This window comes from uncultured Aliiroseovarius sp. (assembly GCF_947497285.1).
Lineage (GTDB): Bacteria > Pseudomonadota > Alphaproteobacteria > Rhodobacterales > Rhodobacteraceae > Aliiroseovarius.
This window is the reverse complement of record NZ_CANMFT010000006.1, coordinates 1-56,800: the sequence shown is the minus strand read 5'-3', so window position 1 is coordinate 56,800 and position 56,800 is coordinate 1. Positions and strand designations below refer to the sequence as shown.

Genomic DNA, 56,800 nt, shown 5'->3' with positions numbered 1-56,800 from the left:
GTTCTGGCGGGTTGGCCTGCCATTGGCGCGCCCCGCCATCGCAGCCGGTGTTGCGATCGTGATGATGGAGACCGTGTCGGATTTCGGCGTGGTCGACTATTTCGCGGTCCAAACCCTGACCACGGGCATCTTCACGGTTTGGCTCGAAAGCCACAACGCAGGTGGCGCGGCGCAGATCGCAATGGTCATATTGGTGTTTGTCTTCCTTTTGGCTGCGCTGGAAAAGATCAGCCGGTCGCGCAGCCGGTTCTATCGGATGTCGCGCCAAAGCCGCCCCGTCGAACCCCGCCCGCTGTCGGGTTGGGCCGGGCTCTGTGCAACCATCGCTTGCGCGATCCCCTTCGTGGTTGGGTTTGTCTTGCCCGTTGGAGTCCTGATCGGTCATGCCATCGCAAAACCGGAATACTGGTTTTCAAACGGGTTGGGGTCGGCGCTGTTGCACACTTTGACAGTTGGAGGCATCGCCGCTGTCGTCACGGTGCTGGGCGCGTTGTTTCTTGTCTATGGAGTGCGCCTTTCCGGGCACGCATTGCCGCGCAAGCTCATGCCGCTGACGACGATCGGATATGCCGCTCCCGGAGCGGTTTTGGGGATCGGAATTCTGATCCCCATGGCAGCAGCCGACAATGGCTTGGCAGACGGCGTTCTGGCGCTGACCGGGTGGGATCCTGGCTTGTTGATGACGGGCACAGCCTTTGCGGTCATCTACGCCTATTGCGTTCGGTTCTTCGCCATCGCCCAAGGCGCAACCGATGCCGCGATCGAGCGTGTTTCCCCTAACCTTCCGATGGCAGCCCGGTCACTTGGGCGCTCAGCCCGCGGCACGTTGAGTGAGGTCTATGTGCCTCTGATCCGAAACTCGGTCGGCACTGCACTGCTTTTGGTCTTCGTGGACAGCGTCAAAGAGCTTCCGGCAACGCTTCTTCTGCGCCCGTTCAACTATGGCACACTGGCCACGCGCGTCTATGAACAGGCGTCGCTTGAACAGCTGGGACAGGCTGCACCACCCGCCCTGATGGTGATCGCAGTTGGCCTTTGCGCGGTGGCCTTGATGGCGCGCGCAAGTCGCTGATGAAAGCTTTCACTTGATCCCCGCGCCAGAACATCTTAAATGCGCCCTGTGCCCCTATAGCTCAGCTGGTAGAGCAACTGATTTGTAATCAGTAGGTCCGCGGTTCGAGTCCGTGTGGGGGCACCATTCCAGATCTGGCAAGCTATTGAAAAGCAAAGGCGATGTCGCTTGGGCTTCTGCTAGCTGCGACCGTATTCCCGTCGATTCGGCTGGGCGCTGTCCACGATTGGACCGGCCCTGGATATTGATGCGACACGGCATCACTGAGGCAGGGCGGTGATGTCGATCGGGCCAAGGCGGTTGAGCAAAGCGTGCACGTCTTCTCGCAGTGTTGCCTCGGGCCAGAACGCCTTTAGGGGCAAGTCAGGCAGACGAAGTGCGATGCGCCGCCAGTTGTGTAACACCAAGACCCGTAAAGCAGCCTTCGCGAGCGGCGGCAGCGCGTGCGCGGTAAGATTGCGCGCACGGTTTGCGGCGTCGCTCAGGTTACGGGCATCGTGTCGGACCGAAGTTGGCACCAACAGGGGCAGGATCTGGTCTGGGAAGGTCGGCGTCCTGTCTGAGAACACCAGCAGACCCGCGCTTCGTTCTGGAGGCGCAGTTCCCAAAAACACGCCGGGGGAAAGTTCGGCGAAGCCCTGGCCTGTCAAGGCGTCTTCACAGCCAAGCCTGTCAGTGGCCAGAAGGCTCACGGCAAGATGCCAGGTTTCTGGCGCGGGCTGTGGGGCGCCATAAATGCGGTCCATCACGGAGAGAGTCTCGGCCAACCCGTGATCGGTCAGCGCATAAAATGACCCGCGCCCGGCGCGTTGGCTGTCGATCCAGCCGTCCTTGCGCAGACGAAAAAGCGCGACACGTGTGGCTTCGGGGCGGATGCCAAGGGCGCCCATCAGGGCAGTCAGCGTGGTCCCGGCTATTTGATCGCTCTGTCCGCGCACCATGTCGCCCATGATGGTGACGATCACCGACCAGACCCGCAGATCGCTTGAGCCGCGCATACGGGTTAGAACGTCCTGCACATCGTCAGCGATCACCCCGGCGCACATGTCAGTAGGCGTTCATGGTCAGAAGCTCGTATTCCGCCACCAGATCGTCATCCTGATTGGTCAGGGTTACATGCCAACGCACTTCGCCATACTCATCTGTGCGACGTGTCTTGGCTTTGACGGTCAGGCGGACGGCGATGCGGTCGCCGGCCTCGACCGGTTTCATGAAGCGCAGGTTGTCCAGCCCTGTGTTGGCCAGCACCGGGCCTTCGTCGGGTTCCACGAACAGCCCTGCCGCAAAGCTCAGTAGCAGATAGCCATGCGCCACGCGGCCGGGGAAGAACGGGTTTCGCTTCGCGGCCTCATCGTTCATGTGGGCATAGAACGTGTCGCCGGTGAAATGCGCGAATTTCTCGATGTCATCCAACGTGACCTCGCGCAAGGCTGTGTGCAGCGTTTCACCAATCGACAGATCGCCGAATTTGCGGGTGAAGGGGTGGGCAGGGCCTTTGATCTCGGTCGCGCCGGGCACCCATTTGCCGCCAATAGCGGTCAGGATGTCAGGGCTGCCCTGAATGGCGGTGCGTTGCATGTAATGCAGAACGCCGCGCACGCCGCCCATTTCCTCGCCGCCGCCTGCGCGTCCGGGGCCGCCATGCACCATGTGGGGCAGGGGGCTGCCGTGGCCGGTGCTTTCCTTCATCGAGGTTGCGTTGTTGAAATAGAGCCGCCCGTGGAACGCGCCTGCGCCCATCGCGACCTCGCGCGCCACCTCGCCGGAGGCTGTGATGACAGAGGCCACCAGCGATCCTTCGCCCTTGTTGGCAAGGTCGATGGCGTGCGCGATGTCACGATAGCCCATGATGGTTGAGACGGGCCCGAAAGCTTCGGTCTCGTGCACCACCGTGGCGGTGTCGGGGTCTTCGCAGTGAAAGAGCATTGGTTTCACGAACGCACCCGCATCCACCCCACCCGCGAAGTCGTTGTCGTCCGAGTCGCCATAGACCAGTTTGCTTTCCGATCCGATGGCCGCGGCTTTTTCCAGCACGTCGATCTTCTGGCCTGCAGATACCAAAGCACCCATGCGGGTCGCTTCATCGCGCGGGTCACCGATGACGGTTTTTGCCAGTCGCGCGGACAGTTCTTCGATCACGTTTTGAACCTGTGCGTCGGGCGCGATGATGCGGCGGATGGCGGTGCATTTCTGCCCCGCTTTCGTGGTCATCTCGCGGTGCACCTCTTTGATGAAAAGGTCAAATTCCGGGGTGTCCGGCGTGACATCTGGACCTAGGATCGACGCATTCAGGCTGTCCTGTTCCGCCACAAACCGCACAGAGTTCTTCAGGATATTCGGGTTTGACCGCAACATACTGGCGGTTTTCGCCGAACCGGTGAAGCTGACGATATCTTGTGGGCCAAGCCGGTCCAGCAGATCGCCCGTGCCGCCGGAAATCAACTGCAACGCGCCCTCAGGAAGAATGCCGCTGTCCAGCAAGATGCGCACGGCGGCTTCGGTCACATAGCACGTCGAGGTCGCTGGCTTTACGATGGCAGGCACGCCCGCCAACAGGGTCGGGGCGAGTTTTTCCAACATCCCCCAGACCGGGAAGTTGAAGGCGTTGATGTGCACGGCCACGCCTTTCAGGGGCGTTGCAATGTGCATGCCAAGGAAGGTGCCATTGCGGCTCAGCTGTTCGATCTCGCCGTCCAGATAGATTTGGCCGTCCGGCATTTCGCGCCGACCCTTAGAGGCGAACACAAACATGGTGCCGACGCCGCCATCAATGTCGATCATGTGATCGGATTGCGTGGCGCCGGTGTCGAAGCTCAGGTCATAAAGCGCCTGCTTGTGCCCACCCAGATGGGCGGCCAGTGCTTTCAGCATTTTGGCGCGGTCGTGAAACCCCATGGCGCGCAGGGCAGGGCCGCCCACATTGCGCCCATAATCCAACATCGCCTGCTTGTTGATATCTGCCCCACCGGCTTCGGCGATCTTCGCGCCGGTAATGGCCGAGGCGATCGGGCGCGCATTGGCGCCAGGGGCAATCCATTTGCCAGCCGCGAAGCTGGAGACTTTCATCAGGGTCATGCTCTGTCCTTCGTCGGAAATGTCAGGGGGCGGGCGGCTTAGGGCGCGCTTAGGCCAAGTTTTGAAAGCTCGGTCGCGGCTGCCGCTTCCCATTCTTCGCGCAGTTCGGCATTGGTTGAGTTGCGCAAGCCGAAGGCCTGCAATTGCGCCGCGCGGGTCGAAATATCTTTGCCGAAGCTTGCCGCCACACGGGGCCACCAGTAATCGACGCTGGTTTGCAGTGTTGCGATGTCGGTGCCGGTATCGATCAGTCGGGCAATTCCTTCGGCGGCCAGTTCGGCGTGACGGGCTTCAACCGGCGCAATGGCACGAAATACTTCAGCCAGCGGCGCATAAGACACGCGCTTGAATTCACCCATCTGCACACCAACGGCAAGGCCCATAAGCAGGTTCATCACCACCGCGTCCGACCAGCCTTCCAGCGGGTAGTTGAAGACGGCCAGCCGCATGTCCGTATCCGTGCGTGAGGTGCCAATATCGGCGTCGCGGGCCAAGCGATCCGTCCACGGATGGTGGTTGGCATAGCGGGCCGTGTCGGCGCCAAATTCACCCATGATCGACAGCACCTTGTCGGCATTGTCAGTTTTTTCCAGCACGATTTTTGAGGCCGCGATGCGTTCCTTGATGCCCGGCCCTTGGTTGACGATATCGGCAAAACCAGCCGCCCCCGCCAGCGCGCTGTCCACGAAAGTTGCCATCAGGCGCATAAGCTCGGCCCGATAGCGTGCGGGCACATTGCCCGGTGCGGTCAATACGCCCCCTTGGGCCAGATAGTCGGTGATGCTCATCTCAGACATAGCGGTCTCCGTTCCATTGGGGGTTACTGGTCGTAGTCGATGACGACGCGCGCCGATTTGGCGTAGGATTGGCAGGACAGGACATAGCCCTTCTCGACCTCGTAATCTTCGAGCGCGTGGTTGGTCAGCATTTCGACCTCGCCTTCGATCACCTTGCAGCGACAGGTCGAACAGACCCCGGCCTTGCAAGCATAAGGCGCGTCGATGTCGTTGGCCAAGGCCGCGTCAAGGATCGAAGTCTCGGCGTCCATCGTGAAAGACCGGCTGGCCCCATCCAGCGCGACGACAGCATCGATCCCGTCGCCTTTCACTGCCGCTTTGCTGGCGGCTTTCTTTGCAGCGCGACCGGGTTGGCCCGAGGCGAACAGCTCAAACTTAATCTGCGCGTCATCCAGCCCGTGGTCGCGAAGCGCCTTGGCAATGCCCAGCATCATAGGCTCGGGGCCGCAAATAAAGGCGGTATCGACGGATTGAACGTCGATCCAGTTTTTAAACAGTTGGGCGCATTTCGCCTCGTCCACCCGCCCGGTGAACAGGTCAATATCCTGCGCGTCGCTTTCAAGGATGTGGATCACGTTGAAGCGGCCCATAAAACGGTTCTTGAGGTCTTCCAGCTCTTCGCGGAACATGATCGTGGTGATGGCCTTGTTGGCATAGACCAGCGTGAACTGCGCATTCGGTTCGCGTGCCAGTGTCGTCTTGATGATCGACAGAACCGGTGTGATGCCAGACCCCCCCGCAAAGCCCAGATAGTGGCGGTCCAGATCCGGCGCCAAGGGCACGAAGAAGTTGCCCATGGGAGACATGGCCTCAACCGTGTCGCCCTGCTTTAAGTCCTCGTTCGCCCAAGTCGAGAACGCGCCGCCATCGACCCGTTTGATGCCAACTTGCAGCTTGCCATCGTCCAGCCCCGAACAGATCGAATAGGAGCGGCGCAATTCCTGCCCGTCGAAGTCGCGGCGGAAGGTCAGATATTGGCCTTGGGTATAGTTGAAGGCCTCAGGATCGTCCGGAGTCAGCGTCACCACCACCGCGTCGCGGATGGTTTTCTGGATGTCGGTCACGGTAAGGCTGTGGAAGCGCGCCATGTTGGGTCTCCTCAATGCAGTCAGATGCACTTGAAATAGTCAAAAGGTTCAAGACAGTCGCGGCAACGCCACAGTGCCTTGCAGGGGGTCGAGCCGAACTGGCTGGTGCGTTCCAGATCGTGACCACCGCAATTGGGGCAGCGTTCCGGTTCGCCCTTGGCCGATGGGGGGGCGATGCCGAATTTCTCCAACGCCGCCTTGCCCTTATCGGTCAGCCAGTCGGTGGTCCAGGCCGGGGAAAGCTGTCGGTGCAGCGTCAGCTTTTCGATCCCGTGCTCGCGCAGCGCGGTCTGAATATCAAGGTTGATGATCGTGGTCGCGGGGCAGCCCGAATAGGTGGGCGTCACGGTGACATTCAACATGTCACCTTCCCACTGCACGTCCCGGATGATGCCAAGATCGACCAGCGAGATCACTGGGATCTCGGGGTCGGGCACTTGGTCGAGCCAGTCCCAGATCGTATCAACCGAGGGCTGGCCCATTACCAGGTCGCACCGGGATAAGCGCGTTGCAGCCACTGCATGCTGGTCAGAAGGTGGCCCAGATGTTCGGTGTGCATATAACCCGTGCGCCCGCCTTTGTGGTGGAACACGTCTGTCGGCACTTTCAGGGTGGCCTCAGACAGCACCTTGTTCACCAGCGCGTCGTATTCTTCGCGCAAGGACGCGGGATCGGGGGCAATGCCGGCGGCGACCATGGCCGCATCAACCTCGTCGCCGTCAAACATCTCGCCCACATAAGGCCAGAGGTAGTCGATCGCGGCTTGCATCCTTGCGTGGCTTTCCTCGGACCCGTCACCAAGACCAACCACGGTGTCAGCCGACCGCTCGACGTGATAGGCGACTTCCTTTGAGGCCTTCTCGGCGATATCAGCGATGCGTTTATCACCGCTCTTGATCAGGCGACCGACCATGACCTGCGACCATGCGTCGTAAAGAAACTGGCGCATCATGGTCTGGCCGAAATCGCCGTTGGGCAGTTCGACCATTAGCACGTTGCGGAAATCCCATGCGTCGCGCAGGAAGGCCAGATCATCAGCCGTGCGACCCTTGCCTTCAACCTCGCCCGCCAGACCCAGCCAGAATTGCGTCTGACCGATCAGGTCCAGCGCGGTGTTGGCCAGTGCGATGTCTTCTTCCAACACAGGCGACAAGCCGCACCATTCGCTGACCCGGTGGCCAAGGATCAGACTGTTGTCGCCCATCCGAAGCAGGAATTGAAACAAGGCGTCGTCGTTCGTTTTTCCAGCCATCACATATGCCCCACGTCGTCAGGGATGTCGAAGAATGTCGGGTGACGATAGACTTTCGAGTTCGACGGCTCGTAAAGCGGCCCTTTTTCTTCGGGGCTTGAGGCCGCGATGTGACGCGCTTCGACCACCCAGATCGACACACCTTCGTTGCGACGGGTGTAAACGTCACGGGCGTTTTTGATCGCCATTTCTTCGTCCGGGGCGTGCAGGCTGCCCACGTGACGGTGGCTCAGCCCGTGCTGACCGCGGATGAAAACTTCCCAGAGGGGCCATTCTTTGGACATGTGATCTTTCCTTATTCAGCGGCTGTTCGGGCAGCGGTTTTCTTGCGGGCGTGGGCCATAAGCCCGTCGCGCACCCATGCACCGTCTTCCCAAGCTTTGACGCGGGCTTCCATCCGTTCGACGTTGCAGGGGCCTTTACCCTTGATGACGTTGAAGAACTCGGTCCAGTCGGGTTCCGAGAAGTCGTGCGCACCGCGGTCCTCGTTCCATTTCAGGTGCTCATCCGGGATCGTCAGGCCAAGGTATTTCGCCTGCGGCACGGTCTGATCAACAAAGCGCTGGCGCAGCTCGTCATTGGTGTCGATCTTGATCTTCCACGCAAGCGATTGGGCGGAATGCACGCTGTCCTTGTCGGACGGGCCAAACATCATCAGCGACGGATACCAGAACCGGTTCAGAGCATCCTGCGCCATGCGGCGCTGGGCGTCGTTGCCTGCGGCCATCTTCATCATGATGTCGTAGCCCTGGCGCTGGTGGAAGCTTTCTTCCTTGCAAATGCGGATCATCGCGCGGGAATAGGGGCCATAGGATGTCCGCTGCAACGGCACCTGGTTCATGATCGCCGCCCCATCCACCAGCCAGCCAACCGCGCCAATATCGGCCCAGTTCAGCGTGGGATAGTTGAAGATAGAGGAATACTTCATCCGGCCCGACAGCAATTCTTCGGTCAGCTCATCACGGGTAACGCCGAGCGTCTCAGCCGCACCGTAGAGATACAGGCCATGACCGGCCTCGTCCTGCACCTTCGCCAACAGGATCGCCTTGCGCTCCAACGTGGGTGCGCGGGTGATCCAGTTGCCTTCTGGCAATTGGCCGACGATCTCGGAATGGGCGTGCTGGCCGATCTGGCGGATCAACGTCGCGCGGTAGTCGTCCGGCATCCAATCCTTCGGTTCGATCTTCTCATCCCGATCCACGCGATCTTGAAAATTCCGTTCTTCATCAGACATTTCCTCGCGGGTCTTAACGCCAGTGCCTGCGGTTTTCACCAATTGAGCATACATCGTCAGATCCTTTCCAGAATGAGGGCCGCACCTTGGCCCACGCCCACGCACATCGTGCACAGCGCATAGCGCCCGCCTGTGCGTTTCAGTTGATAAGCCGCCGTCAAAACAAGGCGCGCGCCCGACATGCCAAGCGGGTGGCCAAGCGCGATTGCGCCGCCATTTGGGTTTACCCGCGGGTCATCATCCGCGACGCCCAATTCGCGCAAGGTGGCAAGACCTTGTGCGGCAAAAGCTTCGTTCAATTCTATCACATCCATCTGGTCGATGGTGAGACCTGCTTTTGCCAACACCTTGCGGCTTGCTGGCACAGGGCCGATGCCCATGATGCGCGGGGCCACGCCAGCGGCTTGCATGCCGATAACGCGCGCCATCGGGGTCAGGTTGTTCTTTGCAGCGGCTGCGTCCGACGCGATCAACATCGCGGCGGCCCCATCGTTGACGCCCGACGCGTTGCCCGCCGTGACCGTCAGGTCCGGGCCGTTCACGCCGCGCAGGTTCGACAGCTTCTCCGCCGAGGTGCCGGGGCGCGGGTGTTCGTCTGTATCGACCACAATCGGGTCACCTTTGCGCTGCGGGATCGTCACGGGAATGATCTCGTCCGCAAAACTCCCGGCCTCGTGTGCGGCCGCCCAGCGTTCTTGGCTACGTGCGGCAAAAACATCCTGATCTTCGCGACTTACGGCGTAGTCTTCAGCCACATTGTCAGCGGTTTGCGGCATCGAGTGGGTGCCGTGCATCTTGTCCATCTTCGGGTTCACAAAGCGCCAGCCGATGGTGGTGTCATAGACCGCATTGGCGCGGGTGAAAGCGGAGGTCGCTTTGGGCATCACGAAAGGCGCGCGGCTCATGCTTTCAACGCCGCCAGCGATGCACAGATCATAGTCGCCCGCTTTTATCCCGCGCGCGGCCATGCCCACCGCGTCCATGCCGGAGGCACACAGGCGGTTGATCGTGGTGCCGGGCACGTCCACCGGAAGCCCAGCCAGAAGTGCTGCCATGCGGGCCACGTTGCGGTTGTCTTCACCCGCCTGATTGGCTGATCCATAGATCACATCATCAACCGAGGCCCAGTCAACATCCGGGTTTCGTGCGATCAGGGCGGCAATGGGTAGGGCCGCCAGATCATCGGCGCGCACGAGCGACAGGGCACCACCGTATCGTCCGATGGGGGTGCGAACTGCGTCGCAGATCAATGCGTCCATGTGGTCCTCCCAAACCCAAAAAACGGCGCCAACTAAAGCTGACCGTTTGGTCGACAATACTCGGCGTGGCGATTCGCGACAAGCCATATGTTACGGGTTTTCAGGCTCTCGCCTGATCGCGTAACGCCACAGCGCAAAACACGACGCAGATGACCCAAAATACCACCTTGAGGTTGGTGGGCATACTTCTATACGCTCAAAGGAAGAAAAGCCGACTCGTCCTGCTTGGCACTGTGTGGTGCCGGGGGTGGCTAGCTGCAGGTTGTATTGGGTGCAAAAGCGGCGGGACAGTCGCGTTGTCCAGGACGATTGCAAAGGGTGTTTGACGCGAAACCAAAAATGGCGCGCCAGGGGAAGATGCATGCCAAGCGCTAGTGAAATTCATGCGACCTTCTCGCGGAACCTAAGGCAATTGGTTGCTGAACGCGGTGTTCGGGTGGCGAGTTTGTGCCGCGCCATCGGTGTGAACCGAACGCAATTCAATCGCTACCTCAGCGGGCAGACCAACCCACGCCCCGAAGTGCTGCACCGCATTTGCAGCTATTTCGGTGTCGACGGGCGCATCATACTAGAGCCGCTGGACCAGATCCGCGAGGCCGATGCCGTGGCTGAGAAAAGCTCGATGCAGCGGCTCAACCAGTTTTTGGTGAATGACCCGACCTTTTTGGTGCGCCGCAATCCACCGCCCTCTGGCATTCACACCTACTGGCAGACCTCCTCGAGCCGGTCGGGATGGGCCAACAGCTACACGGTGCGCATCTTCGAGATGTCAGGGGCTACGGTGCTGCGTGGGTTCAGCGACAAAGGGCTGGATGGCACTGAAACAGGCACGACAAAGCTGGTTGATCGGCACGAAATTCGGTCTTTGATGGTCGAACTGGCTGATGGTTTGATCGCCTATACCTTCTTGGCGAACGGAGATCGCGCCTCTTTCAGCTTCTTCAACCATCCGCTTTTGGCGACGCGTCCGGTTTATCCGGGCGTCACAATGTTTGGCCGTCCTGTTTCCCCTCAGGTCGGGCGCATCCAGCGGTGCGCGCTGGAAATCCTGCCGCAAGACCGTCGATTGCTGGAATGCTTGCGTCAGCGCGGCGGAAAGCCCGTCGCCGATCTGGCGCCGCACTTGCAAGACCTGTTGATCAGCGAGGTCTGCTAGGTGCGGGCTTAGTATCCCGTGGCCCCCAAGGCGGCGAGCCACCCCCAGACCGTCAGGATCGACAGAGCTGTTGCCACCAGAACAGTTGTGGCCGCAACCCGCTTGCCCACGCCATAGAGATTGGCAAAGATATATGCGTTGATGCCCGGCGCACTTGCAGCCGTCAGAACAGCCGAGCGGAACTGGTCCTCGTCAAGGCCAAGGCTGCGCCCCAGCCCCCAGGTGATGACAGGGTGCAGACCCAGCGATACCACGCACAAGAAGGCAACGATGCGAAGATCGCCTTCGGGGCGATAGCGATAGAGCACACCGCCCAGGGCGAAAAGGGCGGTGGGAAGGGCGGCGCGCGCCAGAAGGCTGAGCGCCTCTTCGATCACGCCGGGCAGGGCAAGCTGCGCCAGATTGACCACGAAACCTGCCGCAATGGCCATCACCAGCATGTTGCGCACCATCGTGCGGGCAATTTGCCTTAACGTGTCAAAGGCGCTGGAGCCCTGCGCACGCGCGATCTCCATCGCCGTGATCCCGATGGCATAGCAAACCGGCGCGTGGATCGAGATAATGGCATAGTTCCCTGCCAAAGCGTCTGGCCCGAAGGCGCGTTCGGTGATTGGAAGGCCCAGCAGCAGCGAGTTGGAGAAGAGCGACACGAAGCCAAACGCCACAGCGTCTGGCCAGGGGCGTGCGAACAGAAACCGTGCGCCCAGCAAACCGGCCAGAAAGCCTGCAATCGCACCCGTGTAAAAGCTCGACAGCAGTGACAGATCGAATTCGGCGCTCAGGTCAAGACGGGCGATGGCCAGGAACAACAGGCAGGGGATCGCAACCGATTGGGCAAACGTCATCAGCCCATTTATGGCGTCGTCACGCAGGATCTGGCGCCAGCGCACCAGATACCCGAACCCGATCACCACGAAAACCGGAAGGACGATTTCGACAAGTGCGCTCATTCACGCGTCGATGCGAATGGTCATGCCGTCATAGGCCGGGGTGATGTGTGCCGGGGTCTCAGCATCAACCGTCGCATAGTCCAGATCGAAATGCATATTGGTCAACACGCCGCGTTTGGCCTTGACCCGGTCAATCCATTCCAGTGCCTGATCCAGATTGAAATGGGTCGGGTGCGGCGCGCGGCGCAGGGCGTCCAGAACGAAAACGTCAAGCTGTTCAAGCGCGGGCAAAGCCTGTTCGGGGATGTCGCTGACATCCGGCAGATAGGCCAGCTTTCCAATGCGGAAACCAAGCGAGTCCATGCGACCGTGGCGAACCTCGAACGGGGTCAGGCGGATATCGCCGCCCGCACCTTTGATGACCACGTCGCCGGTGATCGTGTGCAGGGTCAGGATGGGCGGATAGCTCGATCCCTCGGGTTGCATGAACGCATAGCTGAAGCGCGACATCAGCGCCTCTTCTGTGGGGGCGTCGGCCCAGACGGGCAGGCGGTCTTTCATGTTGAAAACGATCATGCGCAGGTCGTCGATCCCGTGCATGTGGTCGGCATGGCTGTGGGTGAAGACGACCGCATCAAGCTTGCCCACGCCCGCATCCAGCAATTGGGCGCGCATGTCCGGCGAGGTGTCGATCAGCACCCGCGTCACACCGCCATCGTCACCGGTGCGCGTCACCAGAGCCGAGCAGCGGCGGCGGCGGTTCTTGGGGTTTGTCGGGTCGCAGTCGCCCCAGTTTCCGCCAACCTGATCGCCAAGTCGCGGCACACCGCCAGACGATCCTGTGCCCAGCAAGGTGAAGTCGATCTGCGCCATCAGGACACCGCCCCATAGGCCGCGGCTTTACAGAAAAGCCGGTCGAAATTTGCCTGTGTCTGTGCCGCGAACGCTTGGTAGCTCAAACCGAACAGATCTGCCCCAACCTTGGCAGTGTGGGCGGTGAAGGAGGGTTCATTGCGTTTGCCGCGATGCGGCGGCGGGGCCAGATAGGGCGCGTCGGTTTCAACCAGGATCCGGTCGACGGGGGCGGCGGCAAAGATATCGCGCACCTCTTGGCTGCGGGGGAAGGCCGCGATCCCGGACATCGACAGGTAGAACCCAAGCTCAAGCGCGACCCGCGCAAGGTCAGGGCCAGAGCTGTAGCAATGCATCACACAAGAAAAGGCACCCTTGGCGTGTTCTTGGGCCAGAATGCGCGCCATATCGTCATCTGCGTCACGCGAATGGATGATCAAGGGAAGGTTGGTCTGTCGCGCCGCCTCGATGTGGATGAGCAGGCTTTCGATTTGCACCGCGCGGCTGTCGGCGGTGTAATGGTAGTCCAGCCCGCTTTCGCCGATGCCGACGAATTTGGGGTGCTGTGCCAAGGCAACCAGATCCTCCACCGTGACCATCGGCTCTGCGGCGACGCTCATAGGGTGGGTGGCTGCGGCGAAGAACACCGGGTCATGGGCTTCAGCAATCGCGCGCACCTGAGCCAAATTCGACATCTTGGTGCAGATCGTCACCATACGCGTGACCCCGGCTTGCGCCGCGCGGGCAATGACCTGATCAAGTTCACCTTCGAAATCAGGGAAATCGAGGTGGCAATGGCTGTCTGTGATCTGTGGCGTCGTGTGCGTGCTCATCGGGCGTCCTTGCCTCAAGCGGCTCGGCGTGCCGCCATATCATTGATCCTGAAAACCATATCAAGGATGAGCGCCTCAGGGTCAAGGTGCACCGCCCGGCCATGATTGGCGCGGGCTGAAAGTTGTTGCTGCAAATCAGCCCAGGCGCGGGCGGCGTCGGGGGTGGGGGCCAGGCGTCCAAGGCAGGCGAATTCACCAGGGGCGGCTTCGGCGGCCAGCGCCACCCCTGCGCCATGTCGGGCGAGACGGGCCAGAAACGTGTCGATCAGCCGCAAGATCAGCTCGAACCGGTCCGCATTGGCTTTGCCGACCGCACTGGCAGCCAGCTTCAGGGCGCGGGGCCGGTCAATTTCGCGTCCTTGCGAGAAAATGTCGATCAACGCCTGATAGGTGGCCAGCCCGTCCAGATGGATCAGGCGCAGCGCCTCTCCGGCGGATCCGGCTGCCAGTTCGTTCAATTTGATCGTGTCTGCGGCTGACGGCTGTTCGTCAAGCGTTCCCAGAACCTGTGCCAAAGCGTCTGGGGACAACCTGCCAAGGCGCAACTCGCGACACCGCGATCGGATGGTGGGCAGCAGTCGGGTGGGTTGGTGGCTGACCAGCAAAAGCACTGCCCCTTCGGGCGGCTCTTCCAACAGCTTCAACAGCGCGTTGGCCGCTGAATTGTTCATCTCGTCGGCCACATCCACGATCACCACCCGGCGCCCTCCGTCCACCGAAGAAAGCGCAAAGAACGATTTGAGCTTGCGCACCTCATCGACGGTAATTTCACCGCGCAGGCGTTTGTCTTTTGCGACCCACGGTCTGCGCAACAAAAACAGTCCGGGGTCAGACAGAACCCGAAGGCGACGCGCTACGGGATGATCGGGCGCAATATCAAGCGTTGTTGGGGCGGGGGCTGCGAACATCCCGCCGTCATCTGGCGGCGTGGCCAGCAAGAACCGCGCTATGCGCCATGCCAAGGTCGCCTTGCCGACCCCACGTGGGCCAGTGATCAACCACCCGTGGTGCAGCCGATCCGAATTGAACGTCTCAAGAAAAGCGGCTTCGGCCGCGTCTTGTCCAACCAATGCACCTGCTTCGCGCGGATGGGGCGCCCCTTCGATACGATCGGGTTCGGGAATGTCTTCATGCGCGGTGCTCATGGGTCCGAGGCCTCAGAGGCAAGAGCCGCCAGCGCTATTTCCGAGACGTCGCGCGCGACACTGTCGATCGAACGGGTGCCGTCAATCACCCGAAACCGCTTTGGATCAGTGGCTGCCAGATCCAGAAAGCCTTTGCGTAAGGAGCGTTGCAGATCGGCGCCGAAATCTTCGAACCGTTCTTCCGTGCCGCCGCGCCCTTTTGCACGGGAAAGACCTGTGTCGGGGTCCATGTCGATCAGGAAGGTCAGGTCAGGTTCCTGTCCGATCATCAGGTTGTGGAGCTGATCCACCATGCCGCGCAGATCACCCGATCGCGTACCCTGATACACCCGCGTGCTGTCTGCAAACCGGTCCGTGATCACGATTTTTCCGGCAGCAAGGGCGGGGTTGATCAAGCGCTCCAGATGGTCACGCCGCGCCGCGGTGAACAGCAAAAGCTCGGTCTGGGCGGACCAGCGATCCGGGTCGCCCTCCAGCACCAGCGCGCGGATTTCTTCGGCACCGGGGCTGCCGCCGGGTTCGCGAGTCAGGACAACATCGTGGCCATGATCACGCAGGGTCTTGGCCAGAACCTGCGCTTGGGTTGATTTGCCCGAGCCGTCGATCCCTTCGAAGCTGATGAATAGTCCGCGCATCCTTCGGGGGTCAGTTCGTGACGGGGTCAGGCTGGATCGCGGCAGGCGGGGCGTCGTTGCCCAAAGCCAACGCCAACACACGTTCGGCCGCAACGGTCAGGCGCTTGGCGAAACCAGCATTTCCTACACCTTGTTCTGCAAAGAGCGGAATGACCGTGTCGCTAAGCCCTTCGCGGCTGATGACCATTTCGGCCAATTCCTGCCCCTGCGCAATCGGCGCGGCAATCGGGCCGTTCCAGTTGATCGTCGCGCTGATCCCTTCGCGATCTGCGGCCGGGATCAACAGCGCAACATCCTGCGCCGGGACCAATCCCACCGTGTCCACAGACCCAAGCCAAACCGGCGCTTCGGCGACGCGCTCGCCGGCCTTCAGCGTGGTTTTCATGGTGAATTGGCGGAACGCCCAGTTGACGATGGCCTCGGCTTCGTCAGCGCGCTCTTTCTCCGATGTCATGCCCGAAATCACGAACACGATCCGGCGGTCACCCTGTTTGGCTGACCCGACAAGGCCATAGCCTGCTTCTTGGGTATGCCCGGTCTTCAAGCCATCCGCGCCGATCCCAAGGTCCAGCAGTGGATTGCGGTTGAACCGGTTGTCCGGCGCGCGGCCATCGTAATGGTATTCGGTCTGGCTGAAATAGTGATAATAGTCGGGGAACTCGACGATGATATGACGGGCAAGTATCGCCAGATCCTTCATCGACATACGCTGCATCGGATGGGGCCAGCCCGACGAGTTTCCGAAGCTGGAGTTGTTCATCCCCAGATCGCGGGCGCGATCGGACATCATGCGCGCAAAGGAATCTTCGGTGCCGGCAAGGCCTTCGGCCACTGCCACGCAGGCGTCATTGCCGGATTGCACGACAATGCCCTGGATCAAGTCCTCGACCGTCGGACGGTCGCCACGATTCAGAAACATCGTCGAGCCCCCCATCGCAGCCGCCCGTTCCGAGACGCCGAAAGGCGTGCTCATGGTGACGCGCCCGTCTGCCAGCGCCTCATACAGCAGGGTCACCGTCATCAGTTTCGACATCGACGCCGGGGGCAGGGGCACCTCGGCGTTTTTTTCCATCAGAACTGTGCCGGTGGTGACATCAAGCACATAGGCCGAGCTGGCGCGCGTATCGAATGCGCGTGCAGGCAGGCTTGCCAACAGCAGCGCAGTGAAAAGGGAAGGGATCAGAAGAAACAGTCGCATGCGCATAGCGGTTCGGGGACCTTTTTATCTCTGTAGTGTCTGTTTGGCCCAAACGGGCATCAGTTCGTGACGAAATAGGCGTCAGCAAAGCCGAGCCCCTTGATTTTTTTCAACAGCGCCGCGCGTTCCGTGCTGGTGGTGGCGGGACCAACGATAACACGCCAAAAGGCTTTGCCATTCGTATTGCCCGGTTTGACGGTCGGCACCATGCCGGCTTGCCGCAAAGATTCAGCCGTGTTCTTGGCATTCTTTTCGACCGAGAAGATGCCAATTTGAATGAACGGCTTGGTCAGATTTCCGGCTGGTAGCGAGCGGGCGGGCTTGGCCGCTGCCGCCGGTTTGGCCGCAGCCGCGCTGGCGGCGGGTTTCGCTGCTGCCCTTGGGGCGGGTTTTGCTCCGGCCTTGGCTGCGGTCTCGGCTTTGTCCAATGCCGCGGCAGCCGCTTCGATAGGATCATCAAGCGTGCCTTGCTGGATCTCTTCGGGGGCTGCCAAATCTTCGGTCGGTGTGTCCGGCTCTTGCGGAATATCTTCCTTGCGCAGTGCCGTCACGCTAAGTTCAGCGGGCGCACCGGCAAGCATGCCCAGCGTTTCGGCCGCGTCAGAGGACACCTGAAAGCGCGGTCCGGGCATGTCTCGTTCGCGCCGAAACAGTGCGCCGATGACGGATTTCCCATTGGATTGGTTGCGCACGATCACCCGCTCCGGGTCGGTGGCATCTGGATGCGCGACCCAAACACCACCCAGGCTTGGACGGCCGTCCCAAAGCCCTTTCTCGGCGATCTGGAACACTTCAGGCGCTTCCACGTCGCGTTCGCCGACGCTCGCTGCTTTTCGTTGCCCGGTTGCCCTCTCGGCGCTTGCGTCTTTTGAATTTTTCATGAATGCCGGGAGGTTCGTGTCGTCACACCCCACAAGTAAAAAAGCGCCGCTAAGCGCCATGGCCACTTTCAGAGTGGTCTTGCTTGCCATGTCTCGCCCCTAATTCCATTGTGGGCCAGATGGCCCAGACTGCTCTGCCGATGGGCCTTTGGCCCGTGTTTGAAAGGCAGTCTAACGACATGAGCGGCGCGTGAAAAGGCTCTCGCGTTCAGCGTTCTTTTGATGGGCGGGAACCGGCCCGAAATTTCGGCACTTTCAGAATCGGATCAGGCCCGTTATCTCTGCGCCGGTCGGAGGAGTGGCAGAGTGGTTGAATGCACCGGTCTTGAAAACCGACGTAGGTGAAAGTCTACCGTGGGTTCGAATCCCACCTCCTCCGCCATATAGATATTGTATCTTTGTCTGCATTGCATTGTGGGCGAGCTTCCGAGCAATTCTACGCTGTCGTAAAAATCGGCCCATAGCGGAGCTTGGTGTCTGATTTTGGCGGAGGCCAAATGGAGATGGAAAAACGGCGCCCAATTGGACGCCGCATTCTGTCTTTTGTGTCACAGAGACTTAGAAAACCATCTGCAAGCCAGCGCTCAAACCGTGGCTTTCATAAGTGTCGCTGAACGAGCCTGAGTAACCGCCGTGAAGAACGGTCTGTGACCCGTTTGAACGCGACAGCTCGGTTGAAATGCCAACGCTCACGTCCACCCAGCCTTCATCAAAGCCATCAACCGGGATAGGGTTGCCATTCAGGCCGACGAACCCGTTCTCAACAACATAGTCCCTGCCCGAGCTTTTTGTGAATGCGATGCTACCCGTCAGCTTCGTGTTGCCGCGATTGCTAGGCAAGTCATAGGCGCCGCGCACCCCGACCGACGCCAGGAACACGTCACTGGACTGATCGCCAACTGTCAGATTCCAAGGCCCAGCCCCGGTTTCATCGTAGGCATCGACATTTAGTCCATAGTATTCAAGCGCCATGGTCGGACCGAAGGAAAGCGCACCTTTTTGGACCATGTAATCACCGCGCACTGCCGCGAAGATTTGCGATCCATCCGTGCTTCCGGTTGCCGTTTGCCCCATCACATTGCGTGTCGAGTCATAGGACAAGCCTTGGTAGCCGATGATGCCCTGCAAGTTGCCGGACTTGCCAAAAGTCGTGCGTCCGAACGCAGCGAGCGACACGCCCGTTGCCTCAACCGAACCGCGATCAAAGAAAGCGTCGGCAGTCCCTTTGGACCACCCCAGCATGAGGCCAACTGAGCTATCGTTGTTCACAGTCTTTTCTACGCCGACGCTGACATTGGCAAAGTCGAGGTCGTAGCCAACGCTATTCAATGAATTGTCGTATTGCGTGCGCGTGCCCGAGATCGACATGATGGCGTTCAGATCACTTCCCATTTGCCATTTGCTTGCATCGCCGCGCGTTGACACAGATTCGTCTGCACCAGACGCAGGGCCGGATGCGTTGTTGAAAGCACCTACTTGACTGCGCGAGAATTCGAACCCAAGGCTAGAGAATGCAGGCATGAAGCTGAAGCCGATACGCTCCAACTGATCAGCGCGCTGGACTGCGTCCATTGCTAGCAGGCTATCGATCGCTGCGCTGTATATCGCAGCATTGCCAAGGTCAAGGTAAGGCACGTTCGCAGCACCATCCAGATGACCGGCGACTGAGAATTGATAGGGTGTCTGTGCCTGTTGAACGATCGGTTCAAACGTTGGCACCAAGCGCAATGTAACCTGATTTCCATCGACATCACCAAGATCAATGATGAAGTTGAGGTTCAGGTTGCGAAGATCCTCGATCACGTCGACCGAGAAAATGCTGTCGGCTTCCATTTTAGCCAAGATGTCGGCGGGGATTTCCCCTCCGCTGGTGTAACCCAATTGTGCGACGGTTACGCCAAGACTCTTAGCAAGCTCGGCCACACGCTCGTCTTGTGACAAGACACCGGGATCAGGTGTATCGGTGCCGAGAGTGCCATAAAGCCACTTGCCTTCCCCGGTGTTGTACCACGCAATCAACACACCTTCGTCTGATTCAAGCGGCGTGCCGGTTGCATCCCAGAAATACCCATCGGGCACCATGCTGTTGTCCAGAAGCGCATCGCCAAAATACATGCTGTGGGCCGCATTGGTCAGATCGGTCAAGGCAAGCGTTGGGTTTGTCAGCGTGCTGGTCATCGTCGCTTTGGTGTCGTCGAAGAAGCCAGTACCTGCACCTTCGTTACCACCGTTTCCGAACAAGCCGTCCGGTAGGTTGAATTTACTAATATAGTCCGTGTCGAATAGGGCCGCGACTGCCGGATCGCTCGGATCCATCAGAACGAAATCTTCGCCGCTCCCAGTGCCCAATTGAATATCCATCCCGGTTATGCGGGCACCACTAAGGTTCGAGGTTTTACCGTATAGGAAATACTCAGTAATCCCGCTGCTGGCACGGGTGCTGAACAGCATGTCCATGCCACCTTGACCGGTCAGTCTGGTTTTGATGCGCTTGCCTGATCCACGTTCAGAGGTGCAAGTCACGTCTGGGTTGCTTGCCATCAGGCAGTTTTCAATGCCGCTTGGGCTGCTGGTGTTCGGGTAGTCCGCGTTCACGTCGCCTGTTACGGCCTGAACACCCGGTTCGACCACGCCCTCTTCGGTGTCAACGTAAACGTATCCGTCACCGAAGACCTCTTGCAGAGCAATGTCTTCGAACGTACCCGCGTTCAACGGCCCGTTCAGCACGACCATTAGAGCTGCCGGTGCTACGGTCGCATATCTTGCAAATCTGTTGCGCATTTCGTTCCCCTTCAGATGTCTTTCCCTCACACCCTGTAGAACTGAGCAAAAAACTAACCCATACATCAGAGTGATAATGGTGTTCTAATCACATTCGAATATCTTAATTTGACTTCGATCAAGCGGAGTAGACGGCAGGATTGACCGGCGTTCAATTGTGTTAACTTGTTGCCAATTTAACACAATCTGAGCGTGTTTTGTTGGGGGAGTCAAAGCAGCCGGGCCCGCCAAAGTGGGAGCCAATGCGCAGGTTGCCTAGCCCGCATTTGTCTGAGGGCCAGGCAGTTGTTACTGAAAGTCAGGTTTTGCCGACAAGGCTCAGTGAACCCACGGCAGACTACCTGCGGCCTTTTCCATTGCCGTTACCTTTGCCTTTGCCTTTGCGCTGCCCTTTTCTGTCGCCCCTCTGAGCGCCCGCGCCTTTGCTTGCGGCTGACCCATCGCCTTGGCGTTGCGAGAATTTGCGTGCGCCTTGGCCACCGGTTGCCGCGGATACTTGGCAGCCGCCGTTGTCACATCTTTCGAAGGCAGGCAGGTGATTGCTTTCAGATGCTCTTTTGAGCGACGTGAAAACACGCGTCACATCTTTGTAGCCCGCAACCGCTGGCAGAAGTTTCTGCTCATAAAGCGCGATGTTTGCGATCTCGGCGGAAATGCCTCCCTCGTACGCCTCTTCCAAAGAAGACGGCAGCGACGCCATCGGAAGACTACCATCGAGATAACCGTTTTCGGGAACTTCAACACCGTATTTTGTCAAAAGGCGGATCAACCGATCCGCGTGCTTTTCTTCAGCCGCCATGATTTTGGTAAAGGGCGTGTTCGCCCCGTATTCATCGATCAAAGCACTATAGAACGCTTGCGCGTGATATTCGTCGTTCAAGGCCTCAAGAAGCGCGGCTTCTGCTTCTGCGGTCAAAGTGCTGATGCCCGCCTCAAGTGGGGCCGCCAGACATGCAGTGAAAATAGCTGCACTCAATACACCTGCTTTAAACATTTCGTTTCTTCTCCTTGGGTTGCGCGCGTCACTCATGCAAACATCATAAGAATCGAATGTGTGCATATTGTGAACGCGAACTGCGACATGCAGACGCAGCGATTGTACGATCTAGGACAGCCACGCTCGCCTACCACTGTGCATCGTTGAAATTCTTGGACCGGAGTTCCCACCTACTGGCGAAATGTTTGGTCCCAGAGTTACCGTTCAACACTCAGTCAACAGTCTGGTCGAAATCCCTGATCAAGAAGCAAACAAAGCGATCATTCGGTGGTGAATTTGCCGATGCTTAAAGATTGGGAAAGCTATCTAGGCCACGCACTTTCAAACAGCTTGAAAATGATCCAGGATGACACTTTCAATCATCCAACAATGAAGCAGATCCAAGAGACATTCGCCGACGGTCCACCAATCAACGCAGCATATCTCCGAGCCGTGATGGTTGAAGTCCTAAGGGGGGATCAGGAATAGATTATTTGAGGAGGTATTCCTGCGTGGAATAGCTATTGGAATACCGAAAATATGGGAAGGTTGTAGACCCAAAGATCGAAAACCCTTGCAGAGACCAGGTCTTGACCGTCATCCGGCCAAAGTTTGAAGGTTTTGCAGTTGGTTTGGCATTGTCAGAAGCGCAGCACGCTGGTGGTCGAAGGGTAGGCCGTGATAAGTCAAATTTCCTTGAAACCCAGTGTTCGGATTCTTTGATATGGTATTGAATGTGGTGCTCTGTTGATTCTGAAACTGTAAAGCTAATTTAAAACAATGCTTTGACTTCAAGGATGCGGCGGACGCCTCCTCCGCCAGCGCGCCGCTGGTTGCTTTTACTCAAGCATAGGGCGTCAAGTGCGATTGGCGTTACGTCTGAAAACCGGCTCACTATTCTACAAATCAATCAGGCAGCGGGGCCAAGGGCCCTGGCCTGTTCTCTAATCGTCCACCCAGTTGGCAGACGGGCAGCTTAGTCTTGCCGGAAGGGCTCAAGGCTTTTGGTGAACAGCTCGATAAATTCCAGGGTGATCATGGAAGGCTGTTTCAGGATTGGGCGCACAAGTGAAAGCCGATGCGGCACACGGGGTGAAAAGGGTCGAAACTCAAGCCCCTTGCCCAGATATTTTGCAGCGTCAACTTCGCTGACGACGGATACGCCAACCCCGGCACAGACCAATTCACAGGCGGCGGTGAATTGGCGCGATTCCACGATCGAGTTGATCTGTGTATTGGCTTTCAGGAAGGCTTCGTTGAGGTCGCGGAAAAACTGGCTGTCGCGGCGCGTGTGAATAAGGCTTTCTTCTGCCAGATCAATAGGCTCGACAACCTTCTTGGCAGCAAGGGGGTGACCCGTGGGGAAGATGCAAACGGTTCTGATGTCGATCTGTTCGCTTTCAACCGCCGGGTGGCCTTCGAACCCATCGGTTATGCCGAAATCATATTGCTCCCCAACCATCCATTCCAGAATGCGTTCGGGCCGGTCGGGTTCGATGGTAACGCTGACGCCGGGACGATCGCGCAACAAGGCCGCCACCACAGCGGGAAGATGGCTGGTCGCAAAGCCCGGCAAACAGGCAATGCTGATATGCCCCGCCTTCTTTTCGGTGATGTTGTGGCTTGCTTCTGAGATCTGGACCATCATGTCCAAGACCCGGCGAATGTCGGGCAAAAGCAGGCGCACCTCTTGGGTTGGTACCAATCGCCCACCGCGTCGGTCAAAAAGCGAAAAGCCAAGGACGTCACCCAGATCGGACAAAAGGCGGCTGACTGCGGGCTGGCTGATCCCCAGTTCTTGTGCGCCACGCGTCATCGAACCGTGACGGGTGACAGCGATCAGGGCTTCAAGCTGCCGCAGTCGTAACGGCTGTTTCATCCGGCGCTCCTTTTGCTCACCGCGTCTGTTTATACTATAATGCAGTGTTATGAAACTGCTGCAGTAAATGCTCTTGCATTATGCTGACCGGGATGCAACGCTTCAAAAAGACACGGTTCAGGGTGACTTGCCCTGCGTGCGCAGACTGACAACTGCACCGCTGCTGGTGCAAGGGAGGATGAAGTGAAGAAATTCGTGATCGGCGCAATTGCCGCTGCAACCACTGCGATGTCCCCGATCGGGGCCATGGCGCAAACTGAAATCCAATTCTGGCACGCCTTTACAGGTCGTCTGGGAGAGCTTGTGGCCGCACAGGTGGACCAGTTCAACGGCAGTCAAAGCGACTACACCGTCGTTGCCAGCCACAAGGGCAACTATTCGGAAACCCTGAACGCCGGGATCGCGGCGTTTCGTGCGGGCGAACAACCCCATGTTCTGATGGTGTTCGAAGTTGGCACCGCCACGATGATGGCGGCGGGCGGTGCGATCAAGCCCGTCTATGAGGTGATGGCCGAAAGCGGTGCCGCGTTCGATTCTGACGCCTACATCGGCGCTGTCAAAGGCTATTACACCACCACAGACGGCCAGATGCTGTCCTTGCCCTTCAACTCCTCCACGCCCGTTCTGTGGGTGAACCGTGACGCGATGGAGGCCGCCGGGGTGGACCCGGACACTGACCTGTCCACATGGCAGAACGTGGACGCGGTGCTTGAGCAGTTGAAGGCTGGCGGCGAGGACTGCCCGCTGGTCACGGCTTGGCAAAGCTGGATCCATCTAGAGAACTTCTCGGCCTATCACGACGTGCCGTTTGCCACGAAAGACAACGGCTTTGCCGGTCTGGACACCGAACTTGCGCTGAACGGCGAAGCGCAGGTGGCGCATCTGACGAAGATGGGCGAATGGGCCAAGGATGGCGAGTTCATCTATACTGGCCGACGCAACGAAGGCGGTGCGAACTTCCGTGCGGGTGAATGCGCGCTGTTCACCGAAAGCTCGGCAGGTTACGCAGGCATCAAAGCCGAGGCAGAATTTGCCTTCGACGTGCGCCCGCTACCTTATTGGGAAGGTGTGGGTAACGCGCCGCAAAACACCATCATCGGGGGCGCGTCCCTTTGGGTGATGCAGGGTCACGAGGCCGAGGAATACAAGGGCGTGGGTGAATTCCTGTCCTTCCTGTCTTCGACCCCGGTTCAGGCGCAATGGCATCAGGACACCGGCTATCTGCCGATCACGGTCGCCGCGGGTGACGCCACCAAGGAAGCTGGGTTCTACGACGAAAACCCAGGCACTGATGTGGCTGTGATCCAGATGACCGCCAAAGAGCCGACCGCCAATTCCAAGGGCCTTCGTCTGGGATCGTTCGACCAGATCCGCGGTATCATCGATGAAGAGCTGGAAGGCATCTGGGCGGGTGACAAGACCGCGCAAGAGGCCATGGACAGCGCCAAGGAACGCGGCGATGCGCTTCTGCGCCGGTTCGAGCAAGCCAACAAGTAAGTCACGCATCAAGAAGGCGGGCCCCACCGGCCCGTCTTACCTATTTCGAGGGCTCACATGGAAAAACGTGTCACCTTCCGGGGCTGGCTATTGCCGCTGTGCCTGATTGCGCCACAGGTCATAATCTCGGCGGTGTTTTTCTTTTATCCGGCGGGGCAGGCGATCTGGCAGTCGCTGTTCATTCCCGACCCGTTCGGGCTGTCGATGCAATATGTGGGCTTGGGCAATTTCGAATATCTGCTGTCGGACAAGTTCTATCGCGCGTCCTTCGTGACGACGGGAGTATTCTCGATCCTCGTCACGCTTGTCTCGATGATCCCGGCGCTGTTTCTGGCGGTGATGGCGGATCGTCTGATCAAGGGGGCGGGCGTCTACCGCACGCTGCTGATCTGGCCCTATGCCGTCGCGCCTGCTGTGGCCGGTGTACTGTGGCTGTTCATGTTCAACACCCGCGTCGGCGTGGTGTCGTGGTATCTGGGGAATTTGGGGTATGACTGGAACCATGTGCTGAATGGCAACGAGGCGATGGGGCTGGTCGTTGTCGCCTCGGCCTGGGGGCGGATCAGCTATAACTTCCTGTTTTTCTTTGCCGCCCTGCAAGCGGTGCCCCGGTCGGTGATCGAGGCTGCCGCGATCGACGGCGCGCGCTTCTGGCGGCGCTTCTTCACCATCGTCTTGCCACTTCTGTCGCCCACCACGTTTTTTCTGCTGGTGGTCAACGTGGTCTATTCCTTCTTTGAAACCTTCGGCGTGATCCACACCATCACCTCGGGCGGGCCGCAACAATCCACCACGATCCTTGTCTATAAGGTGTTTGCGGACGGGTTTGTCGGGCAGGATCTAGGCTCATCCTCGGCGCAGTCGGTGATCCTTCTGATCGTGGTCGGCCTGTTGACCGTCCTCCAGTTCAAGTTTGTTGAGAAAAGGGTGCATTACTGATGGCCCGCGAAATACATGGCATGGTCGAAAAACGCGGGGCAGGGCTTTGGCTGACCCATGTTTTGATGATCCTGGGCGTGTTGGTCATCTTTTTCCCGATCTGGCTGGCGTTTGTGGCCTCGACCGTCACGCAGCCGGAAATCGTGCGTCCGCCGATGCCGCTTTGGCCCGGTGATCAGTTCTTTGAAAACTACAAGGCGGCGCTGTTTTCCGGCGTCAACGTGCCGGTGGCGACGATGTTGTTCAACTCGCTGGTGATGGCGATTGGGATTGCCGTGGGCAAGATCATCATCTCGCTTCTGTCCGCCTTCGCCATCGTCTATTTCCGCTTTCCGGGGCGGACGTTCTTTTTCTGGATGATCTTCCTGACTCTGATGCTGCCGGTTGAGGTGCGGATCGTGCCGACATACGAGGTCGTCGCGGGCTTCGGGATGCTCAACAGCTATTCCGGGCTGATCTTCCCGCTGATCGCCTCGGCCACCGCGACCTTCCTGTTTCGCCAGTTTTTCCTGACCATCCCCGATGAACTGGCCGAGGCCGCGCGCGTCGACGGCGCCCGCCCGATGCGGTTCTTTTGGGACATCGTCGTGCCGATGAGCCGGACGAACGTGGCCGCCCTGTTCGTGATCCTGTTCATCTATGGCTGGAACCAATACCTCTGGCCGCTTCTGATCACCACGGACCCTGAAATGAATACCATCGTCATGGGCATCAAGCAGATGTTCCCGTCGGGCGATGATGTGGCGGATTGGCCGGTGATCATGGCGACGTCGATCCTTGCGATGATCCCACCGGTGATCGTCGTGGTGTCGATGCAGAAACTGTTCATCCGTGGCCTAGTAGATAGCGAGAAATAATTCATGGCGACTGTCACGCTGAAAGATATCAAGAAAAGCTTTGGCCCCGTGGACGTGATCCACGGCATCAGCGCGGAAATAGAAGATGGCGAGTTCATCGTGATCGTCGGCCCATCAGGCTGTGGCAAGTCCACACTGTTGCGTATGGTGGCAGGGCTGGAAACCGTGACCTCGGGCGAGGTGCTGATCGGCGGTGAACGTGCCAACGAGAAAGAGCCGATGGACCGCGACATCGCCATGGTGTTTCAGAACTACGCGCTCTATCCGCATATGTCTGTGGCGCAGAATATGGGCTACGGGCTGAAGATCGCAGGGCTGCCCAAGGATGAGATTGCCCGCAAGGTGCGCGAGGCGGCAGAATTGTTGCAGCTTGAGGCGTTGCTGGATCGCCGCCCCAAGCAACTGTCCGGTGGTCAGCGCCAGCGCGTCGCCATGGGCCGCGCCATTGTGCGCGAACCGGCGGTGTTCCTGTTTGACGAACCGCTGTCGAACCTCGACGCCAAGCTGCGCGTTCAGATGCGGTTGGAGATCAAGGAGTTGCAATCCAAGCTGGGCATCACCGCGCTATACGTGACCCATGATCAGGTCGAGGCGATGACGATGGCCGACCGCATGATCGTCATGAATGCTGGTGTGGCAGAACAGATCGGCACGCCCCTTGAGGTCTATGAAACGCCCCGAACACTCTTTGCTGCGCAGTTCATCGGCAGCCCTGCGATGAACATTTTGGATGCCAAGGTGCAAGGCGGAAAAGTGCGATTGGGGCAAGCCCTCGTCAGCAACACGTCCGCGCCCGATGGCCCGGTCAAGCTGGGCATTCGACCCGAACATGTCGTGCCAGATGAGAACGGGCCGCTTTCTCTGACAGTGCATCTGGCAGAGCCCCTGGGCGCCAATACGCTGCTGCATGGTCGCTTGGATGGCGACGGGATCTTGTTCACGGCAAGCCTGCCGGGCGTTCATCATGCGCGTGACGCCGGACATGTTCTTAAACTGTCGGTCGACCCCGAGCATGCCCACCTGTTCGACCCCGCGACGCATCTGAGGTTGATCCCGTAGGCGCGGCGAGGGGGCTTACATCTCGGCCAAAGTGAGGTCGCGCAGGTTGACTGTGCCGATCAAGTGACCCTCTTCGATCACCAGGGCAAATTCCAGACCAAGGCGCGTCAGAAGGCGGATCGCATAGCGCGCCTGCATGTCGCAAGAGATATGCACCGCTGGCTTTTCCATAACCTCATAGACGCTGACACGCGACGGGTTTCTGTTTGATGCAGTGACCTGACGGGCAATCATGTTGGTGGTGATCAAGCCATATTCGTCGTCAACCGAGCGCTTTTCGATGACCAAGGCGTCATGCGAGGTGTCGCGCATGATCTCCAAAGCATCCGCGACCGTCGCCAGACCATTGATGACGTGCGGCTTTTGGCTGATGGCATCTTTGACCCGTGTCTCTTCCGGCGTGCTCATAGTTCATCCTTCTCCAACGAGGTCTTCAGGGCCTGGACTTGCGTTTCAAGGCCGATGGCGTCTTCGATATCCAGTTGAAACACGACGCCGCGCCCGGGCTCATCCAGAAAACGACCCGCATCGCTGATGGTTTCCAGAATGGTGGTCGCGCGGTGCTCTTCCACCAAAAACAGCGCCATGTCGCGCTGGCCTGCGACGGTCAGGCCAAGGAACGTCTTTTTCTGTTCAAGCCCTTCCCCCCTGACATTGGTGATGACGGTGGACCCGGTTGCCCCGGCCGCACGTGCGGCATCCAGCACTGCATCGGTCAATGCATCCTGCACAAGCGCAATTATCAATTTGAACTTCATTCCGTGTTCTCCGTTTCGTGACGCGGCAGATCAGCACCGCCCCGGCGTCGTTCATTCCATTGCACGATCTGTGCATAGCCCATGACCGTGATCATCGGAAACAGGCTGGCAAGCGCGATCAACCCAAACCCGTCAAGGGCAGCGCTGCGTCCCGGCACGGTCGAAGCAAGCCCAAGCCCAAGGGCGGCGACCAAAGGCACGGTGACGGTGGATGTTGTCACCCCGCCACTGTCATAGGCGAGCGGCACGATGATTTTCGGCGCATAGATGGTTTGCACGATGACAATCGCATACCCGACCATCATGTAAAGATAGAGCGGTGTGCCCGTGACGATCCTGTAGGTGCCGAACACAAGGCTCAGGGCCACGCCCAGAGCCACGGCAAGACGCAGGCCCCATTCCTTGACGGTGCCCCCCGAAACCTCGCGGGCCTTCATGGCGACGGCAATCAAAGAAGGCTCGGCGATGGTGGTCGAGAACCCGATTGCGAAGGCAAAGAGATAAGTCCAGCCATGTGCCGTCCAGTCCGTCGGGTCGCCCAGAAACGCCGGGTCGGTCAATTGGCGTGCCATCGCCTCGCCCAGCGGAAACAGCGCGCGTTCCAGCCCGAACAAAAACAAGCCAAGTCCCAGCACGACATAGACGCCGCCGATCAACACGCTTTTCAGGTGGGGGATCGGTTTGCGCAGCACGCCGGCCTGAAAGATGACCAGCACCAGCGCAATTGGCAGCACATCCTTGATGGTGACGACAATCGTTCCCAAGAGGTCCGCGATCATTTCATGCCCCCCACGATCCCGAACCCCAGAACGAAGACGATGGGCAAGAGGCTGGCAAAAGCGACAAGCCCGAAGCCGTCAATCATCGGGTTGCGTCCGCGAATGACGCTTGCCAGTCCGACCCCAAGCGCCGTCGTCAGCGGAACGGTTACGGTCGAGGTGGTGACCCCGCCGCTGTCATAGGCGATGCCGATGATCTCGGCGGGCGCGAAGGCGGTCAGCACGACCACCAGCAGATAGCCACCGATGATCAGGAAATGGATCGGCCAGCCCAGCAGGATACGAATGACGCCAATGACGAGCGACGACCCAACGGCGGCGGCAACGGTATAGCGCAGCGCGTTGGCATAGCTGGCTTGCGCTGCTGCATCTGCATCAACCGCCCCAATGTCCGCCATCACCCGCGCGGCTTCGCGGCTAACGGCAATCAGGGCGGGTTCGGCGACTGTGGTGCCGAACCCCAGGGCGAAAGCGAACAGCAACAGCCAAACAAGGCTGCCCTTGTTGGCAAAGGAATCTGCCAGTGTTTCGCCCAACGGAAACAAGGCCAGTTCCAACCCGCGCACGAAGATTGCCAGACCGGCCATGACGAACAACAGCCCGACAAGCTTGTCACCCACATCGACCATAGGTTGGCGAAGAACCAGAAACTGGAAGACGGCCACGACACCGACGATAGGGGCCAGATCCCGCGCGGTTCCAAGCGTCAGAATTGCAAGTGATTTGATCTCTTCTAACAATTCGAGCCCGTCGGAAATGCAGGTCGGCCGTCACGAACGTGAACGGCCGGGTGGAAGCTATTGTATCGGTCTGGCCAACTGTAGTGCTTCAATCGCGCGGGCACAATTGCAACATGTCACGGCGCGCCCGAAGGCACGCCGCTTTGTTGGTCGCATCAGTTCAATGCAGCATCGGTGATGGCACTGGTCCATGCACCTTCAGGCTCCATCGTGATGACGGGGTCCGACCCGCCAGCCAGAAGCGTCTGAACCGTCCGCTCGTAAGCGGCCGGGTCAAGTGCACCGTTCGAACCCGCCGTCAGCTTGGCGATCTCGCCCATCATGCGCACCTGATGGTTCTCGGTCTGGGCGCCGGTTTCGTCATACTCAAGAACGATCATGGCGGCATCGGTCGGGTTTTCTTCGGCCCATTTCCAACCCTTCATCGAGGCGCGCACGAAGCGTTCCATCTTGTTGGTAAACGCCTCGTCGCTCAGGTTTTCTTCCATCACGTAAAGGCCGTCTTCCAGCGTCGCGACGCCTTGGTCTTCATACTTGAACGTCACCAGTTCTTCCGGTGTGACACCGGCGTCAATGACCTGCCAGTATTCGTTATAAGTCATGGTCGAAATACAATCGGCCTGACGTTGCACAAGGGGATCGACGTTGAAACCTTGCTTCAACACTTCGACACCTGTTTCGCTTGCACCATCGGTTGCGATACCCAATTTGGACATCCAGCTCATGAACGGAAACTCGTTGCCGAAGAACCAGACACCAAGGGTGCGGTTGGCCAGATCTTCCGGCGCGCTGATACCGACATCGCCCCAGCAGGTCAGCATCATACCGGACGACGCGAACGGCTGCGCGATGTTGACCAGCGGCAGACCCTTTTCGCGTGCGGCCAGTGCGGCAGGCATCCATTCAACGATCACGTCGGCCCCGCCGCCTGCGATCACCTGAGTGGGCGCAATATCCGGTCCACCGGGCAGAATGGTCACGTCCAGATCCTCTTCGGTATAGAACCCTTGGTCCAGCGCGACGTAATAGCCCGCGAACTGCGACTGGGTGACCCATTTGAGTTGCAATTTCACTTCGTCCGCCGCCACAGCGGTGCCCGAGGTGAGCGCCAGGGCAGCAGCCCCGATCACTGAATTGAATTTCATGTCTCTCTCCTTGTTGAACTTCGTTTGTTATTATTATTGCTCAGCCTCGTTGGGACGGGTGCCAGAATGTCACCTTCTTTTCGATCCACGCCACAACACCATAGAACATCGTGCCTGCCAATGCTGCGACGGCAATTTCCGCCCAGACCAGATCAATGGACAGACTGCCGACACCGGTTGAAATGCGAAAGCCCATGCCGCGGGTGGGTGATCCGAAATACTCGGCCACGATTGCGCCGATCAGGGCCAGCGTGGCCCCCACTTTCAGCCCGTTGAAGATAAACGGCATGGCGGCCGGGATGCGCAGTTTCCACAGGGTTTTGAAATATCCCGCGGCGTAGGTTTTCATCAGATCGCGCAGCATGGCGTCGGTTTCGCGCAGGCCTTGCACCGTGTTCACCAGAACGGGAAAGAACACCATGACGACCACCACAGCCGCTTTTGACTGCCAGTCAAACCCGAACCAGCTGACAAGGATCGGGGCGATGCCGACGATGGGCAGGGCGGCCACAAAATTCCCGATGGGCAGAAGCCCGCGCGTCAGGAAGGGGGACCGGTCAATCAAGACCGCCATTACAAAGGCCGCACCCGCACCGATAAAGTAGCCGCTAAGCGCACCTTTCAAAACGGTTTGCTTGAAATCCACCCACAGCAACCCTGTCGAGTTCGCAAACGTGTCCGCGACCGCAGATGGTGCCGGCAGGATTGCGGCTGAGACGTTGAAGCTGTGGACCAAAGCCTCCCACGCGACCAACAGTGTCATGCCGAAGATGATCGGCACCGCATATCGCACAAGCGCCGTGTCGGACCATTTGGACCGGACCATGGTGACATTTGCAGCCCAAGCCGCCAGCCAGAAGACAAGGGCGAAGATCAACCAGTTCATGAGCGCATCCCCATCCTTCGCAGCAGCACATGCTGCGTTCGGTCAAGCAGGGTGACCAGCACACCGGCCAGAATGGCGGCTGCAAACAGCGCCGCCCAGATCGCCAACGGCGTGCCAAACTGATCGCCGATCAGGATGCGCGCGCCAAGACCGCTGATTGCCCCCGTCGGAAGCTCGCCAATGATGGCACCGACAAGAGCGGCCGCAATGCCGATTTTCAGCGACGTGAAAAGGTAGGGCAGCGAAGCTGGCATGCGCAGTTTCAGGAACCGCTGCACGCCGGACGCGCTGTAGGTTTTCAACAGGTCCAACTGCTCTGCGGTGGGCGAGCGAAGGCCTTTGACCATGCCCACCAGCACCGGGAAGAAGCAGAGGTAGGATGAAATCAACGCCTTGGGAAACCCGCGCCCCTCGATCCCGACCTGCGATGACAAGACGATGATCATCGGCGCCAGCGCCACGATGGGGATGGCTTGCGAGATGATGGCCCACGGCATCACCGACATCTCGATCACGCGGGACTGCACGATGGCGATGGCACCAACGATGCCAATTGTGGTGCCCAGAAGGAAGCCCCAGAAGGTGGACTGAAGCGTGATCCATCCGTGATAGATCAGCGACCGTTTCGACCACGTGCGCCCCTTCAGGACCATCGCGCCCGTGGTCTTCCACAGCTCTTCGCCGACTTGCATGGGGGTGGGAAGCCGGGGGCGATCAAGGTCATATCCCGCCGCGATGTGGTCGCGGTTGTTCGACATCAGGGTCAAAATCGGCACATTGCGCCGCTCAACCGCTGACGGGGGCTCAATTTCCGCGCCCGCGCGTGCCGCCTGATCAAGAGCCACGCGAATATTCATCGGCGCGACAGCGAGATACCAGATGACGACGATGGCAGCCAAAACGGTCAGAACGGAAAGCGCGGTCTTAGTCATAGGAATGTCCCGCCCGCAGCCCTTCGCGCACCCGATGTGCGACGTCCAGAAACGCCTGAGTGTCCCGAATGTCCAAGGGACGATCCACCGGTAGTGGGTTCTCGATCACGTCGGATATCCGGCCCGGACGGGGCGACATGACGACGATCTTGGTGGACAGATACACCGCTTCGGGGATCGAGTGGGTGACGAAAGCAATCGTCTTCTGCGTCTTGGCCCACAGCTTCAAAAGCTGCTCGTTCAAGTGGTCGCGCACAATCTCGTCCAGCGCGCCAAAGGGTTCGTCCATCAGCAGAATGTCCGCGTCAAACGCCAGCGCCCGCGCGATCGAGGCGCGTTGTTGCATCCCGCCAGACAGCTGCCACGGGAATTTCTTCTCAAACCCGTCCAGTTCGACCAGTTCGAGAACGCGTTTGATGCGTGCGTCTTGGTCCTCTTTCGAATACCCCATGATTTCAAGCGGCAGGCGAACATTGCGCCCGATGGTGCGCCATGGATACAGCCCTGCGTGCTGAAAGACATAACCATAGGCGCGCGATTTACGCGCCTCGCGTGGCGACACACCATTCACCGTGATCGAGCCACCTGTGGGCTCCTCCAGGTCAGCCATGCAGCGCAGGAACGTTGTCTTGCCACAGCCCGACGGGCCGATGAAGCTGACGAAATCGCCCTTGTTGATATCAAGCGACACGTCCTTGAGCGCATGCACCGGGCCGTCATTGGTTTGGAAGGTCAGCGAGAGGTTCTCGGCCTTTACGATGGTTTCTGTGCTCACCTTAGACACCTGTCGCCGGAATGCCGGTGCGTTTGACCGGCTGTGGTGCGGTCAGTTCTTTCCATTTGCTGAGCGCGGTGTTGACCGTCGCGTTCGGTTCGCGTTCAACAAACTTGCCGTGGCCTTCCTGCGTCTTGATCTCGCCGTCATGCACCGCAACCTGGCCGCGTGTCAGCGTGAAGCGGGGCAGGCCTTTGACCTTGTGGCCTTCAAACACGTTATAATCGATGGCCGATTGTTGGCTGCCTGCCGTGATGGTCTTTTCCTTCTCGGGATCCCACACAACAAGGTCGGCGTCGGCCCCCACCAGAACAGCTCCTTTCTTGGGATAGCAGTTCAGGATTTTGGCGATGTTGGTTGAGGTGACGGCGACAAATTCATTCATCGTCAGGCGCCCCGTGGCCACGCCGTTCGTCCAGAGCATCGGCATCCGATCCTCAAGCCCGCCGGTGCCGTTCGGGATCTTGGTGAAATCCCCAACGCCATAGCGTTTTTGTTCGGTCGTGAAGGCACAGTGGTCGGTCGCGACGACGGACAAGCTGCCCGATTGCAGACCGGCCCACAGGCTGTCTTGGTGCATCTTGTTGCGGAAGGGCGGCGACATCACGCGACGCGCTGCGTGATCCCAATCCTTGTTGAAATACTCGCTTTCATCCAAGGTCAGGTGCTGGATTAGCGGCTCACCCCAAACCCGTTTGCCCTGCATGCGGGCGCGGCGGATCGCCTCGTGGCTTTCCTCGCAGGACACATGCACGACATAGAGCGGCGCACCGGCCATGTCGGCAATCATGATCGCGCGGTTGGTGGCTTCGCCTTCGACCTGCGACGGGCGGGAATAGGCGTGCGCCTCGGGCCCTGTGTTGCCTTCGGCCAGCAGCTTGGCGGACAGTTCCGCCACGACGTCGCCGTTCTCGGCATGGACCATTGGGGTCGCGCCCAGCTCGGCCAGACGGTTGAACGAGGCGAACAGCTCGTCATCATTCACCATCAGCGCGCCCTTATAGGCAAGGAAGTGCTTGAACGTGTTGATGCCGCGTTCCTGAACGACGGTTTTCATGTCGTCGAACACTTGCTCGCCCCACCACGTGACCGCCATGTGGAACGAGTAGTCGCAGTTCGCGCGGGTCGATTTGTTGTCCCAGCGTTTCAATGCGTCCAGCAGGCTTTCCCCTTGGTTTGGCAGAGCGAAATCGACCACCATCGTCGTGCCACCTGCAAGCGCCGCCCGCGTGCCGCTTTCGAAATCATCCGAGGAATAGGTCCCCATGAACGGCATTTCGAGATGCGTGTGCGGGTCGATCCCGCCGGGCATGACATAGCAGCCGGTGGCGTCCAACTCCTTGTCGCCTTTCAGATCCGGGCCAATTTCGATGATCTTGCCGTTGTCGATCAAGACGTCTGCCTTGTAGGTAAGGTCTGCTGTGACGACGGTTCCATTTTTAATGACTGTGGTCATTTCAGTTCTCCCTGTGGATGGCGTCTTTTGATATCCTCACCCAGTGGGTGGGGCACCTTTGCGCCATAACTAGTTGTTCAGTCGACGATTTCCGCCGTCTCCAAAACCGCATGCATCAGCACGTCCGTGCCTGCCGCCGCCCATTCCTTGGAAATGTCCTCCGCCTCGTTGTGGCTAAGGCCATCCACGCAAGGACACATGATCATCGCCGTCGGATAAATCTCGTTGATCCAGCACGCGTCGTGGCCCGCGCCAGACACGATGTCCATGTGGCTATAGCCCAGTTCTTTCGCGGCATTGCGCACGGCCTTCACGCAGCCCTCGTCAAAGGCAGGCGGGTCGAAGGTGCCGACCATCTCCCAACTCATTTCCACGCCGATATCCGCACAGAGCTTCGGCGCGCGCTCGTCAAACTCGGCGATCATCGCGTCGATGACCTCTTGCAGGTGCGAGCGGAAATCGACGGTGCAGACGACCTTGCCGGGAATGATGTTGCGCGAGTTCGGGTAGACGTCGATATGGCCAATCGCCCCCACCGCGTTGGGTTGGTGCTTCATCGCGATCTCGTGGACCAGTTCGGTGATCAGCGCCAAGCCACGTCCTGCGTTGATCCGCATGGGCATAGGGGTTGACCCCGTGTGGCTTTCCTTGCCGATAATGGTCACTTCCAGCCAGTTCAGCCCTTGGCCATGGGTGACGACGCCGATGTCTTTGCCCTCAGCCTCAAGAATGGGGCCTTGTTCAATGTGCAGTTCAAACATCGCGTGCATCTTGCGCGCGCCGACTTCCTCGTCGCCGACCCAGCCGATGCGCTTCAGTTCATCTCCGAATTTCTTACCTTCGGCATCTTCGCGCGCGTAAGCCCAGTCTTGCGTGTGCTTGCCGGCAAACACGCCAGAGGCCAGCATGGCAGGGGCGAAGCGCGTGCCTTCTTCGTTGGTCCAGTTGGTCAGCACAATCGGGTGTTTGGTCTTGACGTTCAGGTCATTCATCGTGCGGATGGCTTCCAGCCCGCCAAGCACACCCAGCACGCCGTCATACTTGCCGCCCGTCGGCTGCGTATCCAGATGCGAGCCCATATAGACAGGCAGGGCGTCGGGGTCTTCGCCAGGGCGGGTGGCAAACATGTTGCCCATAGTATCGACGCCCATGGTGCAGCCTGCAGCCTCGCACCAGCTTTGAAACAGAGCGCGGCCTTCGGCGTCTTCGTCGGTCAGGGTCTGGCGATTGTTACCGCCCGCGACGCCCGGCCCGATCTTGGCCATCTCCATAATGCTGTCCCAAAGACGGTCAGGATTGATGCGCAGGTTTTTCCCGTGGCTCATAGTCATCTCCCATTTGGTCGGCCTTGCGGCGTGCGGAAATTAGATTCCGTCGTTACCCACAGGCTGGCGTGTTTCTGCACGATCGGTCAATCTTTTTCTGACCGATCGTGCAGACAACACCTGTTTTTTGCGCAAAACTCGTGCCACAAGATGAAACCCTGTGCGGATTTTGCACAAACAACGAGTGTGATGAGCGACGTGAACAAGACGACAAGAGGCATCCAAAGCCGCAATCGCGAAGAGGTGACAGCCCGCATTCTGGTTGCCGCCGAAAAGGTGTTTGCCGAGTTTGGATATGCCGGAGCCTCGATCAGTCGCATCGCGGCCGTGGCGGGGCTGCCCAAATCAAACGTGGTTTATTATTTCGAGACGAAAGAGGCGCTGTATCGCCGTGTCGTGGGCGAGATCTTCGATATCTGGCGTGCAGCGGCGGACAGTATCAGGGTCGACAACGACCCGATCCAGGCGCTGGGCGACTATATCGACACCAAACTGGATCTGGCGCGGACGCGGCCATATGGCTCGAAAGTTTGGGCGAACGAGATTATCCAGCGCGCGCCCATCGTGCAGGACTATCTGGAAGACGAGTTGCGATCCTGGACCGAAAACCGGATTACGGTGATCGAGGCATGGATCGAAAACGGAAAGATCAGGCCGATCAGCGCGCGCCATTTGCTCTATGCGATTTGGGCGACGACGCAGCATTACGCTGACTTTACCCATCAGATCACGACACTGAACAATGGGGTCGAGCTGTCGGATACGCAGTGGGACGAGACCAAGACAGCCGTCAAAGACTTGCTGCTGTCCGGCGTTCAGCTGCATGGGGACACCTGATGGCGAAAGCAGGTGCAACATCCCGCCCGACACGGATTCAGCGCGAAAAGCGACAGGCGATTTTTGAGGCGGCGTTGGATGTGTTTTCGGAAAAGGGGTTGCGGGGGGCAACGCTTGATCAGATCGCCAAAGCTGCCGGGATATCCAAGCAAAACATAGTCTATTACTTCAACGGCAAAGAAGCGATTTATTCCGAACTGTTGGAAGGTCTTCTTGAACAATGGGTCAGCCCGCTGCGCGACTTGTCCGCGGACGGTGATCCAATGGAAGAAATCCTGACTTATGTCAGCCGCAAGATCGAAATGTCACGCGACATGCCCCGTGAAAGCCGATTGTTTGCGACCGAGGTTTTGCATGGCGCGCCCCGTCTGGGCGATATGCTGAACACCGATCTGAAGACGCTGGTGGATGAAAAAGCTGCGATCATCGCAGGTTGGATGGTCGAGGGGCGACTGGCAACCATCGACCCGCATCACCTGATCTTCTCGATCTGGGCGATGACACAGCATTATGCGGATTTCGACCTTCAGGTGCAGGCGGTCTTGGGGCCGGTGCGCAGTGACACACGGTTCGAAGATGCCGAGGCGTTCATCACCCATATGCTGGTCAGAACGCTTCGCCCCTAAGCAGCATGGCAAGTGCCAGCAGGGTTGCGGCCACACCGGCCATCAGAAGGGCAGGTTGGGTCGCGCCGTAAAACAGGAATTCCCACAGCACTACCCAGCTGGGCACCAGATATGTATAGGCCATGACCTTGCTGGCGGGCAGGCGCTGGCTGGCATATTGGACCAGAAAGAACGTGCCGGCTGTGGTGACAACCGCAAGATAGGTAATGACCATCCAAACCGCCGGGCGCAGGGCCGCGAAATCCGTGTGGATCACGTCGCGGAACCCATAAATGCCGGTGACGATCAACGCGCCCAGCACAGTCCCGATCGAGGTCTGCAAAGGCTGCACACCCTGCGCCAGCTTGCGCGCCAAAGCGGGCACCAGCGCATGGCAAAGCGCGCCGATCGCAAACAGCGCCTCGCCGCGCCCAACCTCAAAACGCAACAGTGCGTTCAGGTCGGCGCGGAAAATGACCCACACCGCCCCCACCGCACCGATGGTCAGCGCAATCAACGTCCACCGCCCCGACCGTTGCCCCGCGATCAGCAATCCGCAACCGGCGGCCATCAGCGGGGTTAGGGTGAAGACGGCAGCGGTCGAGACCGGGGTCGTGATCCTGAGCGCTTCGAACATGGTAATGAAATAGACGGCCATCAGCCCGCCCATCAGGCCAAAGCGCCAAAAACCCGTGAAGACCGGACGCACCGGTATACGCATGACGCGCGCCAGCCCGAACAGGACCAGCGCGGCCAGTGCAAACCGCACTGTGTTCAGGGCGGTGGGTGTGATCTCTTTCGCGACGATGTGGCCAAAGCTGAAGGACAGCGACACCAGCGCCGAGAAAGACAACATCGCCAGATGGCCCTGCCGGGAGGAGGACAGGGCCATCCCAGCCTTACTCGGCGGCTGTGGCGCTTGGGTTGTTGGGGTGGGTCGTCCAGTTGGCATAGTCTTCCTTCACAACCGTTCCCGTTCGTTCATCCATAGCGCCAGGGGCGATGGTCTCCATGGTGATGCAGCCCTCGACCGGGCAGACATTCACACACAGGTTACACGCCACGCATTCGTCGTCTTTCACGTCGAAAACGCGATCCTCGGACATGCTGATCGCTTGGTGCGAGGTGTCTTCGCAGGCTGCATAACAGCGCCCGCATTGGATGCAAGCGTCTTGGTCAATGCGCGCCTTGGTGACGTGGTTCAGGTTCAGATATTGCCAGTCGGTCACGTTTGGCACCGCACGGCCGACCACTTCTTCGATTGAGGTGTAGCCCTTTTCATCCATCCACTGGCTGAGGCCCGAGATCATTTCCTGCACCACCTTGAACCCATAGGTCATCGCCGCCGTGCAAACCTGCACGTTGCCCGCGCCAAGCGCCATGAATTCGGCTGCATCGCGCCATGTGGTCACACCGCCAATGCCCGAAATGGGCAAGCCATGCGTGCCGGGGTTGCGGGCAATCTCGGCCACCATGTTCAGGGCGATGGGTTTCACCGCCGGGCCGCAATAGCCGCCATGGGTGCCTTTGCCGTCGATCATCGGTTCGGGCGCCATGGCGTCCAGATTGACGTTGGTGATCGAGTTGATCGTGTTGATCAGACTGACCGCATCCGCGCCGCCATCTTTCGCCGCCTGCGCGGGCAGAAGGATGTTGGTGATGTTGGGCGTCAGCTTCACGATGACGGGCAGGTCGGTGGCTTCCTTGCACCAGCGCGTGACCATCTCAATATACTCCGGCACCTGGCCGACGGCCGATCCCATGCCGCGTTCGGCCATCCCGTGCGGACAGCCGAAGTTCAGCTCGAACCCGTCGCAGCCGGTTTCGGCGATGCGCGGAATGATGCGTTTCCATTCGTCTTCTTCGCACGGCACCATGACCGAGGCGATCAACGCGTGATCGGGATAGTCCTTCTTCACACGGGTCATTTCCTCAAGGTTCACCTCAAGCGGGCGATCGGTGATCAACTCGATGTTGTTCAGACCCAGAAGACGGCGATCAGCCCCGTGGATTGCGCCGTAACGAGGCCCGTTCACGTTGACGACGGGCGGCCCTTCGGCTCCAAGTGTTTTCCAGACCACACCGCCCCATCCGGCCTCAAACGCGCGGCGCACATTGTATTCCTTGTCGGTGGGCGGGGCCGAGGCCAGCCAGAACGGGTTGGGTGACTTAATTCCAAGAAAGTTTGATGTCAGGTCGGCCATTAGCTTGCTCCTGTCAGAGTGGCGTGGATGTCCATGGCCGCATCGCGACCTTCGGCAACGGCGGTGACGGTCAGGTCGTCCCCGCCCGAGGCGCAATCGCCCCCGGCCCAGACATTTGCCAAGTTGGTTTTCTGCGCGTCATTGACCGCGATCTTGCCGCCGTCCAGCGTCAACCCGTCCGGCGTATCACCAAGTTTCTGGCCGATGGCTTTGAACAGTTGATCGGCGGGCAGGGTGAAGGTCTCGTCCAACGTCTCCAACTTGCCATCGCGCGTTTCGGTATAGGCGAAGGTCACGGCAGTCAGCGATCCGTTGCCTTCGATCCCCACCGGGGTCGCATTGCAGATCAACGTCACGCCTTTCTGCCGCGCCAAGTCCTGTTCGAATTGCGACGCCGCCATGGCCTCTTGCCCGCGACGGTAAACGATCGTCACGTCCTCGGCGCCCAGCAGTTTCGCCTGAACGCCCGCGTCAATCGCGGTCATGCCGCCGCCGATGACGACGACGCGTCGGCCAACGGGCAGGGCGGTCAGGTCGCTTGCCTGACGCAGATCGGCGATGAAGTCGACGGCATCCGTGACGTTGGTTTTGTCTTCACCGTCAAGACGCAATGCGTTGACGGCGGTCAGGCCCATGCCAAGAAACACCGCGTCGAAATCATCTTGCAGCCCGTCCAGCGTGACGGATTTGCCAAGCGGTTGATCATAGCGGATTTCGATCCCGCCAATCGACAGCAGCCAGTCCAACTCCTTCTGGGCGAAGTCGTTGGTGGATTTGTAGGCAGCAATGCCAAATTCATTCAGACCGCCCCCTTTGGACAGCGCCTCGAAGACCACAACGTTGTGGCCCAGCATCGCCAAGCGGTGCGCGCAGGCAAGGCCGGACGGGCCAGCGCCCACGACAGCAATCTGCTTGCCGGTCTCAGCCGCACGCACGAACGGGTGCACGCCCTTGGCCATCAATGTATCGGTGGCAAAGCGTTGCAGACGACCGATTTCGACGGGCTTGCCCTCGGCAACTTCGCGCACACACACTTCTTCGCAGAGCGTCTCGGTCGGACAGACCCGCGCGCACATGCCGCCCAGGATGTTCTGGTCAAGGATGGTCTTGGCCGCTGCTTCCGGCGTTCCGGTGGCGATCTGGCGGATGAACAGCGGGATGTCGATCGAGGTCGGACACGCCGTCATGCAGGGCGCGTCGTGGCAAAAATAGCAACGATCTGCGGCCACGAGCGCTTCGTGTTCGTCATAAGCTGGATGGAGGTCGGAGAAGTTGGCTTGCACGTCGGCTGGCGCTATTCGACCCGAAGAAACTCCGTTTTCCCTGTTGGAATGAACCATTTTTTGATTCCTGTTGTTGATTTTGATGGACCAATGAAGGCACAGAATCAAAAAATTTACCAGATGGTAAAATATTTTCTTCCCCGGGCAGCACCTCACAACCCAAATGCACAGTGCAGCAGGGCCGCCTAATAAAGGCGATGCAGCGCGCACCTGCGGGAGGCTCAGGCCTTGGCGTATCTGCGACGCGCAAGCGACTTGAAGATCTCTGGAACCAGCAAAATGGGGGCGGTCAGGGCAAGGATCATGACCCAATGGTCGGTCTGCAGCGGTCCTGTGTGCAACAGAGTTTGCAGCGGCGGCCAATAGACGGCTGCGATCTGTGCGCCCAACGTGATCGTCAGTGCACCGATCAAGAGCGGGTTCGACAACCAGCCAATGCGCCAGCACGGGTGATGCAGCGACCGAAACGCGAAGACGCTGAACTTTTCGAAGAAGACCATCGCTGTGAAGGCTGCAGTGCGGGCCTGCGTGACATCAACCGCCAGAAAATGTGTAAAGACAAAGAGGCTCGCCAAGCCGGTATAGAGCCCAAACCCCAAAATGACGGCCACGCCGGTTTTGCCAAGGATCGGTGTGGACTTCTGCCGGGGGCGGTGATCCATCTGGTCGGGCTCGGTCTTTTCCAGTCCAAGCGCCACTGCGGTGACGCCGTCGGTGACAAGGTTCATCCACAGGATTTGCGTGGCAAGAAAGATCAGCGGACCGCCGATCAGGATGTTTACCACCAGAGCCACCACCTCTCCCGCGTTCGAGGCCAGAAGGTAGCGCACGAATTTACGGATGTTCGCAAATTGCCGCCGACCTTCTTCGATGGCGTTTACGATGGTTGCGAAATTGTCGTCCAGCAGCACAAGGTCCGAGGCATCTTTCGCAACTTCCGTGCCGCGAACCCCCATGGCAACGCCAATATCCGCTGTTTTCAGGGCAGGGGCATCATTCACCCCATCGCCAGTCATGGCGACCACTTGGCCCTGCGCCTGTAGCGCCTGCACAATCTTCAGTTTGTGAATGGGTTGGGTGCGCGCAAAAAGAATGTCTGTCGTCAGAGCCCTGGACAACGCCTCTGGGGTCAGCGCATCCAGTTCGTCCCCGGTCATCGTTTGGGCAACGGGCAGGCCGACCGCGCGGGCAATGGCACGGGCCGTGACCGGTCCATCGCCGGTGATCATGATTACCCGAATGCCAGCGGACCGCGTAGAGGCTATCGCTGATTTAACCTCGGCGCGGGGGGGGTCGATCAGGCCGACCAACCCCAAGAAGATCAGCCCGGCTTCCCGGCAGTCCTCGGACGTCGTCGGGCGGGCAGCAACCGCGATCACACGAAGCCCGTCCTCGGCCATCTGGTGATAGCTTTCGCTGATCAGGGCCACGTCGCGGTCGCCTAGCTTGCGGGCGTTCGCCCCCTCCTGCACCTGGTCACACACGTCCAGCACCTGTTCCGGCGCGCCTTTGGTGAAGACCATATGCCCGGCGTCGGTCCTAGCCAGAACGCTCATGCGCTTGCGTTCGCTCGTGAAGGGCAGTTCGTGCAGAACGTCGGTGCTGTCAAGCGCCGTGCACCAGCCCTTGTAAGCCAATGTGACCAAAGCGCCTTCGGTGGGTTCGCCGGTCATCGACCAACTGTCGCCCTGTCGGCTCAGGCGCGCGTGTGAACAGGTCAGGACCGCCGTGAGAAGCCGCGCCAGACCCGGATCGTCCGAGGCGCGCAGACGCTGCCCCTGATAGGCGATGTGACCCGTGGGGTCATAGCCGCTTCCGGTGACCTCATAGGAGCGATCCGGGGTCCAGACCCGTGTCGCTGTCATCATGTTTTCTGTCAATGTGCCGGTCTTATCCGTGCAGATCACGGAGGCCGCGCCCAATGTCTCGACCGCTTGCAGGCGGCGGGCAAGGGCATTGCGACGCGCCATCGCGGCCGCGCCAAGGGCCAGTGTAATCGTCACGACGGCTGGCAGGCCTTCGGGCACCATCGCCACGGCAAGCGACAAGGCGGTCATGAAGATTACAACGGGGTCTTGCTGTTGGTAAATCCCCAAAGCAAAGACAAAGCCAGCGATCAGGATGGCGGCTATCCCCAACTGACGCGCCAAGCGGTCCAGTTGCGTTTGCAACCCGGTCTTGGCGCGCTGGGCGGTGCTTGTCAGGGTGGCGATCTTGCCAAATTCCGTCGCCGCGCCGATGGCTGTCACGATGGCTTCGGCGCGGCCTGAAACGATCGTGGTGCCGGCGAAAAGGTCGTGGCCTTCAGATGGATCGGTGCTTTTCTCGACCGGCAGGCTTTCCCCGGTCAGCACGCTTTCGTCGCATTTCAGTTGCAAGGCGTGCGTCAGGCGCGCGTCGGCGGGCACGCGGTTACCGGTTGCCAGCAGGATCAGGTCATCGGGCACCAGCTCGCGCGGGTCGATGGTCACTTCCTGCCCGTCACGCACGACGGTTGTGTGGGTGCTCAGCATCTTGCGCAGGGCGATCAATGCCGTTTCGGCGCGCCATTCCTGCACAAAGCCCAGCACGCCGTTCAACATGATGACCAATCCAATCGCCAGCGTGTCGACCGGATCACCGACGAAGAAGGCGATCACCGCGGCAAGGATCAGGATGACCACCAGAAAATTGGTAAACTGACGGATGAACACGGTGATGGGGGGCGTGGTCGGAGGCTGCGGAAGCTCGTTCCAGCCATGCGTCGCACGCCGGGTTTCAACCTCGGCACGCGACAGGCCTGTGGCCGCGGCGCCCTTGGCTGGCAAGGTCTTGGTCTCGCGTTGCGTCATGGCTTAACTTGCGCGGGTTCTTGTGCCGTTTGCGTTGATCCTGATCAACCGTCGCGCGATGGGCGAGGCGTCTGGGCGGGGGACGGTGACCACCTGACATCGGGCACGAATCGCTTGGCCCGGCCTTGACGCGGATCATACCGGCAGGCAGCCAAACCGGCTATCCTTTGGCGAATTCATGACGCAGGGAGGTTGCGATGTCGCTGAAGGATCAAACCGTAGTTTTCTTTGAGGAGTTGAAGCGGGGAGACGTTGACATTGTCGGCGGCAAGAACGCGTCATTGGGCGAAATGGTGCGAGAATTGGGCAAACGTGGTGTGCAGGTGCCGCCGGGCTTTGCCACCACGGCCAACGCATTCCGGTCGTTTCTGGCGGCCAACGATCTGGGCGTGCGGATCACCGATCTGATGGACAGGCTGGGGGCTGGGAAGCTAACCTTGCAGGAGGCCGGGCAAGCAATCCGAAAATCCATTGTTGAGGGCGACTTACCCGACGATCTTGAGGCGGATATCCGCACGGCCTACCGCGATCTGGGTGCGCGCTCTGGTGTCACGGATTTGCCCGTTGCCGTGCGTTCCAGCGCCACTGCCGAGGATTTGCCGGACGCGAGTTTCGCCGGTCAGCAGGAAACGTTCCTGAACGTTCGCGGCGAGGCGGCGTTGCTGCACGCCTGTCGCCGGTGTTTTGCATCACTTTTTACCGATCGTGCGATCACATACCGCCAGCTGAAGGGGTTTGATTACGCCAAGGTGGCGTTGTCGGTCGGGGTCCAGCAGATGGTGCGCTCGGACATTGGAGGGTCTGGGGTCATGTTCTCGATCGATACGGAAACCGGCTTTGATAAGACGGTGATGATCAGCGCGGCTTGGGGGCTTGGCGAAAACGTCGTTCAAGGCGCCGTTAACCCGGACGAATATCAGGCCTTCAAGCCATTTCTGGATGACCCCTCGCTGACCCCGATCCTTGAAAAGCGGCTTGGGGCAAAAGAAAAGAAAATGATCTATGCCGGGGCCAGCGGGGGCGATATCCGCAATGTGCCCACCTCAAAGGCAGAACGCGCGGCTTTTGTGCTGTCAGATGATGAGATCCTTGAACTCGCCCGGCATGCGCGCACGATCGAGGACCATTATGGTCAGCCAATGGATATGGAATGGGCCAAGGATGGAAACAGCGGCGCGTTGTTCATCGTTCAGGCCCGCCCAGAAACCGTGCAGTCGCGGGTCGAAGCGGGGGCATTGAAATCCTACAGCGTGTCTGGCACGGGAGAGGTGCTGTTGACGGGTCTCAGCGTAGGCGAGGCGGCTGTCAACGGTCAGGTCTGCCTGATCGAGACGGCGGCAGATATCGACCGTTTTGTCGACGGCGCGATCCTCGTGACCTCGACCACCGACCCGGATTGGGTGCCGATCATGAAGCGCGCAGCGGCCATCGTGACCGATCATGGGGGCCGGACATCTCATGCGGCTATCGTCAGCCGAGAACTGGGGTTGCCCGCGATTGTCGGTTGTGGCGATGCCACGCATGTGTTGCATGACGAACAGGAAATCACCGTGTCCTGCGCAGAGGGCGAGGATGGGTTCGTCTATGCAGGCCACGCCGAAATAAGCGTGGAAGAGCAACGCCTTGACGCAGTGCCCGACACGACGACGGACGTGATGTTAAACATCGCCAACCCGGCTGCCGCATTCCGGTGGTGGCGCCTGCCTGTCGCGGGTGTTGGCCTTGCGCGGATGGAATTTGTGGTAAACTCGGCCGTGAAGGTGCACCCTATGGCGCTGGTGAAGTTTGACGCGCTGAAGGACGCGGCCGCGCGTGAGGCCATCGAAGAGCTGACAAGCGGGTATGACGACAAGCCGCAATATTTCGTTGATCAACTGGCGCGTGGCTTGTCGCGGATCGCGGCTGTGTGCCATCCCAAACCGGTCATCATTCGAATGAGCGATTTCAAGACCAACGAATATGCCGATTTGCTGGGCGGACGCCAGTTCGAGCCGCACGAGGAAAACCCGATGATCGGGTTCCGTGGTGCTTCGCGGTATTACTCGGATGAATACCGCGAGGGGTTTGCCCTTGAATGCCGTGCCATTCGTCGACTGCGCGAAGAAATGGGGTTTGACAATGCCATCGTGATGATCCCGTTCTGCCGCACCCCGGCTGAAGCAGACGATGTGCTGCGGGTCATGGCCGAGAACGGGTTGGAACGCGGGGTGAACGGGCTTCAGGTCTATGTGATGTGCGAGGTGCCATCGAATGTCATTCTGGCGCGAGAATTTGCCAAGCGGTTTGACGGTTTCTCGATCGGGTCGAATGATCTGACCCAGCTGACCCTTGGCATTGACCGCGATTCCGAATTGCTGGCTCCTTTGTTTCGCGAAAATGACCCTGCGGTGTTGTGGATGATCGAAACCGTGATCCGCGAGGCGCATGCCGTTGGGTCGAAGGTTGGCTTTTGCGGTCAGGCGCCCAGCAACGACCCCGGCTATGCGCGCACGCTTGTCGGCTTTGGGATCGATTCGATATCTGTCACGCCTGACAGTTTTCTGAACGTGAAGCAGAACGTGGCGGCCGCAGAGCATCGCAAATCAAAGCGCACATAAGAGGGTGCATATGGACATGGAAGCCCGAACCCCGGCGCAGATTGCCGAACGAGTCGCCACAATTGGCCTTGCCAAAAGTCAGAACACCACACGGCAACTTGCCTTACTTGCACTGATGGCAGGGGCTTTCATTGCCTTGGGCGCACTGTTTTACACGCTTGTGATCTCCGACAGCTCCTTTGGCGCTGGGCCGACACGTCTGATCGGGGGACTGGCTTTTTCGGTCGGGCTTGTGCTGGTGTTGGTGGCGGGCGGTGAGCTGTTCACCGGCAATACCTTGATGGTCCTGCCATGGCTCAACCAGGACTTCACGCTTGCGGCGATGATGCGCAACTGGACGATCGTGTATGCGGGCAACCTTGTCGGCGCGTTGATGATCGCCGCTTTTGTCGTGCAGTCAGGGGTCTTGGACAGCGCCAACCTTTCCACGACAGCCGCTGCGATGGCGCAGGCCAAGCTGGACCTGACAGCGACAGAGGCGCTTTTTCGCGGCATATTGTGCAACATGCTGGTCTGTTTGGCGGTATGGATGAGCTATGCGGCGCACACTGTAACGGGCAAGGTTGTGGCGGTCTTGCTGCCCATTGCCGCCTTCGTTGCCGTCGGGTTCGAGCACTCGGTTGCCAATATGTATGTGGTTCCGGTCGCCATGTTTGAAGGTATCGTGGCCTATGATGTGTTGGGCTTTCTACGCAACCTCATCTTTGTGACCCTTGGCAACATCGTTGGCGGCGGTGTCTTGGTGGCAGGTGTTTATTGGGCGGTTTTCCAGAAGTAGCCGACGCCGGCAAGCGTTGCTTGGCAAGGCGCTTACGCAAGGCAGCACACTTTTCCCTTTATATAACTGACCAGTCAGTTATTAATGAAAGCATGACAGCATTCAAACCCAAAGAGCCAAAGTTTCGCCGTCGCGCCGAGGCGCGCCCGGATGAGGTTTTGGACGCAGCGCTCGCTCTGTTCACCGAAAAAGGCTTCTCTCAAACCACGGTCGACCAGATCGCGCGTCGGGCCGGGTTTTCAAAGGGCACTGTCTATCTGTATTTCACGTCGAAAGATGCCATTCTGGAAGCACTGGTCGAACGCGCCATCGCCCCGTTGACCGGATCTGTTTTCGACGCGATGCAGGGGTATAAAGGCGACCCCCGACCTGTTTTGGCGATGTTTCTGCGACAGGTCGGGCAGGCGCTCAGTGATGACGCCGTGCGGGCCGTGCCGATGATCATCCTGCGCGAAGCCTCGATCGCGCCCCAACTGGCAAGCTTGTTTCGCGACAAGGTGCTGTTTCGTGCGCTGCCCGCCATCGCGGCGCTGTTGGCGCAAGGGGTTCAGGGGGGGCATATCCGACCGATCGACCCCGAGCTGACTGCGCGATCTGTGATGGGGCCGATCATCGCCCATATCATCTTGTTCGAAGTCTTCAGCGTTGCCCCTGACGGAGGTTTGCAGCTGGACGAATTGGTTGAAAACCACCTGCAAATTCTGTGTGCGGGATTGGCCCCCCTTGAAGGAGATGCCCAATGAGCTCGCTACCCGACTGGCTGATTGCGTTGATCAGCATCGTTATCCCCGGCTTCGGATCCCCCGATGTCAGCGCCTATAACGGCTATGTGGAGGCGGATTATGTTTACGTCGCGCCCTCGGCTGTGGGGCGGATCGTGCAGATGGGGGTCGACGAAGGTGAAATGGTTGGGGCGGGCGATGTCCTGTTCAGGATTGATGCCTCGCACCAAAAGGCGGCTCTGCGCGCCGCTACGGCACAAGTCGCGGTGGCGCAGGCCAACCTCGACAACCTGTCGACAGGCAGCCGGACGGCCGAGATTGATGTGATCCGGGCGACGCTGGATCAGGCCCGGGCTGACCAGAGGTTGGCCCAGTCCACGCTTGATCGGTCCGAGCAATTGCTGGCCAGTGGGTCCGTGTCAAAGGCACGTGTCGATGCAGACCAAACCATGGTTCTGAGTGCCAATGCGCGTGTGGCCCAGCTTGAGGCGCAGTTGCAGGTTGCAGAATTGCCAGCGCGCGACGCCCAGCGTATCGCCGCCGAAGCATCGCACGAAGCCGCCCTGGCACAGCTGGACGACGCCCGGTCCGCTTTGGCTGATCGCGAGGTGATCGCCCCGGTCGGCGGGTTGATTGACCGCGTTTTCTATGAAGAAGGCGAGGTGGTCGGCGCGGCCGCGCCCGTTATGTCCATCCTGCCGCCGGATGCTCTGAAAGCCTTGTTCTTCGTGCCCGAGGCACATCGCGCCAGCGTTCAACCCGGAGAGGTCTTTGACGTGACCTGCAATGGTTGTCCCGCCAATCTGACGGCGCGGGTGACGCGGCTGGCGACAACGCCGCAATATACACCTCCCATTATCTATAGTCGCGAAGAACGCGCCCGCCTTGTGTTCCGCGCCGAGGCCGTTCTGGAAAATGCCGACGGCGTGTTGCCGGGCCAACCCCTGACACTTAGCCCCCGCCAATGACCCAAGCGCCCGCCATATCTGTGGTCGATCTGACAAAGTCCTTCAGTGGTCGCGTGGTCGTGGATCACTTCGACATGGAAGTGCCGAAAGGTGCGATCTACGGCTTTCTGGGACCGAACGGGTCGGGCAAGACCACAACGATCCGCATGATGTGCGGGCTTTTGACGCCTGATGGGGGGCACGGCACCTGCCTTGGCTATGACATTCTGACCGAACAGGACCAGATCAAGGAAAACGTGGGCTACATGACCCAAAGGTTTTCGCTTTATGAAGACCTGACCATTCGTGAAAACCTCGACTTCATCGCACGGATGTTTCAAGTCAAGGACCGCCGCGCACGGGTGCAAGCCGCGTTGGAGGATCTGGGTCTTGCCAATCGGGCAGGGCAGTTGGCGGGCACCTTGTCAGGCGGTTGGAAGCAGCGACTGGCGCTGGCGGCTTGCATGATCCACGATCCGGCACTTTTGTTGCTGGACGAACCCACGGCGGGCGTGGACCCCAAGGCGCGACGTGACTTTTGGGATGAAATTCGGCGCTTGTCCGCCAAAGGGGTCACCGTTTTGGTGTCCACCCATTACATGGACGAAGCCATCCAGTGCGACTTTATCGCCTATATCGCGTATGGCAAAAAGCTCATCTCGGGCACCGCGCGCGATATCCCGAAAATGATCGGACTGCACACCTATCGCGTGACCGGCCCGAACCTGACTGCGCTTGAGGCCACATTGCGCGCTGACCCCGGGGTCGGGCAGGTGGCGCGGTTTGGGGCCGTCTTGCATGTGTCGGGCACGGATGAAGCGGCGCTGAAGGCGCTCGCGGCACAAAACCAAGCCAAAGGCACACATAAATGGGTCTTGAAAGAGGCCGAGCTGGAAGAGGCGTTCATTTATCTGATGGCGGGGGCAGCGGACAATTACGACGGAGGTCCGGCATGAGGTGGCGGTTTTCGTGGTCCCGATTTTTGGCCGTTCTGTCCAAGGAATTCGTGCAGATGCGGCGCGACCGAATTACCTTCGTGATGATGATCGGCGTTCCGATCATGCAGCTCCTGATCTTTGGCTATGCGATCAACTCTGACCCGCGTCATTTGCCGACATTGGTCGAAATGGCAGACGAAGGACCCGTCACGCGCGCCATCCTGATGGGCATGCAAAGCTCGACCTATTTCGATTTTGAGGGCGTCGTCACAAGCCCGGCGCAAGGAGAGCGTGCGCTGCGCGACGGCACCGCCAATTTCGTCGTGGTGATCCCGCAGGGGTTTGAAACCGATATCGTTCGCGGTCTGTCGCCTGAAATCCTGATTGCGGCTGATGCCTCTGACCCGACGGCCGTTGGGGGGGCCGCAGGCGCGATGTCGGGGATCGTGGACACCGCGATGGCGCAGACCCTGACCGGCGCGCTTGGGTTTACCGCAGCCCGCCCGCCGCCGTTCGGCGTGGTGGTTCACCGTCAATACAACCCGGAAGGCAACTCTTCGATCAACATCGTGCCGGGGTTGCTGGGGGTCATTTTGTCGATGACGATGATCATGATCACGGCGGTCGCGATCGTGCGCGAAAGCGAAAAAGGCACGATGGAGACCTTGATCGCAACACCGGTGCGTCCGATGGAGGTCATGCTGGGTAAAATCGCCCCCTATATCCTTGTGGGTTATGTGCAGACGCTGGTGTTTCTGGTCGCGGCGCGGGTGCTGTTCGGTGTGCCTTTCATCGGATCGCCAGTGGCGTTCTTCGTCGGCTTCAACCTGTTCATCGTCGTGAACCTTGCGCTTGGTTTTCTAATCTCAACGGTGGCGCGCAGTCAGATGCAGGCCATGCAAATCTCGTTCTTCACGTTGCTCCCGACCATTCTGCTTTCGGGTTTCATGTTTCCGTTCGCCGCCATGCCCGGATGGGCGCAGGCAATTGGCAATGCCATTCCTGCGACGCATTTTCTGCGCCTTGTGCGCAAAGTCATGCTGAAAGGTGCTGATCTTAGCGATATCGCGGTTGATTTGCTGGGCATCGCGGTGATCATGCTGGTGATCGTGACCATTGCGCTTAAACGCTATCGCCAGACGCTGGACTAGCGCGCATCACGTCTGCTGGCTGAGCGTGTTGCCGGACCCGCGACCCTTATGCGCTGTGGTTGGCATGTAAGGATGCCAAAGCTACGACGCGCGCTTCGACATCGGCGCGGGGCGGGCAGGATTTGCGGGTGTTTAGGTCCACATGCAGCAGGAATTGATCGCAGGTTGCCAGCAGCCCGCCATCCTTCGTGCGCTTCATCTCGTGCCACAGGCGCAGCTTTTTGCCTTCGCCAAGGGTCACGGTGGTGTCCACGTAGACCGTTTCGCCCGCATGGCATTCGTCGATATACTTGATGTTGGTTTCAGCGGTGAAATAGCTGAGGCCCGACGCGATATAATCCGCATCTGCGCCCACATGCGCCATCACCCGGTCGGCAGCATCCGAGAACACCTGACCATAGCGTCCTTCGTTCATGTGGCCGTTATAGTCCGTCCAGTCCACCGGCACGTCACGGGTGACGGTGCGCAGGGGAACGGTATCGGTCATCGTAGGCCACAGGTCCGCCTCGTGTTCGCGGATCACCCGGCCTGCGCCGGATCCCGGCCCGCGGGCCTTAAGGGCGCGTAGCATCGAGACGAGGTTGTCGTCGCGCAGCCGCTCCAATTCGCGGATCGACATATGGCCGGATTGCGCGTCCGACTGGCCTGCGATCAGGTCAACCAGTTCATCGGTGAATTCCGGCACGTCCATCAGCTTGGTCCAGGGCCAGGACAGGCAGGGGCCGAACTGGGCCATGAAGTGCTTCATGCCCGCCTCGCCACCCGCGACGCGGTAGGTTTCAAACAGGCCCATCTGCGCCCAGCGAAGGCCGAAGCCCATGCGAATCGCCTCGTCGATTTCCTCGGTCGTTGCGATGCCGTCCTTGACTAGCCAGAGCGCCTCGCGCCAGACCGCCTCAAGGAAGCGGTCGGCAATATGGGCGTCGATTTCCTTGCGCACTTTCAGGGGGTACATGCCGATGGACTGAAGGATGTCGGCGGCACGGGTGCAGGTGCCTTCGTCGCCCACAAGCTCGATCAACGGCAGAAGGTAGACCGGGTTGAACGGATGCGCGACAATCGCACGCTCGCCTTTTTCGTTCAGTTCCGAGGGTTTGAAGCCCGATGTTGATGAACCGATGATCGCCGTTTCCGGCGCGAGACGCATCAGGTCTGCAAAGACTTTGTGCTTTAGGTCCAGCCGCTCCGGCACGCTTTCCTGCACCCAATCGGCACCTGCGACGGCTTGGGCCAGATCGTCGTGATAGGTCAATTTGCCCTCTGCAGGCAGCGCGGTTTCGTAGAGGCCCGGCAGCGCGCGGCGGGCGTTGATCAGAACCTCGCCGATCTTGCGTTCAGCCTCGGGGTCGGGGTCGAACACGGCGACGTCCCACCCGTTCAGAAGGAACCGCGCGGCCCAGCCGCCGCCGATGACGCCGCCGCCAATGATTGCCGCCTTCATTTCGGGGCTCTTTTCACAAGGCCCAGCTTTTCGCGCACGTCCTCGGGACCAATCACGCGGGCGCCCATGCCTTCGATGATGCCACGCGCGCGGGTCACAAGCTGTTCGTTGGTCGCAAGCTCGCCCTTGCCAAGCCACAGGTTATCCTCAAGCCCGACGCGCACGTTGCCGCCCGCCAGCACGGCCGCTGCGACATAGGCCATCTGGTTGCGCCCCAACCCGAAGGCCGAGAAGGTCCAGTCGTCGGGCACATTGTTGACCATCGCCATGAAGGTGTTCAGGTCGTCTGGCGCGCCCCACGGCACACCCATGCACAGCTGCACAAGGGCGGGGCTGTCCAGCACGCCTTCTTTCACCAGTTCCTTGGCGAACCACAGATGGCCTGTGTCGAAGGCTTCGATCTCGGGTTTCACGCCCAGATCGGTCATCATCTTGCCCATGGCGCGCAACATGCCGGGGGTGTTGGTCATGACATAATCCGCCTCGGCGAAGTTCATGGTGCCACAATCCAGCGTGCAGATCTCGGGCAGGCATTCGGCCACGTGGGCGACCCGTTCGGTGGCGCCGATCATGTCGGTGCCGGCATCGTTCACCGGCATGGGCGCGTCCGTTGGGCCGAACGTGATGTCGCCGCCCATACCCGCGGTCAGGTTCAGAACAACATCCACATCGGACGCGCGGATGCGGTCGGTCACTTCGCGGTAGAGTTTCGGGTCGCGCGAGGGCGTGCCAGTTTCGGGGTCGCGCACATGGCAATGCACGATGGCAGCGCCTGCTTTCGCGGCGGCAATCGCGCTGTCAGCGATCTGCTTGGGGCTGCGCGGCACATGGGGCGATCGGTCCTGCGTGCTGCCTGACCCGGTGACGGCGCAGGTAATGAAAACATCGGTGTTCATGGTCAGGGGCATGGGATCCTCGCAGAATGGTTCGCGTGTCCATTCATGATGTCCGGGATTGACGCGCGTGATGTGCAGATTTAAGCAAAATCATGCAGAAATGGTCAAAAACCGAAAAGCAAACTCAACGCATCAGCTTTTTGCTGTTCGATCAGTTTTCGAACCTTGCGCTGGCCAACCTTCTGGAACCCTTGCGCGCCGCGAATGCGCTGTTGGGGTATGCGGCTTATACTTGGCAGATTTGCACGCCCGGTGACCGCACGGTGCAGTCTTCCAGCGGGTTGCCGGTCATGCCCACGACGCCGCTTGGCGAGATCGGACGCGGTGACATACTGTATGTCGTGGCGGGTTATGATCACCAAACCCATGCCAGACCTGCGACCGCCAAGATGTTGCGCGCTCTTGCGGGTCATTTCCAGGTGATGGCTGGAATTGATACCGGTAGCTGGCTTTTGGGAGCGGCCGGGCTTTTGGATGGGCGTCGGGCGACAGTTCATTTCGACCGAACCGAGGCCTTTGCCGAGAGGTTTACCTCCATCAATGTTCAGCGTGCGCGCTGGGTGCGGGATGGTGGTCGGATCACCTGCAGCGGTGGTATGGCGGCATTCGATCTGGCATGCGAGCTGATTGGCGAAGATCACGGGACGGCTTTGCTTTTGGAGCTCACGCAGCTTTTCATGTCGGATGGTTCGCACGCGACCCAAGCACCGCCCCAAATACGGTCTGACCGGCGCGTCGATCTGTGCCTGCGTATGATGGCGGCACAGATCGAAAATCCGCTGACCATCGCGGAACTCGCGCGGAAGGTTGACTGTCGCCAGCGCGATCTGGAGCTTCGTTTCAACAAGCATTTCGGGGCGACCCCGCGTCAGGTCTACAAGCGTTTACGCCTGAATGCGGCCAAACGCATGTTGATCGCGGATGGTCTGTCAATTGCCGAAGTCGGGTTGCGGGTCGGCTATGCAGATGCCAGCGCATTCGCGCGCGCCTTTCGGCAGGAATTTGGCTGCAACCCGCGCGATGTGGCGCGCGGCATAGCGCTTCAGAACAGTGGTGAGACTCCGATGACGGGCCCATGAAGGCCAATCAGTGTCAGATAGACCGCGACCCCAATTCCAAAACGCAGCACGCCGTTGGTGGTGAGGCGTAGTTCTCGGCGTGTTTGGGTCAGGGCGTGCCAGCGTGCCTCGCCCATGATCCGTTTCTGGCGCCGGTTAACGATCTTTGCGCCGAGCAGCGAAAAGCCCGCAAACAGTCCGAACAGAATGAGATGGGCAAGGTTTCCGTTTGGCACCATATGCCCCAGCGCCCACAACAACAGCGCCGCCAGAAGCGGATGGCGCACCCAGCCGACCAGCCCCGGTGCGGACGGCTCAAACCGGTCATTATGCGCTCCGCCAAATGACAGCGGATTGGGCCGCCCGATCGCCATGGCTGCAATCACACAGGCCAGGAACATGCAAGTCAGCGTGACATGGTTTTGCCACAGCGCCCAATCCCAAAGCCCGATAAAGGGCGCGCGGCCTGCAGCCACGATAACCCAGACCAACATTGCGGTAGACAAGGCCGAATAGGCAATCGTGAAACCGCGTTGGCCCAGTCTGGACACCAACCTCGCCTTGACGGCAGGGCGCACCGGGATCGAGTGCGATAAGAAAAACATGAAAAACGCGAAGAAATATCCATACCATCCCGTCATGTTTTGCCGCCTTTCAACTTGATCTTGACGCCCTTCTAGGGGCAGCGCGCCGCGCCGTCCATGGGCGAACTGCCGCAACAGCTGGCCTATGTTGCGCTGCCCGTTGACCCGATAGACAAGACGTTTTTGAGGTTCCGGAATTTTGCGAGCCCGCGACAAGACCGCCGTTAACTGCAGCGAAATACCTTCGCGGTTATGGTGCCTTGGATACGTTGTGGATGTGTCGCAAAAGGATGCCAGTGCATGAAGAAATCGACGCGTGATATTGCTCGCAAATTGGGTTTGAACACCATTTTCCTCAAGATCTCACTTATTGTGGCGATCAGCAGTGCATTGGTGGGTGTCGCCTTGGCCTATTTGTCCATGGCGACCTCGAACAAGATCATCGACAGCACGGTGGCCTATCAGGCTGCTGACATGACGAAGTTTACTTCGGATGTGCTGGTCGGGTCGTTCCGGGCAAATAGCCGTGTCGGTGTTGAACGGCGGCTAGAAGGCCTTTTGTCAGAAGGTGAGGGAAAACTGCGATATGCAGCCGCTTTTGCAACACCCAGGGACACGTTGTTTGACGGCGGCAGCGATGCGGATGTGTTGCCGGACTTGCAGGCCCTTGCCTTGCGCGCGTTTGAGACTGGCGAAGTTCAGCGGTCGTTGGATGGGACGCTAATCGCCCAGCCCGTGCAAGCTGATGGAAACGACAAGGTGCTTGGTGTGGTTGCGCTTGCATGGTCCGCCCAGCAGCTTCGCGACGTGGCCAGCAAAGATCAGAATTTGGCTTTGGTGGTCGCGGCCGTGATCTTTCTGATTTCTCTGGTCGCGACGACCTACGTCGTGTGGCTGACCGTTGCGCGCCCTTTGTCTGGAATCAAGGACGCGATCGACCGTGTGGCTTTGGAGGACTATGACACCCCCATCCCAAGCATGACCCGAGGTGACGAGTTGGGAGGCATCGCAAAGTCGCTTTGCGCCTTTTCGAACCGGTTGCGCGATGGGGTCGAACAGATGCGCGAGAACCTGTTTCGAGGCACGGCTTTTGATCGGTCGTCCGCCAGTTTGATGCTGACGGATGAAGCTCTGACGATCACATCCTGTAGCCCGGCCCTCTTGGCAGTGCTGCGAACCCATGAAGGGAATTTTGAACAAGTTGCGCGTGGGTTTGACCCCGACAACCTGATCGGAGAGAGCCTGTTGCGTGTCATGCCCGAAACGACACATGACGATGTGAAACGCTTTCTTGAAGGGCGTGGGCGGACCCCTTTCCATGACACAATCGCGGTTGGGGATGCGCGCTTCACGCTCGATATCAACCTGGTTTGCGACCCGGAAGATACCGCAATGGGGTATGTCGTGGAATGGAAAGACGTGACCCAGGAAACCATGAACCTCGCGATCCTAAGCTCGATCGACAGCCATCAGGTCAAAGCGGAATTCAGCCTGTCGGGCCATGTCCTGACGTCAAATGCCCTGCTCAGAGAGCTGCTGGACAAAACCGCCGACGCGTTGACAGCGATGCACGTCAATGACCTGTTCCGGTTTGATCCTGATCTGGCACGCGAACGAGGCCCTGTCTTCGAACGACTGAATGACGGTGAAAGCATTTATGGTCGCTTCGAAATGCAGTGCGACAACGGAACAATCGCATGTGTTGAAGGCAGTTTTGCGCCTGTTCTGGACAGCAAGGGCGTTCTTTTGCGGATTGTGTTTCTTGGCAAGGACGTGA

The 56,800-nt window shown here is 59.4% G+C and carries 52 protein-coding genes and 2 tRNA genes (1 of these 54 cut by a window edge); 18 read left to right on the top strand and 36 right to left on the bottom strand.

Going from position 1 to position 56,800, the window contains the following annotated elements:
• Both Q0864_RS11665 and Q0864_RS11660 read left to right on the top strand, forming a co-directional pair.
• Positions 1 to 1,072, top strand: the 3' portion of a protein-coding gene (locus Q0864_RS11665; RefSeq protein ID WP_298569657.1) for an iron ABC transporter permease. It extends 587 nt beyond the left edge of the window; the window shows 1,072 of its 1,659 coding nt (coding positions 588-1,659); its start codon lies beyond the left edge, outside the window; the stop codon is at positions 1,070 to 1,072.
• Positions 1,073 to 1,122: 50 nt separating this feature from the next.
• Positions 1,123 to 1,198 (top strand) — tRNA-Thr (locus tag Q0864_RS11660).
• 134 nt (positions 1,199 to 1,332) lie between these two features.
• Here the strand turns inward: Q0864_RS11660 and Q0864_RS11655 are convergent.
• From Q0864_RS11655 to pcaF, 9 genes are read right to left on the bottom strand one after another with little or no spacing between them, the layout of a single operon-like run.
• Positions 1,333 to 2,106 (bottom strand): hypothetical protein, encoded by a 774-nt coding sequence (locus tag Q0864_RS11655; protein WP_298569655.1) that lies wholly within the window; start codon positions 2,104 to 2,106, stop codon positions 1,333 to 1,335.
• A 13-nt stretch (positions 2,107 to 2,119) separates the two neighbouring features.
• Positions 2,120 to 4,147 (bottom strand): phenylacetic acid degradation bifunctional protein PaaZ, encoded by a 2,028-nt coding sequence (paaZ, locus tag Q0864_RS11650; protein WP_298569652.1) that lies wholly within the window; start codon positions 4,145 to 4,147, stop codon positions 2,120 to 2,122.
• Between the two features lie 38 nt (positions 4,148 to 4,185).
• A complete protein-coding gene (locus Q0864_RS11645) occupies positions 4,186 to 4,944 on the bottom strand; it encodes a Phenylacetic acid catabolic protein (RefSeq protein ID WP_298569649.1) in 759 nt (252 codons plus the stop codon).
• A gap of 23 nt (positions 4,945 to 4,967) precedes the next feature.
• Positions 4,968 to 6,032, bottom strand: coding sequence for a 1,2-phenylacetyl-CoA epoxidase subunit PaaE (gene paaE, locus Q0864_RS11640; protein ID WP_298569646.1), 1,065 nt, complete (start codon positions 6,030 to 6,032; stop codon positions 4,968 to 4,970).
• A 20-nt stretch (positions 6,033 to 6,052) separates the two neighbouring features.
• Positions 6,053 to 6,514, bottom strand: a complete 462-nt coding sequence (gene paaD / locus Q0864_RS11635; RefSeq protein WP_298569643.1) for a 1,2-phenylacetyl-CoA epoxidase subunit PaaD — start codon at positions 6,512 to 6,514, stop codon at positions 6,053 to 6,055.
• A complete protein-coding gene (paaC, locus tag Q0864_RS11630) occupies positions 6,514 to 7,284 on the bottom strand; it encodes a 1,2-phenylacetyl-CoA epoxidase subunit PaaC (RefSeq protein ID WP_298569640.1) in 771 nt (256 codons plus the stop codon). The genes paaD and paaC overlap by 1 nt, the downstream gene beginning before the upstream one ends.
• Positions 7,284 to 7,568, bottom strand: coding sequence for a 1,2-phenylacetyl-CoA epoxidase subunit PaaB (gene paaB / locus Q0864_RS11625; RefSeq protein WP_298569637.1), 285 nt, complete (start codon positions 7,566 to 7,568; stop codon positions 7,284 to 7,286). The genes paaC and paaB overlap by 1 nt, the downstream gene beginning before the upstream one ends.
• An 11-nt stretch (positions 7,569 to 7,579) precedes the next feature.
• Positions 7,580 to 8,572, bottom strand: a complete 993-nt coding sequence (gene paaA, locus Q0864_RS11620; RefSeq protein ID WP_298569634.1) for a 1,2-phenylacetyl-CoA epoxidase subunit PaaA — start codon at positions 8,570 to 8,572, stop codon at positions 7,580 to 7,582.
• Positions 8,573 to 8,574: 2 nt separating this feature from the next.
• Entirely contained in the window at positions 8,575 to 9,777 is a 1,203-nt protein-coding gene (gene pcaF, locus Q0864_RS11615; protein WP_298569631.1) for a 3-oxoadipyl-CoA thiolase, read from the bottom strand.
• Positions 9,778 to 10,138: 361 nt separating this feature from the next.
• On the opposite strand from pcaF, the gene Q0864_RS11610 reads away from it, so the two are divergent.
• Entirely contained in the window at positions 10,139 to 10,933 is a 795-nt protein-coding gene (locus tag Q0864_RS11610) for a helix-turn-helix domain-containing protein (RefSeq protein ID WP_298569628.1), read from the top strand.
• Between the two features lie 8 nt (positions 10,934 to 10,941).
• On the opposite strand, the gene Q0864_RS11605 is transcribed toward Q0864_RS11610, so the two are convergent.
• The 7 genes from Q0864_RS11605 to Q0864_RS11575 are packed head-to-tail and all read right to left on the bottom strand — an operon-like array spanning position 10,942 to position 17,457.
• Positions 10,942 to 11,883, bottom strand: a complete 942-nt coding sequence (locus tag Q0864_RS11605) for an AEC family transporter (protein ID WP_298569625.1) — start codon at positions 11,881 to 11,883, stop codon at positions 10,942 to 10,944.
• Positions 11,884 to 12,696: an MBL fold metallo-hydrolase gene (locus Q0864_RS11600; RefSeq protein WP_298569623.1), complete on the bottom strand. Its 813-nt coding sequence runs from the start codon at positions 12,694 to 12,696 to the stop codon at positions 11,884 to 11,886.
• Positions 12,696 to 13,508, bottom strand: a complete 813-nt coding sequence (locus Q0864_RS11595; RefSeq protein ID WP_298569620.1) for a TatD family hydrolase — start codon at positions 13,506 to 13,508, stop codon at positions 12,696 to 12,698. Before Q0864_RS11595 ends, Q0864_RS11600 begins: the two co-directional genes overlap by 1 nt.
• A gap of 14 nt (positions 13,509 to 13,522) precedes the next feature.
• On the bottom strand, positions 13,523 to 14,653 hold the full coding sequence (locus Q0864_RS11590) for a DNA polymerase III subunit delta' (protein ID WP_298569617.1): 1,131 nt from the start codon (positions 14,651 to 14,653) through the stop codon (positions 13,523 to 13,525).
• A complete protein-coding gene (gene tmk, locus Q0864_RS11585; RefSeq protein WP_298569613.1) occupies positions 14,650 to 15,288 on the bottom strand; it encodes a dTMP kinase in 639 nt (212 codons plus the stop codon). Before tmk ends, Q0864_RS11590 begins: the two co-directional genes overlap by 4 nt.
• 10 nt (positions 15,289 to 15,298) lie before the next feature.
• Entirely contained in the window at positions 15,299 to 16,492 is a 1,194-nt protein-coding gene (locus tag Q0864_RS11580; protein WP_298569610.1) for a D-alanyl-D-alanine carboxypeptidase family protein, read from the bottom strand.
• A gap of 53 nt (positions 16,493 to 16,545) precedes the next feature.
• A complete protein-coding gene (locus Q0864_RS11575) occupies positions 16,546 to 17,457 on the bottom strand; it encodes an SPOR domain-containing protein (RefSeq protein WP_298569608.1) in 912 nt (303 codons plus the stop codon).
• Positions 17,458 to 17,659: 202 nt separating this feature from the next.
• Here Q0864_RS11575 and Q0864_RS11570 point away from each other — a divergent pair.
• Positions 17,660 to 17,749, top strand: a tRNA-Ser gene (locus Q0864_RS11570).
• Between the two features lie 176 nt (positions 17,750 to 17,925).
• Here Q0864_RS11570 and Q0864_RS11565 read toward each other — a convergent pair.
• From Q0864_RS11565 to Q0864_RS11555, 3 genes are all read right to left on the bottom strand, one after another.
• On the bottom strand, positions 17,926 to 20,148 hold the full coding sequence (locus Q0864_RS11565; RefSeq protein WP_298569605.1) for a choice-of-anchor F family protein: 2,223 nt from the start codon (positions 20,146 to 20,148) through the stop codon (positions 17,926 to 17,928).
• A gap of 337 nt (positions 20,149 to 20,485) precedes the next feature.
• On the bottom strand, positions 20,486 to 21,142 hold the full coding sequence (locus tag Q0864_RS11560; protein ID WP_298569602.1) for a DUF2202 domain-containing protein: 657 nt from the start codon (positions 21,140 to 21,142) through the stop codon (positions 20,486 to 20,488).
• Between the two features lie 958 nt (positions 21,143 to 22,100).
• Positions 22,101 to 23,003 carry a LysR substrate-binding domain-containing protein gene (locus Q0864_RS11555; protein ID WP_298569599.1) on the bottom strand — a complete coding sequence of 301 codons (903 nt, stop codon included), beginning with the start codon at positions 23,001 to 23,003 and terminating at the stop codon, positions 22,101 to 22,103.
• 183 nt (positions 23,004 to 23,186) lie between these two features.
• On the opposite strand from Q0864_RS11555, the gene ugpB reads away from it, so the two are divergent.
• Genes ugpB through ugpC form a run of 4 tightly spaced genes read left to right on the top strand, consistent with a single transcriptional unit; the run spans position 23,187 to position 27,355 of the window.
• Positions 23,187 to 24,500: a sn-glycerol-3-phosphate ABC transporter substrate-binding protein UgpB gene (gene ugpB, locus Q0864_RS11550; RefSeq protein ID WP_298569597.1), complete on the top strand. Its 1,314-nt coding sequence runs from the start codon at positions 23,187 to 23,189 to the stop codon at positions 24,498 to 24,500.
• Positions 24,501 to 24,557: 57 nt separating this feature from the next.
• Complete coding sequence (ugpA, locus tag Q0864_RS11545; RefSeq protein WP_248365584.1) at positions 24,558 to 25,439, top strand: sn-glycerol-3-phosphate ABC transporter permease UgpA; 882 nt, start codon at positions 24,558 to 24,560, stop codon at positions 25,437 to 25,439.
• Positions 25,440 to 25,459: 20 nt separating this feature from the next.
• Positions 25,460 to 26,296 carry a sn-glycerol-3-phosphate ABC transporter permease UgpE gene (gene ugpE, locus Q0864_RS11540; protein ID WP_298570470.1) on the top strand — a complete coding sequence of 279 codons (837 nt, stop codon included), beginning with the start codon at positions 25,460 to 25,462 and terminating at the stop codon, positions 26,294 to 26,296.
• A gap of 3 nt (positions 26,297 to 26,299) precedes the next feature.
• A complete protein-coding gene (gene ugpC / locus Q0864_RS11535) occupies positions 26,300 to 27,355 on the top strand; it encodes a sn-glycerol-3-phosphate ABC transporter ATP-binding protein UgpC (protein ID WP_298569589.1) in 1,056 nt (351 codons plus the stop codon).
• 15 nt (positions 27,356 to 27,370) lie between these two features.
• Here the strand turns inward: ugpC and Q0864_RS11530 are convergent, their stop codons facing one another.
• The 10 genes from Q0864_RS11530 to Q0864_RS11485 all read right to left on the bottom strand — a co-directional run bounded on the left by Q0864_RS11530 (position 27,371) and on the right by Q0864_RS11485 (position 36,157).
• Positions 27,371 to 27,763 carry a CBS domain-containing protein gene (locus Q0864_RS11530; protein ID WP_298569586.1) on the bottom strand — a complete coding sequence of 131 codons (393 nt, stop codon included), beginning with the start codon at positions 27,761 to 27,763 and terminating at the stop codon, positions 27,371 to 27,373.
• Positions 27,760 to 28,113, bottom strand: a complete 354-nt coding sequence (locus Q0864_RS11525; protein WP_298569583.1) for a P-II family nitrogen regulator — start codon at positions 28,111 to 28,113, stop codon at positions 27,760 to 27,762. The genes Q0864_RS11530 and Q0864_RS11525 overlap by 4 nt, the downstream gene beginning before the upstream one ends.
• Entirely contained in the window at positions 28,110 to 28,892 is a 783-nt protein-coding gene (locus Q0864_RS11520; RefSeq protein ID WP_298569581.1) for a DUF1538 domain-containing protein, read from the bottom strand. Before Q0864_RS11520 ends, Q0864_RS11525 begins: the two co-directional genes overlap by 4 nt.
• The gene (locus Q0864_RS11515) at positions 28,889 to 29,632 is read right to left on the bottom strand and encodes a DUF1538 domain-containing protein (protein WP_298569578.1); all 744 of its coding nucleotides are present in this window, start codon (positions 29,630 to 29,632) and stop codon (positions 28,889 to 28,891) included. The genes Q0864_RS11520 and Q0864_RS11515 overlap by 4 nt, the downstream gene beginning before the upstream one ends.
• Positions 29,633 to 29,787: 155 nt before the next feature.
• Positions 29,788 to 30,777 (bottom strand): ABC transporter substrate-binding protein, encoded by a 990-nt coding sequence (locus Q0864_RS11510; protein WP_298569573.1) that lies wholly within the window; start codon positions 30,775 to 30,777, stop codon positions 29,788 to 29,790.
• A gap of 40 nt (positions 30,778 to 30,817) precedes the next feature.
• Entirely contained in the window at positions 30,818 to 31,663 is an 846-nt protein-coding gene (locus tag Q0864_RS11505) for an ABC transporter permease (RefSeq protein WP_298569570.1), read from the bottom strand.
• Entirely contained in the window at positions 31,660 to 32,595 is a 936-nt protein-coding gene (locus Q0864_RS11500; protein ID WP_298569568.1) for an ABC transporter permease subunit, read from the bottom strand. The genes Q0864_RS11505 and Q0864_RS11500 overlap by 4 nt, the downstream gene beginning before the upstream one ends.
• Positions 32,588 to 33,370, bottom strand: a complete 783-nt coding sequence (locus Q0864_RS11495; RefSeq protein ID WP_298569565.1) for an ABC transporter ATP-binding protein — start codon at positions 33,368 to 33,370, stop codon at positions 32,588 to 32,590. Before Q0864_RS11495 ends, Q0864_RS11500 begins: the two co-directional genes overlap by 8 nt.
• Position 33,371: 1 nt before the next feature.
• Positions 33,372 to 34,826, bottom strand: coding sequence for a dihydropyrimidinase (gene hydA / locus Q0864_RS11490; protein WP_248364248.1), 1,455 nt, complete (start codon positions 34,824 to 34,826; stop codon positions 33,372 to 33,374).
• Positions 34,827 to 34,903: 77 nt separating this feature from the next.
• A complete protein-coding gene (locus tag Q0864_RS11485) occupies positions 34,904 to 36,157 on the bottom strand; it encodes a Zn-dependent hydrolase (protein ID WP_298569559.1) in 1,254 nt (417 codons plus the stop codon).
• A gap of 183 nt (positions 36,158 to 36,340) precedes the next feature.
• Between Q0864_RS11485 and Q0864_RS11480 the strand changes: the two genes are divergently transcribed.
• Together Q0864_RS11480 and Q0864_RS11475 are read left to right on the top strand one after the other, a co-directional pair.
• Positions 36,341 to 36,988: a TetR family transcriptional regulator C-terminal domain-containing protein gene (locus tag Q0864_RS11480; protein ID WP_298569556.1), complete on the top strand. Its 648-nt coding sequence runs from the start codon at positions 36,341 to 36,343 to the stop codon at positions 36,986 to 36,988.
• Positions 36,988 to 37,614, top strand: a complete 627-nt coding sequence (locus Q0864_RS11475) for a TetR family transcriptional regulator C-terminal domain-containing protein (protein WP_298569553.1) — start codon at positions 36,988 to 36,990, stop codon at positions 37,612 to 37,614. The genes Q0864_RS11480 and Q0864_RS11475 overlap by 1 nt, the downstream gene beginning before the upstream one ends.
• Here the strand turns inward: Q0864_RS11475 and Q0864_RS11470 are convergent.
• The 4 genes from Q0864_RS11470 to Q0864_RS11455 all read right to left on the bottom strand — a co-directional run bounded on the left by Q0864_RS11470 (position 37,595) and on the right by Q0864_RS11455 (position 43,911).
• On the bottom strand, positions 37,595 to 38,485 hold the full coding sequence (locus Q0864_RS11470) for a DMT family transporter (protein WP_248364240.1): 891 nt from the start codon (positions 38,483 to 38,485) through the stop codon (positions 37,595 to 37,597). The genes Q0864_RS11475 and Q0864_RS11470 overlap by 20 nt on opposite strands.
• Before the next feature lie 7 nt (positions 38,486 to 38,492).
• Entirely contained in the window at positions 38,493 to 39,797 is a 1,305-nt protein-coding gene (preA, locus tag Q0864_RS11465) for an NAD-dependent dihydropyrimidine dehydrogenase subunit PreA (protein ID WP_298569546.1), read from the bottom strand.
• The gene (locus tag Q0864_RS11460; protein WP_298569543.1) at positions 39,797 to 41,137 is read right to left on the bottom strand and encodes an NAD(P)-dependent oxidoreductase; all 1,341 of its coding nucleotides are present in this window, start codon (positions 41,135 to 41,137) and stop codon (positions 39,797 to 39,799) included. Before Q0864_RS11460 ends, preA begins: the two co-directional genes overlap by 1 nt.
• Positions 41,138 to 41,301: 164 nt before the next feature.
• Positions 41,302 to 43,911: a cation-transporting P-type ATPase gene (locus tag Q0864_RS11455; protein WP_298569540.1), complete on the bottom strand. Its 2,610-nt coding sequence runs from the start codon at positions 43,909 to 43,911 to the stop codon at positions 41,302 to 41,304.
• Between the two features lie 197 nt (positions 43,912 to 44,108).
• Between Q0864_RS11455 and ppsA the strand changes: the two genes are divergently transcribed.
• The 6 genes from ppsA (at position 44,109) to Q0864_RS11425 (ending at position 51,044) form a co-directional block, all read left to right on the top strand.
• Positions 44,109 to 46,508, top strand: coding sequence for a phosphoenolpyruvate synthase (gene ppsA, locus Q0864_RS11450; protein ID WP_298569538.1), 2,400 nt, complete (start codon positions 44,109 to 44,111; stop codon positions 46,506 to 46,508).
• A gap of 16 nt (positions 46,509 to 46,524) precedes the next feature.
• Complete coding sequence (locus Q0864_RS11445; protein ID WP_298569537.1) at positions 46,525 to 47,286, top strand: formate/nitrite transporter family protein; 762 nt, start codon at positions 46,525 to 46,527, stop codon at positions 47,284 to 47,286.
• 92 nt (positions 47,287 to 47,378) lie between these two features.
• Positions 47,379 to 48,029, top strand: coding sequence for a TetR/AcrR family transcriptional regulator (locus tag Q0864_RS11440; RefSeq protein WP_298569535.1), 651 nt, complete (start codon positions 47,379 to 47,381; stop codon positions 48,027 to 48,029).
• Entirely contained in the window at positions 48,026 to 48,976 is a 951-nt protein-coding gene (locus Q0864_RS11435) for an HlyD family efflux transporter periplasmic adaptor subunit (RefSeq protein ID WP_298569533.1), read from the top strand. Before Q0864_RS11440 ends, Q0864_RS11435 begins: the two co-directional genes overlap by 4 nt.
• Positions 48,973 to 49,911: an ABC transporter ATP-binding protein gene (locus Q0864_RS11430; RefSeq protein WP_298569531.1), complete on the top strand. Its 939-nt coding sequence runs from the start codon at positions 48,973 to 48,975 to the stop codon at positions 49,909 to 49,911. The genes Q0864_RS11435 and Q0864_RS11430 overlap by 4 nt, the downstream gene beginning before the upstream one ends.
• Entirely contained in the window at positions 49,908 to 51,044 is a 1,137-nt protein-coding gene (locus Q0864_RS11425) for an ABC transporter permease (protein ID WP_298569529.1), read from the top strand. The genes Q0864_RS11430 and Q0864_RS11425 overlap by 4 nt, the downstream gene beginning before the upstream one ends.
• 46 nt (positions 51,045 to 51,090) lie before the next feature.
• On the opposite strand, the gene Q0864_RS11420 is transcribed toward Q0864_RS11425, so the two are convergent.
• Together Q0864_RS11420 and Q0864_RS11415 are read right to left on the bottom strand one after the other, a co-directional pair.
• Positions 51,091 to 52,485, bottom strand: a complete 1,395-nt coding sequence (locus tag Q0864_RS11420; protein WP_298569527.1) for a carnitine 3-dehydrogenase — start codon at positions 52,483 to 52,485, stop codon at positions 51,091 to 51,093.
• Positions 52,482 to 53,393 (bottom strand): 3-keto-5-aminohexanoate cleavage protein, encoded by a 912-nt coding sequence (locus Q0864_RS11415; protein ID WP_298569525.1) that lies wholly within the window; start codon positions 53,391 to 53,393, stop codon positions 52,482 to 52,484. Before Q0864_RS11415 ends, Q0864_RS11420 begins: the two co-directional genes overlap by 4 nt.
• An 80-nt stretch (positions 53,394 to 53,473) precedes the next feature.
• Here Q0864_RS11415 and Q0864_RS11410 point away from each other — a divergent pair, with 80 nt between their 5' ends.
• Positions 53,474 to 54,460 carry a GlxA family transcriptional regulator gene (locus Q0864_RS11410; protein ID WP_298569523.1) on the top strand — a complete coding sequence of 329 codons (987 nt, stop codon included), beginning with the start codon at positions 53,474 to 53,476 and terminating at the stop codon, positions 54,458 to 54,460.
• Here Q0864_RS11410 and Q0864_RS11405 read toward each other — a convergent pair.
• A complete protein-coding gene (locus tag Q0864_RS11405; RefSeq protein WP_298569521.1) occupies positions 54,424 to 55,080 on the bottom strand; it encodes an NnrU family protein in 657 nt (218 codons plus the stop codon). The two genes, Q0864_RS11410 and Q0864_RS11405, sit on opposite strands and share 37 nt — an antisense overlap.
• Positions 55,081 to 55,323: 243 nt before the next feature.
• Here Q0864_RS11405 and Q0864_RS11400 point away from each other — a divergent pair.
• On the top strand, positions 55,324 to 56,800 hold a 1,477-nt coding region (locus Q0864_RS11400), incomplete at its 3' end, for a HAMP domain-containing protein (RefSeq protein WP_298569518.1).

Excerpts from the sequence above, each read along its gene's own strand:
- preA (WP_298569546.1), bottom strand. The coding sequence starts at position 39,797 with ATGGCCGACCTGACATCAAACTTTCTTGGAATTAAGTCACCCAACCCG.
- Q0864_RS11565 (WP_298569605.1), bottom strand. The coding sequence starts at position 20,148 with ATGCGCAACAGATTTGCAAGATATGCGACCGTAGCACCGGCAGCTCTA.
- Q0864_RS11410 (WP_298569523.1), top strand. The coding sequence starts at position 53,474 with ATGCAGAAATGGTCAAAAACCGAAAAGCAAACTCAACGCATCAGCTTT.
- Q0864_RS11440 (WP_298569535.1), top strand. The coding sequence starts at position 47,379 with ATGACAGCATTCAAACCCAAAGAGCCAAAGTTTCGCCGTCGCGCCGAG.
- Q0864_RS11460 (WP_298569543.1), bottom strand. The coding sequence starts at position 41,137 with ATGGTTCATTCCAACAGGGAAAACGGAGTTTCTTCGGGTCGAATAGCG.
- Q0864_RS11470 (WP_248364240.1), bottom strand. The coding sequence starts at position 38,485 with ATGGCCCTGTCCTCCTCCCGGCAGGGCCATCTGGCGATGTTGTCTTTC.
- Q0864_RS11430 (WP_298569531.1), top strand. The coding sequence starts at position 48,973 with ATGACCCAAGCGCCCGCCATATCTGTGGTCGATCTGACAAAGTCCTTC.
- ugpA (WP_248365584.1), top strand. The coding sequence starts at position 24,558 with ATGGAAAAACGTGTCACCTTCCGGGGCTGGCTATTGCCGCTGTGCCTG.
- ppsA (WP_298569538.1), top strand. The coding sequence starts at position 44,109 with ATGTCGCTGAAGGATCAAACCGTAGTTTTCTTTGAGGAGTTGAAGCGG.
- Q0864_RS11525 (WP_298569583.1), bottom strand. The coding sequence starts at position 28,113 with ATGAAGTTCAAATTGATAATTGCGCTTGTGCAGGATGCATTGACCGAT.
- Q0864_RS11485 (WP_298569559.1), bottom strand. The coding sequence starts at position 36,157 with ATGACTATGAGCCACGGGAAAAACCTGCGCATCAATCCTGACCGTCTT.
- paaA (WP_298569634.1), bottom strand. The coding sequence starts at position 8,572 with ATGTATGCTCAATTGGTGAAAACCGCAGGCACTGGCGTTAAGACCCGC.
- ugpC (WP_298569589.1), top strand. The coding sequence starts at position 26,300 with ATGGCGACTGTCACGCTGAAAGATATCAAGAAAAGCTTTGGCCCCGTG.
- Q0864_RS11510 (WP_298569573.1), bottom strand. The coding sequence starts at position 30,777 with ATGAAATTCAATTCAGTGATCGGGGCTGCTGCCCTGGCGCTCACCTCG.
- Q0864_RS11480 (WP_298569556.1), top strand. The coding sequence starts at position 36,341 with ATGAGCGACGTGAACAAGACGACAAGAGGCATCCAAAGCCGCAATCGC.
- hydA (WP_248364248.1), bottom strand. The coding sequence starts at position 34,826 with ATGACCACAGTCATTAAAAATGGAACCGTCGTCACAGCAGACCTTACC.
- Q0864_RS11590 (WP_298569617.1), bottom strand. The coding sequence starts at position 14,653 with ATGAGCACCGCGCATGAAGACATTCCCGAACCCGATCGTATCGAAGGG.
- paaB (WP_298569637.1), bottom strand. The coding sequence starts at position 7,568 with ATGTCCAAAGAATGGCCCCTCTGGGAAGTTTTCATCCGCGGTCAGCAC.
- Q0864_RS11405 (WP_298569521.1), bottom strand. The coding sequence starts at position 55,080 with ATGACGGGATGGTATGGATATTTCTTCGCGTTTTTCATGTTTTTCTTA.
- Q0864_RS11600 (WP_298569623.1), bottom strand. The coding sequence starts at position 12,696 with ATGGCGCAGATCGACTTCACCTTGCTGGGCACAGGATCGTCTGGCGGT.
- Q0864_RS11605 (WP_298569625.1), bottom strand. The coding sequence starts at position 11,883 with ATGAGCGCACTTGTCGAAATCGTCCTTCCGGTTTTCGTGGTGATCGGG.
- Q0864_RS11645 (WP_298569649.1), bottom strand. The coding sequence starts at position 4,944 with ATGTCTGAGATGAGCATCACCGACTATCTGGCCCAAGGGGGCGTATTG.
- Q0864_RS11530 (WP_298569586.1), bottom strand. The coding sequence starts at position 27,763 with ATGAGCACGCCGGAAGAGACACGGGTCAAAGATGCCATCAGCCAAAAG.
- Q0864_RS11520 (WP_298569581.1), bottom strand. The coding sequence starts at position 28,892 with ATGATCGCGGACCTCTTGGGAACGATTGTCGTCACCATCAAGGATGTG.
- Q0864_RS11415 (WP_298569525.1), bottom strand. The coding sequence starts at position 53,393 with ATGCCCCTGACCATGAACACCGATGTTTTCATTACCTGCGCCGTCACC.
- Q0864_RS11475 (WP_298569553.1), top strand. The coding sequence starts at position 36,988 with ATGGCGAAAGCAGGTGCAACATCCCGCCCGACACGGATTCAGCGCGAA.
- Q0864_RS11580 (WP_298569610.1), bottom strand. The coding sequence starts at position 16,492 with ATGCGCATGCGACTGTTTCTTCTGATCCCTTCCCTTTTCACTGCGCTG.
- tmk (WP_298569613.1), bottom strand. The coding sequence starts at position 15,288 with ATGCGCGGACTATTCATCAGCTTCGAAGGGATCGACGGCTCGGGCAAA.
- Q0864_RS11555 (WP_298569599.1), bottom strand. The coding sequence starts at position 23,003 with ATGAAACAGCCGTTACGACTGCGGCAGCTTGAAGCCCTGATCGCTGTC.
- Q0864_RS11560 (WP_298569602.1), bottom strand. The coding sequence starts at position 21,142 with ATGTTTAAAGCAGGTGTATTGAGTGCAGCTATTTTCACTGCATGTCTG.
- Q0864_RS11425 (WP_298569529.1), top strand. The coding sequence starts at position 49,908 with ATGAGGTGGCGGTTTTCGTGGTCCCGATTTTTGGCCGTTCTGTCCAAG.
- Q0864_RS11610 (WP_298569628.1), top strand. The coding sequence starts at position 10,139 with ATGCCAAGCGCTAGTGAAATTCATGCGACCTTCTCGCGGAACCTAAGG.
- paaE (WP_298569646.1), bottom strand. The coding sequence starts at position 6,032 with ATGGCGCGCTTCCACAGCCTTACCGTGACCGACATCCAGAAAACCATC.
- Q0864_RS11455 (WP_298569540.1), bottom strand. The coding sequence starts at position 43,911 with ATGACGCAACGCGAGACCAAGACCTTGCCAGCCAAGGGCGCCGCGGCC.
- Q0864_RS11505 (WP_298569570.1), bottom strand. The coding sequence starts at position 31,663 with ATGAACTGGTTGATCTTCGCCCTTGTCTTCTGGCTGGCGGCTTGGGCT.
- pcaF (WP_298569631.1), bottom strand. The coding sequence starts at position 9,777 with ATGGACGCATTGATCTGCGACGCAGTTCGCACCCCCATCGGACGATAC.
- Q0864_RS11445 (WP_298569537.1), top strand. The coding sequence starts at position 46,525 with ATGGAAGCCCGAACCCCGGCGCAGATTGCCGAACGAGTCGCCACAATT.
- ugpE (WP_298570470.1), top strand. The coding sequence starts at position 25,460 with ATGGTCGAAAAACGCGGGGCAGGGCTTTGGCTGACCCATGTTTTGATG.
- paaD (WP_298569643.1), bottom strand. The coding sequence starts at position 6,514 with ATGGGCCAGCCCTCGGTTGATACGATCTGGGACTGGCTCGACCAAGTG.
- paaC (WP_298569640.1), bottom strand. The coding sequence starts at position 7,284 with ATGGCTGGAAAAACGAACGACGACGCCTTGTTTCAATTCCTGCTTCGG.
- paaZ (WP_298569652.1), bottom strand. The coding sequence starts at position 4,147 with ATGACCCTGATGAAAGTCTCCAGCTTCGCGGCTGGCAAATGGATTGCC.
- Q0864_RS11500 (WP_298569568.1), bottom strand. The coding sequence starts at position 32,595 with ATGACTAAGACCGCGCTTTCCGTTCTGACCGTTTTGGCTGCCATCGTC.
- Q0864_RS11420 (WP_298569527.1), bottom strand. The coding sequence starts at position 52,485 with ATGAAGGCGGCAATCATTGGCGGCGGCGTCATCGGCGGCGGCTGGGCC.
- Q0864_RS11595 (WP_298569620.1), bottom strand. The coding sequence starts at position 13,508 with ATGAGCACGCACACGACGCCACAGATCACAGACAGCCATTGCCACCTC.
- Q0864_RS11435 (WP_298569533.1), top strand. The coding sequence starts at position 48,026 with ATGAGCTCGCTACCCGACTGGCTGATTGCGTTGATCAGCATCGTTATC.
- Q0864_RS11575 (WP_298569608.1), bottom strand. The coding sequence starts at position 17,457 with ATGGCAAGCAAGACCACTCTGAAAGTGGCCATGGCGCTTAGCGGCGCT.